The 56,195-nt window shown below is 73.3% G+C and carries 51 protein-coding genes and 2 pseudogenes (2 of these 53 only partly in view); 31 read left to right on the forward strand and 22 right to left on the reverse strand.

The features are described 5' to 3' along the window. Positions 1-364, reverse strand: the 5' portion of a protein-coding gene (locus ACIP67_RS00775) for a hypothetical protein (RefSeq protein WP_401685311.1). The gene continues 215 nt to the left of window position 1, outside the view; the window shows 364 of its 579 coding nt (coding positions 1-364); its start codon is at positions 362-364; the stop codon falls past the left edge of the window. Between the two features lie 501 nt (positions 365-865). Here ACIP67_RS00775 and ACIP67_RS00780 point away from each other — a divergent pair. The 3 genes from ACIP67_RS00780 to gndA all read left to right on the forward strand — a co-directional run bounded on the left by ACIP67_RS00780 (position 866) and on the right by gndA (position 4,231). After that, the gene (locus ACIP67_RS00780; protein ID WP_401685314.1) at positions 866-1,339 is read left to right on the forward strand and encodes a carboxymuconolactone decarboxylase family protein; all 474 of its coding nucleotides are present in this window, start codon (positions 866-868) and stop codon (positions 1,337-1,339) included. A gap of 154 nt (positions 1,340-1,493) precedes the next feature. After that, positions 1,494-2,417 (forward strand): RNA polymerase sigma-70 factor, encoded by a 924-nt coding sequence (locus tag ACIP67_RS00785; RefSeq protein WP_401685317.1) that lies wholly within the window; start codon positions 1,494-1,496, stop codon positions 2,415-2,417. Positions 2,418-2,788: 371 nt separating this feature from the next. Next, positions 2,789-4,231 carry an NADP-dependent phosphogluconate dehydrogenase gene (gene gndA / locus ACIP67_RS00790; protein WP_401685320.1) on the forward strand — a complete coding sequence of 481 codons (1,443 nt, stop codon included), beginning with the start codon at positions 2,789-2,791 and terminating at the stop codon, positions 4,229-4,231. 46 nt (positions 4,232-4,277) lie between these two features. Here gndA and ACIP67_RS00795 read toward each other — a convergent pair whose 3' ends face one another. Further along, positions 4,278-5,732: a glyceraldehyde-3-phosphate dehydrogenase gene (locus ACIP67_RS00795; RefSeq protein ID WP_401685323.1), complete on the reverse strand. Its 1,455-nt coding sequence runs from the start codon at positions 5,730-5,732 to the stop codon at positions 4,278-4,280. Positions 5,733-6,557: 825 nt separating this feature from the next. On the opposite strand from ACIP67_RS00795, the gene ACIP67_RS00800 reads away from it, so the two are divergent. The 3 genes from ACIP67_RS00800 (at position 6,558) to ACIP67_RS00810 (ending at position 8,840) form a co-directional block, all read left to right on the forward strand. Next, the gene (locus ACIP67_RS00800; RefSeq protein WP_401686748.1) at positions 6,558-7,106 is read left to right on the forward strand and encodes a cysteine hydrolase family protein; all 549 of its coding nucleotides are present in this window, start codon (positions 6,558-6,560) and stop codon (positions 7,104-7,106) included. A 170-nt stretch (positions 7,107-7,276) separates the two neighbouring features. Then, complete coding sequence (locus ACIP67_RS00805) at positions 7,277-7,675, forward strand: SseB family protein (protein ID WP_389516082.1); 399 nt, start codon at positions 7,277-7,279, stop codon at positions 7,673-7,675. 568 nt (positions 7,676-8,243) lie between these two features. Continuing rightward, on the forward strand, positions 8,244-8,840 hold the full coding sequence (locus ACIP67_RS00810) for an ALF repeat-containing protein (RefSeq protein ID WP_401685326.1): 597 nt from the start codon (positions 8,244-8,246) through the stop codon (positions 8,838-8,840). Between the two features lie 113 nt (positions 8,841-8,953). Here ACIP67_RS00810 and ACIP67_RS00815 read toward each other — a convergent pair whose 3' ends face one another. The 5 genes from ACIP67_RS00815 to ACIP67_RS00835 form a co-directional block, all read right to left on the reverse strand. After that, a complete protein-coding gene (locus ACIP67_RS00815) occupies positions 8,954-9,343 on the reverse strand; it encodes a MarR family winged helix-turn-helix transcriptional regulator (RefSeq protein ID WP_385068878.1) in 390 nt (129 codons plus the stop codon). A gap of 123 nt (positions 9,344-9,466) precedes the next feature. Next, on the reverse strand, positions 9,467-10,498 hold the full coding sequence (locus ACIP67_RS00820; protein WP_401685329.1) for a LacI family DNA-binding transcriptional regulator: 1,032 nt from the start codon (positions 10,496-10,498) through the stop codon (positions 9,467-9,469). Further along, positions 10,495-11,400: a carbohydrate ABC transporter permease gene (locus tag ACIP67_RS00825; protein ID WP_401685332.1), complete on the reverse strand. Its 906-nt coding sequence runs from the start codon at positions 11,398-11,400 to the stop codon at positions 10,495-10,497. Before ACIP67_RS00825 ends, ACIP67_RS00820 begins: the two co-directional genes overlap by 4 nt. Then, complete coding sequence (locus ACIP67_RS00830; protein WP_401685335.1) at positions 11,397-12,320, reverse strand: carbohydrate ABC transporter permease; 924 nt, start codon at positions 12,318-12,320, stop codon at positions 11,397-11,399. The genes ACIP67_RS00825 and ACIP67_RS00830 overlap by 4 nt, the downstream gene beginning before the upstream one ends. Then, positions 12,317-13,633, reverse strand: a complete 1,317-nt coding sequence (locus ACIP67_RS00835) for an ABC transporter substrate-binding protein (RefSeq protein WP_401685337.1) — start codon at positions 13,631-13,633, stop codon at positions 12,317-12,319. Before ACIP67_RS00835 ends, ACIP67_RS00830 begins: the two co-directional genes overlap by 4 nt. Positions 13,634-13,816: 183 nt before the next feature. Between ACIP67_RS00835 and ACIP67_RS00840 the strand changes: the two genes are divergently transcribed. The 7 genes from ACIP67_RS00840 (at position 13,817) to ACIP67_RS00870 (ending at position 23,243) form a co-directional block, all read left to right on the forward strand. After that, positions 13,817-15,838 (forward strand): beta-galactosidase, encoded by a 2,022-nt coding sequence (locus tag ACIP67_RS00840; RefSeq protein WP_401685340.1) that lies wholly within the window; start codon positions 13,817-13,819, stop codon positions 15,836-15,838. 147 nt (positions 15,839-15,985) lie between these two features. Further along, positions 15,986-17,554 carry an arabinogalactan endo-beta-1,4-galactanase gene (locus ACIP67_RS00845; RefSeq protein WP_401686751.1) on the forward strand — a complete coding sequence of 523 codons (1,569 nt, stop codon included), beginning with the start codon at positions 15,986-15,988 and terminating at the stop codon, positions 17,552-17,554. Positions 17,555-17,850: 296 nt separating this feature from the next. Further along, positions 17,851-18,138: an ArsR family transcriptional regulator gene (locus ACIP67_RS00850; RefSeq protein WP_401685343.1), complete on the forward strand. Its 288-nt coding sequence runs from the start codon at positions 17,851-17,853 to the stop codon at positions 18,136-18,138. 221 nt (positions 18,139-18,359) lie between these two features. Next, on the forward strand, positions 18,360-19,085 hold the full coding sequence (locus ACIP67_RS00855) for a FadR/GntR family transcriptional regulator (protein WP_401685345.1): 726 nt from the start codon (positions 18,360-18,362) through the stop codon (positions 19,083-19,085). Positions 19,086-19,129: 44 nt separating this feature from the next. Beyond that, on the forward strand, positions 19,130-20,146 hold the full coding sequence (locus tag ACIP67_RS00860; protein WP_401686754.1) for an asparaginase: 1,017 nt from the start codon (positions 19,130-19,132) through the stop codon (positions 20,144-20,146). A gap of 311 nt (positions 20,147-20,457) precedes the next feature. Then, on the forward strand, positions 20,458-21,855 hold the full coding sequence (gene mptB / locus ACIP67_RS00865) for a polyprenol phosphomannose-dependent alpha 1,6 mannosyltransferase MptB (RefSeq protein WP_401685348.1): 1,398 nt from the start codon (positions 20,458-20,460) through the stop codon (positions 21,853-21,855). Next, on the forward strand, positions 21,852-23,243 hold the full coding sequence (locus tag ACIP67_RS00870) for a glycosyltransferase family 87 protein (RefSeq protein ID WP_401685350.1): 1,392 nt from the start codon (positions 21,852-21,854) through the stop codon (positions 23,241-23,243). The genes mptB and ACIP67_RS00870 overlap by 4 nt, the downstream gene beginning before the upstream one ends. A gap of 35 nt (positions 23,244-23,278) precedes the next feature. Here the strand turns inward: ACIP67_RS00870 and ACIP67_RS00875 are convergent. Beyond that, positions 23,279-24,172, reverse strand: a pseudogene (locus tag ACIP67_RS00875) (D-alanyl-D-alanine carboxypeptidase family protein); the annotation flags it as partial. Positions 24,173-24,463: 291 nt separating this feature from the next. After that, positions 24,464-25,600, reverse strand: a complete 1,137-nt coding sequence (gene rho, locus ACIP67_RS00880; protein ID WP_401685353.1) for a transcription termination factor Rho — start codon at positions 25,598-25,600, stop codon at positions 24,464-24,466. Positions 25,601-26,095: 495 nt separating this feature from the next. On the opposite strand from rho, the gene ACIP67_RS00885 reads away from it, so the two are divergent. Then, positions 26,096-26,953, forward strand: coding sequence for a hypothetical protein (locus ACIP67_RS00885; RefSeq protein WP_401685356.1), 858 nt, complete (start codon positions 26,096-26,098; stop codon positions 26,951-26,953). Between the two features lie 36 nt (positions 26,954-26,989). Here ACIP67_RS00885 and ACIP67_RS00890 read toward each other — a convergent pair whose 3' ends face one another. Continuing rightward, a complete protein-coding gene (locus ACIP67_RS00890) occupies positions 26,990-27,388 on the reverse strand; it encodes a nuclear transport factor 2 family protein (RefSeq protein ID WP_401685359.1) in 399 nt (132 codons plus the stop codon). Positions 27,389-27,458: 70 nt separating this feature from the next. Between ACIP67_RS00890 and ACIP67_RS00895 the strand changes: the two genes are divergently transcribed. Together ACIP67_RS00895 and ACIP67_RS00900 are read left to right on the forward strand one after the other, a co-directional pair. Next, positions 27,459-28,031, forward strand: a complete 573-nt coding sequence (locus ACIP67_RS00895; protein WP_401685362.1) for a PadR family transcriptional regulator — start codon at positions 27,459-27,461, stop codon at positions 28,029-28,031. A 37-nt stretch (positions 28,032-28,068) separates the two neighbouring features. Then, entirely contained in the window at positions 28,069-28,794 is a 726-nt protein-coding gene (locus ACIP67_RS00900) for a class I SAM-dependent methyltransferase (protein WP_401685364.1), read from the forward strand. Between the two features lie 233 nt (positions 28,795-29,027). Here the strand turns inward: ACIP67_RS00900 and ACIP67_RS00905 are convergent, their stop codons facing one another. From ACIP67_RS00905 to ACIP67_RS00920, 4 genes are all read right to left on the reverse strand, one after another. Then, entirely contained in the window at positions 29,028-30,194 is a 1,167-nt protein-coding gene (locus ACIP67_RS00905) for a serine hydrolase domain-containing protein (protein WP_401685367.1), read from the reverse strand. A 99-nt stretch (positions 30,195-30,293) separates the two neighbouring features. Beyond that, complete coding sequence (locus ACIP67_RS00910; protein WP_401685369.1) at positions 30,294-31,262, reverse strand: acetylxylan esterase; 969 nt, start codon at positions 31,260-31,262, stop codon at positions 30,294-30,296. A 144-nt stretch (positions 31,263-31,406) separates the two neighbouring features. Then, on the reverse strand, positions 31,407-31,991 hold the full coding sequence (locus ACIP67_RS00915; RefSeq protein ID WP_401685372.1) for a hypothetical protein: 585 nt from the start codon (positions 31,989-31,991) through the stop codon (positions 31,407-31,409). Positions 31,992-32,084: 93 nt separating this feature from the next. Continuing rightward, positions 32,085-32,579, reverse strand: a complete 495-nt coding sequence (locus ACIP67_RS00920; RefSeq protein WP_401685375.1) for a MarR family winged helix-turn-helix transcriptional regulator — start codon at positions 32,577-32,579, stop codon at positions 32,085-32,087. 362 nt (positions 32,580-32,941) lie between these two features. Between ACIP67_RS00920 and ACIP67_RS00925 the strand changes: the two genes are divergently transcribed. Then, on the forward strand, positions 32,942-33,784 hold the full coding sequence (locus ACIP67_RS00925) for a putative protein N(5)-glutamine methyltransferase (RefSeq protein WP_401685378.1): 843 nt from the start codon (positions 32,942-32,944) through the stop codon (positions 33,782-33,784). Positions 33,785-34,108: 324 nt separating this feature from the next. On the opposite strand, the gene ACIP67_RS00930 is transcribed toward ACIP67_RS00925, so the two are convergent. Continuing rightward, positions 34,109-36,175 (reverse strand): SpoIIE family protein phosphatase, encoded by a 2,067-nt coding sequence (locus ACIP67_RS00930; RefSeq protein ID WP_401685381.1) that lies wholly within the window; start codon positions 36,173-36,175, stop codon positions 34,109-34,111. A gap of 324 nt (positions 36,176-36,499) precedes the next feature. On the opposite strand from ACIP67_RS00930, the gene ACIP67_RS00935 reads away from it, so the two are divergent. From ACIP67_RS00935 to ACIP67_RS00950, 4 genes are all read left to right on the forward strand, one after another. Beyond that, entirely contained in the window at positions 36,500-37,354 is an 855-nt protein-coding gene (locus tag ACIP67_RS00935; protein WP_401686756.1) for a hypothetical protein, read from the forward strand. 145 nt (positions 37,355-37,499) lie between these two features. Next, the gene (locus tag ACIP67_RS00940; RefSeq protein ID WP_389516037.1) at positions 37,500-37,868 is read left to right on the forward strand and encodes a hypothetical protein; all 369 of its coding nucleotides are present in this window, start codon (positions 37,500-37,502) and stop codon (positions 37,866-37,868) included. A gap of 100 nt (positions 37,869-37,968) precedes the next feature. Beyond that, entirely contained in the window at positions 37,969-39,984 is a 2,016-nt protein-coding gene (locus ACIP67_RS00945) for an FAD-dependent oxidoreductase (RefSeq protein WP_401685384.1), read from the forward strand. 31 nt (positions 39,985-40,015) lie between these two features. Continuing rightward, positions 40,016-40,579 carry a PadR family transcriptional regulator gene (locus tag ACIP67_RS00950; RefSeq protein WP_401685386.1) on the forward strand — a complete coding sequence of 188 codons (564 nt, stop codon included), beginning with the start codon at positions 40,016-40,018 and terminating at the stop codon, positions 40,577-40,579. 152 nt (positions 40,580-40,731) lie between these two features. On the opposite strand, the gene ACIP67_RS00955 is transcribed toward ACIP67_RS00950, so the two are convergent. Then, the gene (locus tag ACIP67_RS00955; protein ID WP_401685389.1) at positions 40,732-41,268 is read right to left on the reverse strand and encodes a hypothetical protein; all 537 of its coding nucleotides are present in this window, start codon (positions 41,266-41,268) and stop codon (positions 40,732-40,734) included. A 150-nt stretch (positions 41,269-41,418) separates the two neighbouring features. Next, positions 41,419-42,378, reverse strand: coding sequence for a fibronectin type III domain-containing protein (locus ACIP67_RS00960; protein WP_401685391.1), 960 nt, complete (start codon positions 42,376-42,378; stop codon positions 41,419-41,421). 471 nt (positions 42,379-42,849) lie between these two features. Here ACIP67_RS00960 and ACIP67_RS00965 point away from each other — a divergent pair, with 471 nt between their 5' ends. Continuing rightward, a complete protein-coding gene (locus tag ACIP67_RS00965) occupies positions 42,850-43,650 on the forward strand; it encodes a glycoside hydrolase family 75 protein (RefSeq protein WP_401685393.1) in 801 nt (266 codons plus the stop codon). A 31-nt stretch (positions 43,651-43,681) separates the two neighbouring features. On the opposite strand, the gene ACIP67_RS00970 is transcribed toward ACIP67_RS00965, so the two are convergent. The 4 genes from ACIP67_RS00970 to ACIP67_RS00985 all read right to left on the reverse strand — a co-directional run bounded on the left by ACIP67_RS00970 (position 43,682) and on the right by ACIP67_RS00985 (position 46,883). Next, positions 43,682-44,092, reverse strand: a complete 411-nt coding sequence (locus ACIP67_RS00970) for a PTS-dependent dihydroxyacetone kinase phosphotransferase subunit DhaM (RefSeq protein ID WP_401685396.1) — start codon at positions 44,090-44,092, stop codon at positions 43,682-43,684. After that, the gene (gene dhaL / locus ACIP67_RS00975; protein ID WP_401685398.1) at positions 44,085-44,684 is read right to left on the reverse strand and encodes a dihydroxyacetone kinase subunit DhaL; all 600 of its coding nucleotides are present in this window, start codon (positions 44,682-44,684) and stop codon (positions 44,085-44,087) included. The genes ACIP67_RS00970 and dhaL overlap by 8 nt, the downstream gene beginning before the upstream one ends. A gap of 59 nt (positions 44,685-44,743) precedes the next feature. Continuing rightward, a complete protein-coding gene (dhaK, locus tag ACIP67_RS00980) occupies positions 44,744-45,736 on the reverse strand; it encodes a dihydroxyacetone kinase subunit DhaK (protein ID WP_401685401.1) in 993 nt (330 codons plus the stop codon). Between the two features lie 562 nt (positions 45,737-46,298). Next, complete coding sequence (locus ACIP67_RS00985) at positions 46,299-46,883, reverse strand: helix-turn-helix domain-containing protein (RefSeq protein ID WP_401685403.1); 585 nt, start codon at positions 46,881-46,883, stop codon at positions 46,299-46,301. A 127-nt stretch (positions 46,884-47,010) separates the two neighbouring features. On the opposite strand from ACIP67_RS00985, the pseudogene ACIP67_RS00990 reads away from it, so the two are divergent. The 3 genes and pseudogenes from ACIP67_RS00990 to ACIP67_RS01000 form a co-directional block, all read left to right on the forward strand. After that, positions 47,011-47,187, forward strand: a pseudogene (locus tag ACIP67_RS00990) (EamA family transporter); the annotation flags it as partial. Between the two features lie 39 nt (positions 47,188-47,226). Further along, positions 47,227-47,934 (forward strand): B3/4 domain-containing protein, encoded by a 708-nt coding sequence (locus ACIP67_RS00995; RefSeq protein WP_401685406.1) that lies wholly within the window; start codon positions 47,227-47,229, stop codon positions 47,932-47,934. Positions 47,935-48,038: 104 nt separating this feature from the next. Further along, the gene (locus ACIP67_RS01000; protein ID WP_401685409.1) at positions 48,039-48,938 is read left to right on the forward strand and encodes a dihydrodipicolinate synthase family protein; all 900 of its coding nucleotides are present in this window, start codon (positions 48,039-48,041) and stop codon (positions 48,936-48,938) included. Positions 48,939-49,019: 81 nt separating this feature from the next. Here ACIP67_RS01000 and paaK read toward each other — a convergent pair whose 3' ends face one another. Continuing rightward, positions 49,020-50,366 carry a phenylacetate--CoA ligase PaaK gene (paaK, locus tag ACIP67_RS01005; protein ID WP_401685411.1) on the reverse strand — a complete coding sequence of 449 codons (1,347 nt, stop codon included), beginning with the start codon at positions 50,364-50,366 and terminating at the stop codon, positions 49,020-49,022. Between the two features lie 258 nt (positions 50,367-50,624). Here paaK and paaA point away from each other — a divergent pair, with 258 nt between their 5' ends. From paaA to ACIP67_RS01035, 6 genes are all read left to right on the forward strand, one after another. Further along, complete coding sequence (gene paaA / locus ACIP67_RS01010; protein WP_401685414.1) at positions 50,625-51,611, forward strand: 1,2-phenylacetyl-CoA epoxidase subunit PaaA; 987 nt, start codon at positions 50,625-50,627, stop codon at positions 51,609-51,611. Then, positions 51,608-51,901 carry a 1,2-phenylacetyl-CoA epoxidase subunit PaaB gene (paaB, locus tag ACIP67_RS01015; RefSeq protein WP_401685416.1) on the forward strand — a complete coding sequence of 98 codons (294 nt, stop codon included), beginning with the start codon at positions 51,608-51,610 and terminating at the stop codon, positions 51,899-51,901. The genes paaA and paaB overlap by 4 nt, the downstream gene beginning before the upstream one ends. Before the next feature lie 9 nt (positions 51,902-51,910). Further along, the gene (gene paaC, locus ACIP67_RS01020; RefSeq protein WP_401685419.1) at positions 51,911-52,741 is read left to right on the forward strand and encodes a 1,2-phenylacetyl-CoA epoxidase subunit PaaC; all 831 of its coding nucleotides are present in this window, start codon (positions 51,911-51,913) and stop codon (positions 52,739-52,741) included. Next, the gene (gene paaD, locus ACIP67_RS01025) at positions 52,735-53,250 is read left to right on the forward strand and encodes a 1,2-phenylacetyl-CoA epoxidase subunit PaaD (protein WP_401685421.1); all 516 of its coding nucleotides are present in this window, start codon (positions 52,735-52,737) and stop codon (positions 53,248-53,250) included. Before paaC ends, paaD begins: the two co-directional genes overlap by 7 nt. Then, entirely contained in the window at positions 53,250-54,368 is a 1,119-nt protein-coding gene (gene paaE, locus ACIP67_RS01030) for a 1,2-phenylacetyl-CoA epoxidase subunit PaaE (protein ID WP_401685424.1), read from the forward strand. Before paaD ends, paaE begins: the two co-directional genes overlap by 1 nt. 248 nt (positions 54,369-54,616) lie before the next feature. After that, positions 54,617-56,195 carry the 5' portion of a SpoIIE family protein phosphatase gene (locus ACIP67_RS01035; protein ID WP_401685427.1) on the forward strand. The gene runs 845 nt beyond the window's last position, so the window shows 1,579 of its 2,424 coding nt (coding positions 1-1,579); its start codon is at positions 54,617-54,619; its stop codon lies beyond the right edge, outside the window.

A 56,195-nucleotide genomic window follows, 5' to 3' on the forward strand; every position in this document is an offset into this window, starting at 1 on the left:
GGTCGATCAGGTCGGTGAGCTCGTCGGGGAGCGGTACGGTCCGTCGCTCCACGGCGCGCAGGTGCTCGGCCCAGTCGCCGTGGGCGGGCCCGGTGTCCAGGTCGTACGGCCGGTCCTCCGGCACCCGCTCCCAGTCGATCGGCCGGGTCTCGCCGCGCCAGCCGCACGTGCACGCCGCGCGGTAGCCGGCCGCCCTCGGACGGCGCAGCCGCCCGTCGTACGCCCACCACTCGCTGGTCTCCAGCCCGCCGTCGGCGCCGCTGCCGAAGTCCAGGAGCACCGCCTTGGGCTCGCTGCCGTCGGCGAGGACCGCGCCGGCGATGCCCTCGTGGGACGAACCGAACTCCTCACTCGTCCACGCCACGGAATCTTCCCCCTCGTTCCAGAGCCGCCTGCCCGGTGCACGGTGCGTCACCGCACGGCGACGGCCACCCCCGCAGGCGAGCATGCCCCGGCCCGACCGCCCCCGAACGGGCGGTTTCTCCTCAAACCGGCGACGTCCGCGGCCCCGACGGCGGCGGGGGAGCGGGGGAGGCGGGTGAGGAGGGCGGGGCGCTGCGGTTCGTGTTGCTGACAGTGTCAGCTACGCGTCCTCGCAACGTGCTGTGGCCGAACGTCCGGTCGTCCGGGGCCGGCCGTGGACAGCAACGTCGGGCGTGGGACGAGTGGTTCATCAAGTGGCCGTGGCGGGTGGCGCCGAGCCGGAAGACTCAGGATCATGGATGGCACGATCGGGTGCTGAAGTGCTTCGTCGGCTGATGCTCGCCGCCAACGGGGAGACGCAGGTCACATTCGTCCGTGTCACAGGGTGCCGGGTCACCTCGTCTCGGGGGTGTAGCCACTGACGACCACGGAGGAGCACACCATGGACGCGCGACTGAACTACTTCGCCGGCCCGACCGCCGGCAAGGCCCTCAAGTACTTCATGTCGGCGGGCAAGGCGCTCAAGGACTCGCCCCTGCCGGCCGCGACGCAGGAGCTGGTGGCGCTGCGCGTGAGCCAGATCAACGGCTGTGCCGTCTGCCTCGACATGCACACCAAGGAGGCCGCCGCTGCCGGCGAGACCTCGGTGCGGCTGAACCTGGTCGCGGCGTGGCGGGAGGCCACGGTCTTCACCGAGGACGAGCGTGCCGCGCTGGCGGTGGCGGAGCAGGGGACCCGGGTCGCGGACGCGGCCAGTGGGGTCAGCGAAGAGGTGTGGGCGAACGCCGCGAAGCACTACGACGAGGAGCAGCTCACCGCCCTGGTGTTCCTGATCTCCTTCATGAACTCGGTCAACCGGCTGAACATCATCACCCGGCAGCCGGCCGGCACGTACGAGGTCGGGCAGTTCCACTGAGCGGCATCAGCAACTGGCTCGGGGCCCGGCTGCGGGCCACCGGGCCCCCGGTGTCGGGGCACTACTCTGGCCTGCCGGTGGTCCCGCTGATCACAAGAAGCCGGCTGTGCCCACGCGTACAGCCAGGTGGGCGGGCTCAAGGAGGGGATCCGGCATGGGCAAGGTCGAGGAGTTCGAGGAGCTACGGCCGCTGCTGTTCTCGATCGCCTATCGCATTCTGGGCAGTGTGGGTGAGGCCGAGGACGCGGTGCAGGAGGCGTGGCTGCGCTTCGACGGCTCATCGACCCGACCCACGTCGACCAAGGCTTTCCTGTCGGCCACGGTGACACGGATCGCGATCGATGTGCTGCGCTCCGCACGGGTGCGGCGCGAGGAGTACGTCGGGCCGTGGTTTCCCGAGCCGCTGCTGAGCGATCCGTATGAGGATCCGGCGCGGTCGGTGGAGCTGGCCGACTCGGTGTCGATGGCGGCGCTGTTGCTGCTGGAGCGGCTCAGCCCGCTGGAGCGGGCGGTGTTCGTGCTGCGGGAGGTGTTCGCCTTCGAGTTCGGCGAGGTCGCCGCGGCGGTGGGGCGGTCGGAGGCGGCATGCCGGCAACTGCTGGTGCGGGCGCGGAGGCATATGGAGGCTGGGCGGCCGCGGTTCGCCGCGGACCGGCAGGAGCGGCAGGAGCTGGCGACGCGGTTCTTCGGCGCGCTGAAGAACGGGGATGTGGGCGGGTTGCAGAATCTGCTGGCCGCCGACGTGCAGTTGGTCGGGGATGGCGGCGGCAAGGCCCCGCAGCTGGCCAAGGCCGTCATGGGCGTGGTGAACGTGGCCCGGGTGCTGGGCACGGTCTTCCCCTTGATGACCCGGATCGATGTGACGTTCGAGCCGCACGAGATCAACGGCCAGCCCGGCGCGATCTTCCGTGACCGGGACGGCAAGATCCTGCATGCCCTGGCCCTCGAGGTGCTCGACGGGCAGATCCAGACCATCCGCGCGGTCATCAATCCCGACAAGCTCGGCCACCTCGGACCGGTCGCGGACGCCTGGGCCATCGACCGCGAGGTGAAGCGAGCCCGTCGGCAGATGAGCTGACCGATTGACTGGGCACCGGCTGGGCGAGACGACGGACAGCGCACCACAGCGCCGACGACCGGACGTGCCCCTGCCGACTGCCGCATCGCGCCGGATGAGGCTCCCGGATCGACCGCCGGTTGCCTTGGGCCGGATCGTGGCCGACTACCGGGACTGGGCCCTCCTGGCAGCCGAAGCAACCGGCAGAAGGGCGCTCGCTGAAGCTGCCGCGGCCGACGGCGCATACGTCGTCGGCCCCCGCCGCCCGGTCCTGCGGCCGGTCGGGCCGACGTCTTCGGCCCGGCATCGAGAAGAACCGTCCCGCGGGCCGTACCTGGTGGCACGAGGGGCCGCCCGCCCCGACCGCGCCACCGATACAAGGGACGTACCTCATGAACGCAACCGCTGCCATCGGCGTCACCGGCCTCGGCGTGATGGGCCGCAACCTCGCGCGCAACTTCGCCCGCCACGGCCACACGGTCGCCGTGCACAACCGCAGCGTGGGCCGCACGCGCGCGCTGGTCGAGGAGTTCGGGCACGAGGGCGCGTTCGTCCCGGCCGAGTCGGCCGAGGAGTTCGTGGCCGCGCTGGAACGCCCCCGCCGTGTGATGATCATGGTGCAGGCGGGTGCCGTCACGGACGCGGTCATCGACGAGTTCGCCCCGCTGCTGGAGCCCGGCGACATGATCATCGACGGGGGCAACGCGCACTTCGCCGACACCCGCCGACGTGAGGAAACCCTGCGGGAGCGCGGCATCCACTTCGTCGGCGCCGGCGTCTCCGGTGGCGAGGAGGGCGCGCTCAACGGGCCGTCGATCATGGTCGGCGGCTCCGCCGAGTCCTACGCCGTGCTCGGCCCGATGGTCGAGTCCGTGAGCGCGCGGGTCGGCGGCGAGCCCTGCGCCGCCCATGTCGGCACCGACGGGGCGGGGCACTTCGTCAAGATGGTGCACAACGGCATCGAGTACGCCGACATGCAGCTCATCGCCGAGGCGTACGACCTGCTGCGCCAGGTCGCCGGATACACCCCGGCCGAGATCGCCGGCGTCTTCCGTACCTGGAACGAGGGCCGGCTCGGCTCCTACCTGATCGAGATCACCGCCGAGGTCCTCGCCCACACCGACGCCGCCACCGGTGCCCCGTTCGTGGACGTGGTGGCGGACGCCGCCGGGCAGAAGGGCACCGGCCGCTGGACCGTGCAGACGGCACTGGACCTGGCCTCGCCGGTCACCGCCATCGCCCAGGCCACCTTCGCCCGCGCCGTCTCCGGCCAGGGCGACCTGCGGGCCGCCTACGCCGGACTGCCCGGCGGCACCGCCTCCCCGCTCAGCCGCACGGAGGCCGCGCGCTTCACCTCGCAGGTGGAGCACGCCCTGTACGCGTCGAAGGTCATCGCCTACGACCAGGGCTGGAAGATGATCCAGGACGCGGCGGGCGAGTTCGGCTGGAAGATCGACCTGGGCGCCGTGGCCGGGATCTGGCGCGGCGGCTGCATCATCCGCGCGTCCTTCCTGGACCGCATCCGCACCGCGTACGCCGCCGACCCCGAGCTGATCAGCCTGCTCGCGGAGGAGCGGTTCGCCACCGAGATCGCCGAGGCGCAGGTGCCGTGGCGGGAGACCGTCGCCTCCGCCGCCCGGCGGGGCATCCCCGTCCCCGCGTTCTCCGCGGCCCTCGCGCACTACGACACGCTGCGCGCCGACCGCCTGCCCGCCGCGCTGCTCCAGGGGCAGCGCGACTACTTCGGCGCCCACACCTACCGCCGTACCGACCGCCCCGGCGCCTTCCACACCCACTGGTCGGCGCCGGGCCGCCCGGAGACGGCGTCGGCCTGAGGGGCCTTGTCCGGCCCGCCCCCGACCGGGCGGGCCGGACCGTCGGTCAGGCGCTCGGCGCCGGGTAGGTGGGGTACTCCACCCCGGAGACGTGCTGGACGACGCGGACGACCTGGCAGGAGTAGCCGAACTCGTTGTCGTACCAGAGGTAGAGGATCGCGTTGTCGCCGTCGACCTTGGTGGCGCCGGCGTCGATGATCGAGGCGTGGCGCGAGCCGATGAAGTCCATCGAGACCGCGTCGGGGGCCGTGGTGAAGTCGATCTGACGCTTGAGCGGCGAGGTGAGGGAGACCTCGCGCAGGTGGTCGAGGACCTCCTCGCGGGTCGTCTCGCGGCCGAGCCGCAGGCTGAGGATCGCGATCGAGACGTCCGGCACCGGGACCCGGATCGAGCTGCCGGTGATCGGCGCCTCGAGGTCGGGCAGCGCCTTGGCGACGGCGGACGCGGCACCGGTCTCGGTGATGACCATGTTGAGCGGCGCGGAACGGCCGCGACGGTCAGCCTTGTGGTAGTTGTCCAGCAGGTTCTGGTCGTTGGTAAACGAGTGGACGGTCTCCACGTGACCGCGCAGCACACCGTACTCGTCGTGCATCGCCTTCAGCGGCGGCACGATCGCGTTCGTGGTGCAGGAGGCGCAGGACAGGATCTGCTCGTCCGGCTTGATCGTGTCGTGGTTGACGCCGTGCACGATGTTGGGGACGTCGCCCTTGCCGGGCGCGGTCAGCACGACCTTGTCGATGCCGGGCCGCAGGTGCTGGGAGAGGCCCTCGCGGTCGCGCCACTTGCCGGTGTTGTCGATGAGGATGGCGTTCTTGATGCCGTACGCCGTGTAGTCGACCGTGGTCGGGTCGTCGGCGTAGATGACCTTGATCTCGTTGCCGTTGGCGACGATCTTGTTGTTCGCCTCGTCGACGGTGATGGTGCCCTGGAACTGGCCGTGGACGGAGTCGCGCCGCAGCAGCGAGGCGCGCTTGACGAGGTCCTCGGAGGCCCGCCCGGCGCCGCCGCGTACGACGATGGCACGCAGCCGCAGACCGTTGCCGGAGCCGGACTTCTCGATGAGCAGGCGGGCGACGAGGCGGCCGATGCGGCCGAAGCCGTAGAGGACGACGTCGCGCGGCTCGCGCCGGTCGATCTTCTCGGCGCCCGTGGCGCCGGCGACGGCCTCGGCGGTGAACTCGTCCACCGACAGACCGCGGTCGTCGGCCCGGTGGGTCGCGGCGAGCATGCCGATGTCGATCTGCGACGGGCCGAGGTCGAGCGTGGTGAGGGCCCGCAGGAAGGGCATCGTCTCGGTGACCGAGAGCTCCTCGCCCGCGATCTGCCGGGCGAAGCGGTGGGTCTTCAGGATGCTGACCACCGACTTGTTCACCAGGGAGCGGCTGTGCAGCAGGACCGTGACGTCCCGCTCCCGGTGGAGCTTGCCGATCATCGGGATCATCGACTCCGCGATCTCCTCGCGGTTCTTCCAGTTGGTGAACGAGTCCTCGTTGACAGTCACAGGTATCTCTTTCGAGCTAGGTGGCGCTCATATGCTAACCCGCTGATGATCCGGCCCTTCAAGCGCCCGACCGCCCGGCCGCACGTTCGGGTGCTGCCGTGGAGTCGACGACGGAGCGGCTGTCTGCTCAACTTCGCTGATCTGTAAGGTGGTTGGGCTCCGAGGGGGAGGGCGGCGGCGTGGGGGTGGGGTGCGACCGGGCTCACAGCCGCGGCGTGGTCCCGAACCGCGGACCCAGGTCCGGCCGGTCGGTGCGGCCATTTCGGTCACCACACGGTGGACCCGGGTCAGGTCGTCGAGCAGGGCCTGCGTCTCGTCCGTGCCGAGCCCGGCCGTCCGGCTGATCTCCGCCGGCGGTACCGGCTCACCGCCGCCATGGCATGGATCGACGGCGGGCCGTGCCGGGTAGGAGTGTGACGGGTGACCACGACCCGCGCGCCCCTCACCCGACGGGACCGATACGACCGGCGGACCGGCAGGCTCGACGGACCGACGGACCGACGGACCGACGGACCGGGGGACCGACGGACCGGGGGACCGAAAGACCGGGAGACCGGGAGACCGGAGACCGTCGCACCGGCCCGACCGGCAGCCCCGGCGGACCGGCGACCGACAGGACCGGCGACCGACAGGACCGGCGACCGACGAGACGGTGACCGACAGGAACCGAACAGACAGGCCGACGATGACGGACGACCCCCACGCCGACACCCTCACCGGCGCACCTCGGCACCCCCGCACCGGCCGGTGGCGGCGTTCGTGTGCGGGAGACCGGGGTCCGTGCGCGGGAGGCCGGGGTCCGGGCAGGGAGGTGGCGACGTGCGGATGACCCCGGCCGGCCTGCTCACCGTCATCGACATGCAGCACGTCTTCGCCGACCCCGCGAGCCCCTGGGCGGTCCCCCGTTTCGCCGGGGCGGCAGCAGGCGTACGACGGCTGCTGCGCTCCTTCGGCGACCGCGTCGTCTTCACCCGCTTCGTCGCGCCCCGGGAGCCCACCGGCGCCTGGCGCGCCTACTACGAGCGCTGGCCGTTCGCCCGGCAGCCCCCGAACGCGCCCCTGTGGCGCCTCGTCGACGAATTCGCCCCCCTGGCCCGTGACGTGCTGGACGCCCCCACGTTCGGGAAGTGGACCGCGCGTCTCGCCGCGCGCACGGCGCACGAGGGAAGGCTCGTGCTGGCCGGCGTCAGCACCGACCGCTGCGTGCTGTCCACGGCCCTCGCCGCCGCCGACGCCGGGACCGAGGTGCTGGTCGTCGCCGACGCCTGCGCGGGTGCCGACGACGCCTCGCACGCCGAGGCCCTGCACGTCATGGACCTCTACGGGCCGCTGGTCCGGGTCACGACGATCGCGGAACTGCTGCGGACGGGGTGAGCCCGCGCCCGGATTCCCGGAGACCGTACTCCCACAGACCGCACTCCCGGACACCGACAGGGCGTCGCCACGGTTGAGCTCCCGTGGGCCGGGTACGCGAGGCCGGACCGGGTCCGGACGCATGTCCGCCCGGACCTGGCCGTCCGACCGCCGCTATCCGGGGAGCTGTCATGCAGACACCCGCCCACGAGCCCGACGCCACTCCCGCCGCGCAGGCGCTGGACGCCCTGGCCCGGGACACCGGGGACGCCACCGCGCTGGACACCCTCGCGCACTGCGACGTGCTCGTGCCCGTGCCGGACGACGCCACCGACGAGGACGTCACCAACCCCAGCACGCTGGCGCTGCCCGTGCTGGAGCAGCCCGGCGGCACGCCCGTCGTGCCCGTGTTCACCTCCGAACCGGAGATGGCCGACCTGCTGCCCGGGATCGACCGCTACCGCCTGGTACCGCTCGGCGCGCTCGCCGCGCAGTGGCCGGACGGCGAGCTGTCGCTCTCCATCGACGCGGCGGGCGACCACCCGCTGACGCTCACCTCGGAGGGAGTGCGCACCCTGCTGGCGCGGTGAGCAGCGGCCCCTGCCGAGGCCGGGCGTCCCCGCGGACCGCATATCGGCGGCCGCGGCCGCAGACGCGTGGGCCGGGGGGTGCACTGACCTTCGGCCGACCGCGGCCGCTCGCGCGTGCCCGCCTGTCGCCCGCCGATGACGACGCCACCGCAGGGAAGCCGCGATCACCTCGGCCGCGCGCTCGCCCCCTGCCCGTCTGTCCGGCCGTCCGGCCCGCCTGTGCGAACCGCGTGGGTAAGGGGTGCCTCGCCCTCGGCCCCCCGCGTCCACGGCCCGGTCTCCGCCACCGCCCCACGTCGCTCGCTCGCACCCTCGGCCCCGGCGGCGACAGGGCGCCCGCCCTCTTGCAGTCCCGCCCTCTTGCAGTCCCGCCGTCGCCGCTCACCTCGGAACCGGAGACCGACCGTCACGCGGGACACGGACCGTCGCCCGCGCCTCGGCGAGCCGTGCACGCACCAGATCACGCCACTGACCGGCGGTAAAACGCCTTGTGCCGCACCGCTCGCCCTTGGAAGGATCTTGGGCCGACGAGGAGCAGCCAGCGCCTCTCCGTTCGACGGGGGACCCCATGAGACCGACCCGCACGGCACTCGTCCTGGCCGCCGGAGCCCTGGCCCCGGCCCTACTGCTCTCGGCGCCGTCCTCGGCCGCCGAGGCGTCCGCCACGACGGTCACCGCGTCCGCCGCGACGGCCGCGGACACGGAGTCGCCGTACGACTCGATGTCGGAGGACGACCTCCGTGTCGAGGTCGCGCGCATCCTGGCGGACCCCAGCTCGGGGAAGGGTGTGCGCCGGGAGGCTCAGGAGGCGCTCGACGGCACCGTCGAGGACCTGCGGTACTTCCTCGAGACCGGGCGCTGGATCGCCCAGGACGAGGACAACTCCTTCGCCATCTCGAAGCTGCTGGCCGACCCCGACATCGGAACGGCTGTGTTCAGGGAGGCGCAGAAAGCTCTCAGCGGCACCGCCGAGGACCGGAGCCTGTTCCTGTCGACCGGCCTCCGCCTCGCCCAGGCCGAGGACGACCGCGTCGCCGTCTCGAAGATCCTTGCCGACCCGACCATCAGCGACGCCCTGCGCGCGGCGGCCGAACAGGTGATCGACGGCACCCCCGAGGAGTTGCGGTACTTCCTGGAGGTCGGGCAGTACGAGGTGGACGGCTGAGGACGGGCCCCGAACCGGCCTGACCCCGCACCCCGGACGGGCCCGGGGTGCGGTGGCGCCGAGAACGCCCGAACTCGTACGGCGGCGCCGGGCGGCCCGCCGGACGCATGCGCTCAGCCGCCCAGCATGCGCTCCAGCACCTCCCGCTGGAGCGGCAGCACCTCGGCGTGCAGGTCGCGGCCCTTGCGGGTGAGGGCGACCCACACCCCGCGCCGGTCCTCCACGCAGACGGAGCGTTCCACCAGGCCGTCCTTCTCCAGCCGGCCGATGAGGCGGGACAGGGCGCTCTGGCTGAGGTGCACCTGTTCCACCAGGTCCTGCACACGGCACTGGTCGCCCTGCCGGGGTGCCTTCGCGGCGAGGAGGTCGAGCACCTCGAAGTCGCTCGCGCCGAGTCCGTGCGGATGCAGCACGCGGTCGATCTCGCACGTCGTGCGCGCGTGCACCCCCAGGATGTCCCGCCACCGCTCCTCGAGGCCCGCCCCGGCCGTCTTAGCTGCCATACCCGCACGGTAACACCGAAGACGCTGTTCGTTTACCGTGCAACTAGTGCGGGCGCAACGTCGGATCACCTCGCATCCGCCCGGCTCAGCCAGGCTCACCCGGCTCAGCCAGGCTCACCCGGCTCAGGCCGACTCGCGCTGGACCAGTTCCGTCGGCAGGATCACCGCGGCGGGGTCCTCGCCGCCTATCTGGGCGAGCAGCACGCGGACCATCTCGCTGCTGATCCGGTCCCAGGGCTGGCGGATGGTGGTGAGGGTCGGGCTGGCGGCGGTCGCGGCGGGCGAGTCGTCGAAGCCGCCGACCGCGACGTCCTCCGGGACCCGCCGGCCGGCCCGCCGCAGCGCGGCCAGCACGCCCTGCGCCATCAGGTCGGAGGCGACGAACACCGCGTCCAGGTCGGGGACCCGGGCCAGCAGCCGCTCGGCCCCGGCCTCCCCGCTGGCCCGGCTGTAGTCGCCGGGGACGACCAGCCGCTCGTCGAAGGCGATGTCCGCCTCGGCGAGCACCTCCCGGTAGCCGGCGAGCCGCTCCACACCGCCCGGGGTGTCCTGCGGGCCGGTGACGACGCCGATCCGGCGGCGGCCGAGCGCCACCAGATGGCGCACCATGTCACGGGCGCCGTCGCGGTCGTCGGCGGCCACGTAACTCACCTTCGACCCGAGCCCGATGGGCTTGCCGCACGCCACCAGCGGCACGCCCGCCTCGCGCAGCTCGGTGGCGACCGGGTCCCCGGAGTGGCTGGAGACCAGCAGTACCCCGTCGACGTGCCCCGCGGTGATGTACCGCGTGATGCGCCGCCGCTCGTCCTCGGTCCCGGCCAGCATCAGCAGCAGCGGGATGTCGTGCGCGGCCAGCGCCTGGGTGCAGCCGCGCAGCAGGACGTTGAAGTTGGGGTCCTCGAAGAACCGCTCCTGCGGCTCCGTCAGCAGGAAGCCGACCGAGTCCGAACGCCCGGTGATCAGCGAGCGCGCGTGCCGGTTCACCACGTAACCCGTCTTGCGGATCGCGGCGTTGACCGCCTCCTGCGCGGAAGGGCTGACGTAGTGGCCGCCGTTGAGCACGCGCGAGACGGTGCCCCGTGAGACACCCGCCTCGCGCGCCACGTCGTGGATCGTCGGCGGTCTGCGCCGGCCCCCCGTATTGCTCATGGTCATGACTTTACGGCGCCGGACAGCAGATCGAGGCTCCAGAACCTCTGGACCACCAGGAACAGCGCCACCAGCGGCAACACCGCGAGGAACGCGCCGGTGATCACCAGCGTGTACAGCGCGGGCTGGTTCGAGCCCTGCTCCAGCAGCGTGAACAGACCGAGCGTGATCGGGAACTTCTCGTCGTCGGCGAGCATGATGTACGGCAGCAGGAAGTTGTTCCACACCGCCACGAACTGGAACAGGAACACCGTCACCAGTCCGGGGACCATCATCGGCAGCGCGATCCGGGTGAAGATCCGCCACTCGCTCGCCCCGTCCATCCGGCCGGCCTCCACCACGTCGCCCGGCACCGCCGCGGCCGCGTAGATGCGCGCGAGGTAGACGCCGTACGGGGAGAGGATCTGCGGCAGCAGCACGGACCAGTAGGTGTCCGTGAGATCCGCCTGCGCCAGCAGCAGGTACTGCGGGACGGCGAGGATGACCGGCGGCATCAGCACGCCCGCGAGCAGCACGTTGAAGATGGTCTCGCGGCCGCGGAAGCGGTAGGTCGCCAGCGCGTAGCCGCTCAGCGCGGACACGCACGTCGACAGCAGGGCGCCGAGACCGGAGTAGAGCGCGGAGTTGCCCATCCACTCCCAGTAGACGCCGTCGCGGTAGGCGTTGAGGTCCTTGAGGTTGTCGGCGAAGCCGGTGCCCGGCAGGAAGGTGAAGGTGGAGAACAGCTCGCGCCCCGATTTGGTGGACGCGATCACCACCCAGGCCACCGGCAGCAGGCAGTAGAGCGCGCCCAGCAGCAGCGTGATCGTCGGGACGAGCGCGATGCGGCGGCGCAGCGGCGGGCGGCCCTGGGCGGCGCCGGTCGTGCCGGCCGCCGAAGGGGCCTTTCGTACGGCAAGAGAACTCATCGTGCTGCCTCCTGCTTGTTGCGGCGGTTCGCGGCGCGCAGGAACCCGAAGGAGAGCAGCAGCGTCGCGAGCGCGATGATCACGGCCTGGGCGGCCGCCGCGTAGACGTCACCGGTGGCGAACGCGTCCCGGTACACCTTCATCAGCGGACTCCAGGTCGTCGACACGGAGTTGGTGAGTGGCTTGAGGGTGGTCGGCTCGTTGAACACCTGGAGCGTGGCGATGATCGAGAAGAAGAAGGTGAGCACCAGCGAGGGCGCCACCATCGGGATCTTGATCCGCAGCGCGACCTGCAACGGGGTGGCCCCGTCCAGCTTCGCCGCCTCGTACACCTCGGCCGGGATCGCCCGCAGCGAGGTGTAGATGACGATCATGTTGAAGCCGGTGCCGCCCCAGACCGCGATGTTCGACAGGGCGAGGTAGAGCGGACCGCCGTCCAGCAGGTCCGGCTGCGGCAGGCCCAGCCGGTCGAGCACGAAGTAGAAGGGGCTGACGTCCGGCAGGTACAGGAAGCCCCACAGCAGCGCCGCCACCACGCCGGGGATGGCGTACGGCAGGAAGATCGCGAGCCGGGTGAACGGGGCGAGCCGCACCTTCTCGGAGTCGAGCATCAGCGCGAACACCAGGGCGAGACCCAGCATCACCGGGACGACGATGCAGCCGTAGCCCAGCACGCGCAGCGCGCCGTCCAGCAGTTCGCTGTCGGTGAAGGCGGCGGTGTAGTTCTCCAGGCCGGCCCAGACCTCCTTCCGGGCTCCGGAGCCCAGGCCGAGCCCGGAGACCTTCACCTTGTGGAAGCTGAGCCAGACCGCGTAACCGATGGGCAGCGCGAAGAAGAGGGCGAAGAGCAGCGTGGCGGGGAGGAGGAAGGCGTACGGGGCGCCCTTGACCCCGTACGACTTCCGGTGTGCGCTGGTCACTCGGAGACCTCGAAGCCCTGCTTCTTCAGGTCGGCGACCGTGGCGGCCTGCATCTCGTCCAGGGCGGCGGAGAAGTCCGACTTGTTCTTGGCGGCGGCGCCGAAGGCGTCCTTGAAGGTCGTGTAGGCGACGTTCACGTTCGGGCCCCAGGCCGAGGGGGCCGTGGTCTTCGCGATGTCGGCGGCCACGGTGTAGAAGTCCGCCTGGTTGGAGAAGTAGGCCGGCGGGGTGGTGAAGGCGCCGCTGAGCTGGGCGGAGGTGGAGGCCGGGTAGATGCCGCTCTCCTTGGCCAGCGCGTTGAGCGCGTCGCCGTCGGTGTTCAGCCAGGCGGCGAACTTCGCCGCGGCCTCCTTGTGCTTCGAGTCGGTGGTGACACCGACGGAGGAGCCGCCCCAGCTGCCGGTGACGTTCTCGCTCTGCGACCACTGGGGGAGCGGGGCCATGGCCCACTTGCCCGCGGTGTCGGGCGCGGCGGTGGTCAGCGTGCCCGGCGCCCACACGGCGGAGACCCAGGCGATCTGCTGTCCGGTGTTGAGCGCCTTGTTCCAGGCCGGGGTGTACATCGGCTGGTTGTCGATGGCGCCCTCCTTGACCAGGCCGCCCCAGAAGTCGGCGACCTTCTTCGTGGCCGCGTCGTTGATGCCGACCTGCCACTTGTCGCCGGAGGTGGTCCACCACTGGGCGCCGGCCTGCTGGGCGAGGCCCGCGAAGAGACCGGAGTCGTTGGCGGAGAAGGTGGTGAGGTCGACGTCGGGCGCCTTCTTCTTCAGCGCGCGGGCGGTCTCGGCGAACTGCTCCCAGGTCGTCGGGACCGTCAGGCCGTACTTCTTGAAGAGGTCCTCGCGGTAGTAGAACATCATCGGGCCGATGTCCTGCGGCACCGCGTAGACGGCGTCGGTGCCCAGCGTGGTCTGCTGCCACACGCCCTCGGCGAACTTGTCCTTCGCGTCGCCGACGTCACCCGATATGTCGGCGAGCGCGTCGTTGCTGACCAGCGTCGGCACCGACTGGTACTCCACCTGGACCAGGTCGGGCGCCTTGCCGGCCTTGTGCGCGGTGAGGATCTTGGTGATCAGCGAGTCGCCGGACGCCTGCTTCTTCACCGTGACCGTGATCTGGTCCTTCTTGCCCTGGCCCTTGTTCCACAGGTCGACGACCTTGTCCATGCCGGGCGTCCAGGTCCAGTACGTCAGTGAGACCGGACCCGACTCGGTCTCACTGTCGTCGGACGAGCCGCAGGCGGCGAGTGCGGTACCGCCGAGCGCGATGGCGAGGGCGGTGGCCACGAGGCGACGGCGCTTCGTGATGGGCATGGATTTCTCCCCTGACCTGGGGTCCCCGCCTGCTGCGAGGACCTGCCATGCTTCTGTGAGCGTTCACAGTAGAGAAACATCCCGGACACTTGTCAATGGTTGTTGCTGTGCGGTTATGTTGGGAACGCACCGCTGATCGAGTGTGTGCACGTTCCCAAATGATCGATTAAACGGGAGAGATCCATGCCGGAGACCACCCCCAAGGGCCTCACCAGGCTCGCCTTCGGTGGGGACTACAACCCCGAGCAGTGGCCGGAAAGCGTCTGGCAGGAGGACGTTCGCCTGATGCGGGAGGCCGGCGTCACCATGGTGAGCGTCGGGATCTTCTCCTGGGCCCTTCTGGAGCCCGCGCCGGGCGAGTACGACTTCGGCTGGCTCGACCGGGTCGTGGACCTGCTGCACGAGAACGGCATCCGCGTCGACCTGGGCACGCCCACCGTGGTCCCGCCCGTCTGGTTCTACCGGCAGCACCCCGAGGCGCTGCCCGTCACGGCCGACGGCCGGCGCCTGGCGTTCGGCTCCCGCGGCGCGATCTGCCACAGCAACGCCGACTACCGCGCCGCCGCGGCGAACATCACCACCCGGCTCGCCGAGCGTTACGCCGACCACCCGGCGCTGGCCCTGTGGCACGTGCACAACGAGTACGGCGTCCCCGTCTCCGCCTGCTACTGCGACTCCTGCGCCGCCCACTTCCGCCGCTGGCTGGAGACCACGTACGGCACGGTCGACGCGGTCAACGACGCCTGGGGCACCGCCTTCTGGGGCCAGCGCTACGCCGGCTTCGAGGACATCGACCCGCCGCGCGCCACGCCGACCGTCGGCAACCCGGGCCAGGCGCTGGACTACCGGCGGTTCGCCGACGCCACCATGCGCGAGAACTTCTGCCGGGAGCGGGACATCCTGCACCGCCTCGCGCCCGGCGTCCCCGTCACGACCAACTTCATGACGGCGCTCAGCCAGTGCGACACGGTCGACTACTGGGCCTGGGGCCGCGAGGTCGACCTCGTCAGCAACGACCACTACCTGATCACCGACGGCCGCCGCACCCACGTCAACCTCGCGATGGCCGCCGACCTGACCCGCTCCGTCGCGGGCGGCGCCCCCTGGCTCCTGCTGGAGCACTCCACCTCGGGCGTCAACTGGCAGCCCCGCAACCCGGCCAAGGCCCCCGGCCAGATGGCCCGCAACTCCCTCTCGCACGTCGCCCGGGGCTCCGAGGGCGCCATGTTCTTCCAGTGGCGGCAGTCCCGGCGCGGCGCCGAGAAGTTCCACTCGTCGATGGTCCCGCACGGCGGCACCGACACCCGTGTGTGGCGCGAGGTCGTCGAGCTCGGCGCCTCCGTCGACGCGCTGAGCCCGATCCGCGGCACCCGTACGGTGGCCGACGCGGCCGTCCTGTGGGACTGGCACTCCTGGTGGGCGCAGACCCTCGACTGGCGCCCCTCCCAGGAGCACGACGCCCGCGAGCGCGCCGACGCCTTCTACGAGGCCCTCTACGACCGCCACCTCACGGTCGACTTCGCCCACCCGGAGGCCGACCTCTCGGCCTACCCCCTGGTCGTGGTGCCCGCCCTGTACCTGATGACGGAGGCGGCCGGGAACAACCTCAGGGCGTACGTCGAGAACGGCGGCACCCTGGTCGTGTCGTACTTCTCCGGCATCGTCGACGAGCACGACGCCGTCCACGAGGGCGCCTACCCGGGCCCGCTGCGCGACGTCCTGGGCCTGGCCGTCGAGGAGTTCTCCCCGCTGCTCGCGGGCGAGAGCGCCCGGATCACCGGCCCGGACGGCGCCGAGCTGAGCGCGGACCTGTGGACGGAGTTCGTGGTGCCGCGCGGCGCCGAGACGGTGTGGACGTACGCCGACGGCCTCACCGCCGGCCGGCCCGCCGTCACCCGCCACCGCCTCGGCGGGGGCACCGCCTGGTACGTCTCCACCCGCCTCGGCGCCGACGGCCTCGACGCCGTGCTCGCACGGGCCGCCGAGGACGCCCGCATCGCCCCCCGCGCCGACCTCCCCCGGGACGTCGAGGTCGTGCGCCGCACCGGCGGGACGGGCAGCTTCCTCTTCGCGATCAACCACACCGCCACCGACGCCAAGGTGCCGCTGGAGACGTCCGGCACCGAGCTGCTGACCGGTGAACGCGCCGCGGGCCGCCTCGTGGTCCCGGCGGGAGCCGTCCGGGTCGTGCGCCTCGACGGCTGAACCGACTCCCTCTCCGCCCGTGGAGCCGCGAGCCGCGGGCGGAGGGGGCGCCCCTCACCCCGAGGGGACCGGCGGGCCACCCGGCCCGCGCACACCGCCATCACGTCGAAGGGACGACGGACGACGATGTTCCATCTCAGACGCACGCTGCTGCATCCCCGACGCACGCTCGCAGCCCTGCTGCTCCCGCTCGCCGCGGGACTCTCCCTCGCCGCCCTGCCCGCGCAGACCGCCCATGCGGCGGCCACGCTCACCAACGCCGGCTTCGAGTCCGACGGCACCGGCACCGTCACCCCGGCCGGCTGGTCCACCTACTCGGCGGCCGGCCAGAACTCCGCCTCCTTCACCGAGGCCGGCGGCCACGCCGGCAGCTACCGCCTCACCCACTGGGCGTCCACCGCGTACAAGGTGGAGACCTACCAGTACCTCTCCGGCCTCACCAACGGCTCCTACAAGCTCACCGCCTGGGTCCGCTCCGGCGGCGGCCAGAACTCCGCCTACATAGCCCTCAAGAACTGCGGCGGCGCCGAGCAGCGCACCGCCCTGCCCGTGTCGGCGAGCGGCTGGATCCACATCGTCGTCCCGGTCACCGTGACGACCAACCAGTGCACCGTCAGCATCAACAGCGACGCCAACGCGGGCAACTGGATCAACGTCGACGACCTGACCTTCACCTCCGGCACGTCCGGCCTGTCGATCAAGGGCGCCGACATCTCCTCCCTCGCCAAGAGCGAGGCCAAGGGCGGCGTCTACAAGACCGCCTCCGGCACCACCGGCGACGCGGTCACCATCCTGAAGAACGCCGGCATGAACTACGCCCGCCTGAAGGTCTGGGTGAACCCGGCCGACGGCTACAACAACAAGGCGCACGTGCTCGCCGTGGCCAAGCGCGTCAAGGCCGCGGGCCAGAAGCTGCTGGTCGACTTCCACTACTCGGACACCTGGGCCGACCCCGGCGCCCAGGCCAAGCCGGCCGCCTGGGCGGGCCACTCCTACAGCCAGCTCAAGACGGACGTGTACAACCACACGTACGACGTGCTGAACGCGCTCAAGGCCCAGGGCACCACCGCCGACATGGTCCAGGTGGGCAACGAGATCAACGGCGGCATGCTCTGGTCCGAGGGCTCCACCGACAACTGGGCCCAGCTCGCCGGTCTGCTCAACTCCGGCTACGACGCGGTCAAGGCGGTCAGCTCCTCCACCGCGGTCGCCCTGCACCTCGCCAAGGGCGGCGACCTGTCCGGCACCCGCTGGTGGTTCGACAACGCCGTCGCGAACGGCGTGAAGTTCGACACGATCGGCCTGTCGTACTACGGCTACTGGCACGGCACCCTGGCGGACTTCCAGACCACGCTGGACGACGCCGCCTCCCGCTACGGCAAGCCGGTCTACGTCGCCGAAACCGCCTATCCGTTCCGCCTCGACAGCGACGACACGCACGAGAACATCATCGACCTGTCGAGCGAGCTCGTCTCCGGCTACCCGGCGACCGAGGCCGGCCAGCTCGCCTGGACGAACGCCGTGGCCGACATCGTGGAAGCCGTGCCGAACGGCCTCGGCCTCGGCGTCTTCTACTGGGAGGCGACCTGGACCGCCGTCACCGGCAACGGCTGGGACCCGACCGACGCGTCCTCCGGGAACGGCTGGGAGAACCAGGCCCTCTTCGGCTACGACGACCGGGCGCTGTCCTCGATGGCGTGGTTCAGCCACCGCTGACCCGGCCGTCGCCGACCCCGCCACCGCCGGACCCACGGCACGGCACGGCACGACACGGTTCGGCACGGCACGGTCCGGCCACGCCGGCACCGTGACCGGCCGTCCCGGGGCCCGGCCGCTCCCTCGCGGCCGGGCCCTTCCCGTGGTCCGGCGCCCCCACCCCCGACTCCCGCACAACGCAAGGGTGTTCGATCCCGCCAAGCGTGCGGGAGTCCGGGACACGGCGGCTTCCCCTGCGGAACAGTGGGAAGACGCGGTACGAGGGGTGCCCCGACGAAGGGACGGAGGGGGCGGCGATGCTGAGGACACCCGTGAGTGAACGGCGGCTGGACATCCTGGAGTGGCTGAAGGATCCGGCCCGGCACTTCCCGCCGCAGCGCCACGGCGACCCCGTCGAGGACGGGATCACCGCGGACGCCGTCGCGGCCAAGCTGGGCGTGCGCCGCCAGGTGGCGGACACCCACCTGAGCCTGCTCGCCGACCTGGGCCTGCTGCGCGCCAAGCGGATCCGCCGCCGCACCTACTACCGGCGCGACGAGATGCGCATCGCCGAAGTGGCCCGGATGTTCGAGAAGGGCTGGTAGAGGCTCGGGAACCGCTGGCGGACGCTCCGGAACGGCTGGCGGACACTGGGGAACGGCTGGCGGACACTGGGGAACGGCTGTTCGGCGGGAGCGTGGCGGCCGGGCCGGGCGAGGCCGGGCCGCCGGGGGTCGGTCCGGGGCTGGGGCGGGGCGTCCGCGGGCGTGGCCCGCGGTCGGGCCCTGACTTGACATCGCCCGTCCCTCGCCCGGACCATCGCCCCGTGAACCTGTCAGACAGCCAGACAGGTGACCGGGTCGCCCCGCGTCGCGTCAGTGCGATGGAGGCGGTGCTCGGCCACCTCCGCGACGCCATCGAACACGGCCGGTACGCCATCGGGGACAAGCTCCCCTCCGAGGCGGAGCTCTGCCGCACCCTCGAGGTCTCCCGGCCCGTCCTGCGGGAGGCCCTACGCGCCCTCCAGACCATGGGCCTGACGGTCTCCCGTACCGGCAAGGGCACCTTCGTGATCGCGGACACCGTCGAGGACCCCACCTTCGGCGACTACGCGGCCGGCGACCTGATGGAGGTACGCCGCCACGTCGAGGTCCCGGTGGCCGGCTACGCGGCCCTGCGCCGCACCCCGGAGGACCTGGACCGCCTGGCCCGCCTCCTGGACCGCATGGAGCGGGAGACGGAGACCACCGCGTGGGCCGCGATGGACACCCTCTTCCACCTCGCCTTGGCCGAGGCCGCCCGGAACCCGGTCTTCCGCCGGGTCATCGAGGAGATCCGGGACGCGCTGGCGCGCCAGTCGGCCTTCCTCAACGAACTGGGCGGGCGCCGCGAACAGTCCGACCGCGAACACCGGGCCATCGTCGAGGCGCTGGTCGCCGGCAGCGAGCAAGCCGCCGTGGACGCCATGAGCCACCACCTGGACCGTGTCGAGACGACCCTCACCGACATCGTGCGGTCCCCGCGCGCCGACAGCTCCACACAGGCGCCATGAACCCGGCGCCCACCCCCACCACCCCACCGACGACCCAGGCAGTGATGTACACCAGCTCCCTCGCCGACGCCCCCGCGATCCGCGAACCCCAGCACGCACCCGTCGCCCACCTCGTCCGCGGCGGGGTGACCGAGGGCGTCCACCACGGCTCCGTCGTCGTCCTCGACACGGACGGCCGGGTCGGCCTCCGGCTGGGTGACATCGAGGCGGCCTTCTACCCGCGCTCGGCGCTCAAGCCCGTCCAGGCCGTCGCCATGGTCCGGGCCGGACTCCCGCTCGACGGCGAGCTGCTCTCCCTCGCCGCCGCCAGCCACTCCGGCGAGGAGCGCCACCTCGCCGGGACCCGGCGCATCCTGGAGCTGGCCGGCCTCACCGAGGACGACCTGCGCAACGTGCCGGACCTGCCGTTCGGTCCGGCGGTCCGCGACGCGTGGGTGCGGGAGGGCCGCCCGCCCGGCCGCCTCGCCCAGAACTGCTCCGGCAAGCACGCGGCCATGCTGTACACCTGCCGGCTCAACGGCTGGCCCCTCGACAGCTACCTCGACCCGGAGCACCCGCTCCAGCAGGCGATCGCCGAGATCGTCGAGGACCTCACCGGGCAGCGGATAGCCCGGGTCACCGTCGACGGGTGCGGCGCCCCCCTTTTCTCGGTCTCCCTGCACGGCCTGGCCCGCGCCGCCGCCCGCATCACCACCGCCGCGCCCGGCACCCCCGAGGCCCGGCTGGCGGACGCCGTGCGCCGGCACCCCGAGCTGGCCTCCGGCTCCGGCCGGGACGTGGCCGCGCTGATGCGGGCCGTGCCCGGGCTGCTCGCCAAGGACGGCTTCGAGGGCGTCGAGGTCGCCGCGCTGCCCGACGGCCGCGCGATCGCCGTCAAGATCGCCGACGGTGCGGACCGGGCCCGCGTCCCGGTCGCCGCGGCCGCCCTCGCCCACGCCGGCGTGGACCCCGCCCTGCTCACCGAGTTCGCGGGCGAGCCCCTGCTCGGCGGCGGCGTCCCGGTCGGCCGCGTCCGCCCGGTCCGGTCACTCACCCCGACGTCCTGGCCGGCCTGCGCCTGACCACCACGCCACCCGCCGACCCGGCCCACCCGCCGACGCGGCCGCCACCCGCCGACGCGGCCGCCACCCGCCGACGCGGCCGCCACCCGCCGACGCGGCCGCCACCCGCCGGCCCGGCCCACGCGCCCTGCGGCGCGCGTGACCGTTCCGGTCGTGTGTGGTGCTTGCCGGTCGTGCCGATCGTTCTGATCCGCCCGGCGCGGCGCGGCGCGGCGCGACGCTCACGCGGCGGTCACGCGCAGGCCGCCGCCCGGAAGGCGGGACGTCGCTCACCGGCCACCCGGCGCCGACACCCTGGCGGGGTGTTGGCCATGGCTCTTCCCGTCGATCTCCGCCGCTGCCAGGTGCTGGGCCTGGCCGGCACCTCCTGTCTGGCCCTGGGCGGCGAGACGGCCGGCGCGCTGCCCGCCCGCGAGCTTCTCGCCCCCTCCTCGCCGCACGCCGTACTGGGCCTGGTCGGCGTCTACTTCGGGCTCGTCCTGCTGACCGCGGCCTGGGTGCTGCTCGGCCGCCTGGTGCGCGGCGGTGACCCGCCCACCCCGCGCGCCCTGTTGCTGATCCTCGCCGTGTGGGCGGCACCCCTGCTGATCGCGCCGCCGCTGTTCAGCCGGGACGTCTACAGCTACCTGGCCCAGGGCGCCATGGTCGACGCCCGCATGGACGTCTACGCCCACGGCCCCGCGCGGCTCGGCGGTCCGCTCGCCGAGGAGGTCGCCCCGCTGTGGCAGCACACCGGCGCCCCCTACGGCCCGGTGTTCCTCGCCGTCGCCGCGGCCCTGTCCGCCCTGACCCGCGGCGAACTGCCCGCCGGTCTGATCGGGATGCGCTGTGTCGCGCTGTGCGGGGTGGCGCTGATGGCCGCCGCGCTGCCCCGGCTGGCCCGGCACAGCGGCGCCGACCCGGCCGCCGCCCTGTGGCTGGGCGCCCTCAACCCCCTCGTCCTGCTGCACCTGGTGGCCGGAGCCCACAACGACGCGATCATGCTGGGCCTGCTCGGCGTCGGTCTGGTCGCCGCGCTCGGCCGCCGCCCGGTCCTCGCCGCCGTCCTGGTCACCCTCGCCGCCCTGGTCAAGGCGCCCGCCGCGCTCGGTCTGGCCGCCGTCCTGGTCCTCCAGCTGCGTTCCGGCCGCCGCCCGGTCAGCGCGGTCCTGATCACGGCCGCCGCCTCCGCGGCCACCACGGTCACCGCCACCGCCGTCGCGGGCACCGGATACGGCTGGATCGCCGCCCTCGACACCCCGGTCTCCCCACAGAACTGGGCCCTCACCAGCCTGCTCGGCCGTGCCACCCGGGCCCTGCTGGAGACCCTCGGCAGCGACCTGGCCCCGCTCGCCGTCCCGGTCTGGCACGCGCTGGGCCTGGTGGTCACCGCCGTCGCCCTCGCCGTCATCTGGTGGCGGCTGCGCCCCCGCCCGGTCTACGCGCTCGGCCTGAGCCTCGCCGCGGTCGCCGCGTTCGGCCCGGCGATCCGGCCCTGGTACGCCCTGTGGGGCCTCTTCCTCATCGCCGCCGCGGCCCCCAGCACCTCCGTACGGCACCGGACGGCCGCTGTGGCCGCGGTCCTCGCCCTCGCCGTCCTGCCCGACGGCGGGCCGGCCGACACCGGCCGTCTGGTCCTGGCGGTCTGCGGGGGCGCGCTCGCGGTGGTCGTGCTGTGGCAGGCGCGCCTCGCCGCGTCGGCCCCGGCCGCTCCGGTGCGTACGGCATGAGACCGCCCCGCGCGCCGCGCACGGACCGCGGCCGGCTGCTGCTGGTCCTCGCCCTCGCCACGGCCGTGACCGTCTTCACCGCGACGGTCCCGCTGCTGCGCGACTGGTTCGACCTGCGGGTCTACCACGGCACCGTCCACTCCTGGGTCCACGACGGCGGCCGCGTCTACGACTACCGGGTGCCGGGCACGCCGTACGGCTTCACCTATCCGCCGTTCGCGGCCGTCGTCATGCTGCCGATGGCGCTGGTCGGGCTGCGCACCGCGATCGCGGTGACGCTGCTGCTCGACCTGACGGCCCTCGCCGCCGTCGCCCGCGTCCTGGCGGGCCCCGGCCGGTGGCGCCACGGCTGGTACGGCGCCGTCCTCGCCGCCTGCGCGCTGGCGCTGTTCGAACCGCTGCGGGACACCTTCAGCTTCGGCCAGGTCAACCTGCTGCTGCTGGCCCTGGTCCTGACGGACTGCCTGCTGCTGTCGACGGGGCGTACCCGCTGGGCCGGGATCGGCATCGGGCTGGCGGCGGCGGTCAAGCTCACCCCGGCGCTCTTCATCGGCCTGCTGCTGGTCGCCCACCGCCGGCGCGCGGCCGCCGTCGCCACCGGCGTCGCCGTCGGGGCGACGGCGGCCGCGGCCCTCGTCGCCCCGGACGCCTCCCGCTTCTACTGGACCGACGCCCTGTGGGACACCTCCCGGGTGGGCCGCCTGGACTACGTCTCCAACCAGTCGCTCCAGGGCGTGCTGGCCCGGCTGGGGGTGGAGAGCCGGCCGTTCTGGGCGGTGCTGGTGGTGCTGGTGCTGTGCGGGTGGGCCTGGCGGGCGCGGCGGGCGGCGGCCGCGGGCGACTGGACGGCGGCGTTCGCGCTCACCGGCCTGACCGCCTGCCTGGTCAGCCCCGTCACCTGGGTGCACCACCTGGTCTGGCTGCTGCCGTCCTTCGCCGTCCTGGTCCGCGCAGGGCACCCGAGGACCGCGGCCGCCCTGTACGCCGTGCTGTGCACGAGCGTGGTGTGGCTGTGGTTCGACGACGCGTCCGGCGTCGACGGCTTCCTGGGTTCCAACCTGTACACGTGGATCACGCTCGGCCTGCTCGTCCGGCTGCCGGTGGGTCATCCGCCGCGGACCCGGCGCCGTACGAACGTCAGCACGAGCGCCACGGCCACGCCGCCGGACACGGCGGTGCCCGTGATGGCGGCCGCCTGCGGCCAGCCGGGCCCGGAGTCGTCCTCGGCGGCGGAGGCCGGGGACGCCGAGGGGCCCGCGGCGGTCACCGGCGCGGGGTCCGGCACCGGCCGTTTCCGCGTCGCCCGCAGTGCGTCCAGGGAACCGACCGGGTCGACGTGCCCGGCGGCCTCGAACCCCCAGTCGAGCAGTTCGCGCGCCTCCTCGTAGACGGTGAACCCGCCGCCCGCCTGGGGGTTGAGCACCGTCACGACGAGGGTGCGCCCGTCCCGGCGGGCGGCGGCGACGAGCGTGTGGCCGGCCTCGCTGGTGTAGCCGTTCTTGATGCCGACCAGCCCCGGATAGGGCTCGACGCCGCTGCGGCCGGTCAGCAGCCGGTTGGTGTTGACGATGGCGTACGTGCTGCCGTCGTAGCCGGGGAACCACGCCTCGGCCGTCGCGCAGTACCGCGCGAAGTCGGGGTTGCGCAGCCCGGCCCGGCCGAACACCGCCAGGTCGTAGGCCGAGGAGACCTGGCCGGGGGCGTCGTAGCCGTCCGGGGAGAGCACGTGGGTGTCGAGGGCGCCCAGGGAGCGTGCCTTGGCCTGCATCCGGGCGGCCGTGGTGTGCCAGCCGCCGTTGAGGGCGGCGAGGACGTGCACCGCGTCGTTGCCGGAGCTGAGGAACACCCCGCGCCACAGGTCGGCGACCCGGTAGGTGAGCCCCTCGGCGACGCCGACGAGGCTGCTGCCGGGCCCGATGCCGGTGAGTTCCTCGTCGGACACCTGGTGCCGGGTGCCCGCGGGCAGGCCGGGCAGGACCGTGAGGGCGAACAGCGTCTTCAGGGTGCTGGCGGGCGGCAGCGGGCGATGGGCGTCGGAGGCGGCGAGCACCTCGCCGGTGCCGGCGTCGGCCACCAGCCAGGACAGCGCGGAGACGTCCGGGAGTCCGGGCGCTCCGGGGCGGGGCCTGACCAGGGTGCCGGGGTGGTAGAGCAGCCCTGGCCACGGCATCGCCGTCCGGGGGTCGCCGGGGGGTCCGGGGTCCGCGGCGGCGGGGGTGGCGGGGGTGGTGACCATGGCGGGGCCGAGGGCCAGGAGACCCGCCACGCAGAGCGCGCAGGTCGGCACGGCGACTCGGGAAGAAAGTCTGATCATCATATGATCAACGTAGAAATGAATCCGGCCCAACCCATGCTGCCCGTGCCGGGGACCGCCCGCGTGCACCCGGATGCCGCACGTCCCGTGCTCCGGAGTGGCCGGTCCGGGTACCCCGAACTCGACCGTCAGCTGGGTCCGAGCCCCCACGTCAGGTGTGTCCTCCGAGCCCGTACGTCAGGTGTGTCCGAGCCGCACGTCGACCGTGTCCGGGGCCGAAGGTTCGTCCGTCCGGAGGTGAGGGGGCTCCTGCGCGGAGGTGAGGGGGCGCCTGTGGCGGAGGGAGGGGGTGGCCTACGCGGCCGGGAGCGTCGGCTGGATGCGCCGCAGGAAGGTCGCGTTGTCCGGGGTCTGCCGCATCCGCTCCAGGAGCGTCTCCAGGCTGCCGTGGCCGTCCCGGCTCCGCAGCGCGCGGCGCAGGCCACGTACGGTGGCCAACTCGGCCGGAGTCAGGAGGAGTTCCTCGCGGCGGGTGCCGGAGGCGTCGATGTCGACGGCGGGGAAGACGCGGCGGGAGGCGGGTTCCCGGTCGAGGCGGAGCTCCATGTTGCCGGTGCTCTTCAGTTCCTCGAAGAAGAAGTCGTCGGCGCGGGAGCCGGTTTCCACCAGCGCGGTGGCGAGGATCGTGAGCGAGCCGCCCTCCTCGGCCGCCCGCGCGGCGCCGAAGAACCGCTTGGGGCCGATCAGCGCGGTCGCGTCGACGCCGCCGCTGAGGGTGCGGCCCCCCGCGGCGGCCGCGTTGTTGTGGGCCCGGCACAGCCGGGTCAGCGAGTCGAGCAGGATGACGACGTCCTCGCCCGCCTCGACGAGCCGCTTGGCCCGCTCGACGACGAGTTCCGCGAGGGCGATGTGCTGCTTGGGCGTCCGGTCGAACGTCGAGGCGTACACCTCGCCGTGCACGGAGCGCCGCATGTCGGTGACTTCCTCCGGGCGTTCGTCGAGCAGGACCACCATCAGCCGGGCCTCGGGGTGGTTGCCGGCGACGGCGGCGGCGAGCTGCTGGAGCAGGACGGTCTTGCCGGTCTTGGGCGGGGCGACGAGCAGCCCGCGCTGCCCCTTGCCCACGGGCGCGAGCAGATCGGTGACGCGTCCGGCCAGGCCGGACGCGGGGTGTTCGAGGCGGAGCCGCTCGTGCGGGTGCAGGGGCGTGAGATCGTGGAAGTGGCGGCGGTCGCGCAGCTCCTGGGGCGTACGGCCGTTGACGCGCGCCACGTCGGTCAGCGCGCGCGCCGCTGAGCGCATCCCTTCGACGAAGTCGCCCTTGCGCAGGCCGAGTCGGCGGATCAGCGCGGGCGGGACGGGGAGGTCGGTGGGGGAGGGCAGGCAGCTCTCGGCCCGCAGATGGCCCTTCCCGTGGCCGTCGATGTCGAGGACACCGGTGACGAGCTGGGCCTGCTGCTGGAGAGGGGGGTGTTCGAGTGTGGTGGTCATGGTGGTCGGTCCTTTCGAGGACGGAAGACACGGGACTGCGCGAGGAAGGGAGAGAGGCCGCTCGGCCAGGGGCGTGAACGCGCGCCTGGGGCGACGGAGCATCACTCGGGCGCAGCGAAGAAGTCCTGCACACGAGGTTGCGGGGAAACTGTCGCACCGGCCGCTGCGGGCGGGCGATCAGTGAACTGAAGGAGAAACGGCATCGACGCCGAACAGGGCGTACACAGATGCTGTCGCGAGTCTAGCACTCAGGTGTGATCGTGGCCAGTGCCAGGTGCGCTCCCGTCGTCACAACGCGACGGCGGCCCCCTCTGTTCCGGCAGTGGCGGCAGGGACCCCCGTGCGTCTCGGGGTCCGCCCGTGACGCCGGCTCGACCCCGGTGGTCCGGCCCTGGTCCGGACCGGGGTGTCGTCATCCCGCATCAGATGTCCCCGGACCATAACGATCCGTGACGACAAGGGACTTGAACGCTGTCGCTGGCTTATCTTCACGGCATGTCCACGCCGCCCCAGCCTCCGCCCCAGCCTCCGCAGCAGCCCGAGCGGCAGCCGGAGCAGTCCTCCGACGCGCCCGCCCAGCCGACCGCCTACCCGTACCCGCAGTCGCCGGGCGGGCAGCCCTTCTACGCCCAGCCCACCCTCGTGGGGCAGCCGGGCCCGCCGGCCAATCCGTACCTCCAGCAGCCTCCGTACGTCCCCGGAGGCGTTCCCCCGGCGGGCGGCGCCGGCGGCGCCGGGCGGGCGGTGCTGTGGGCCGTCGTCGGAGCGCTGGTCGCGTCCGCCGCCTGGGCGGCCGGAGTGTTCCTGATCGGCGGCCGGGGAGCCGACGCGGAGCTGAGCGGCTACACGGCGCCGTCCAACCTGTGCACCAGCGCGGACTACTCGACGTTCCAGGACGAGTACCCCGAGGCCGACGACGACCCGGTCCACAACGAGCTGGAGCACGAGGCCCTCGACGAGAGCTACTGCAGCCTCGGCCTGAAGAAGACGGGCTCGACCTACTCGGACGCCTACCTCTCCCTCGAACTCGGCCTCCACAAGAAGACCGATCCCGCACCGGAGTTCACGGCCCGGTGGAAGAACTACGGGAGCAGCCACACGGATTACGACGTGGACACCGTCACGGGCATCGGTGACGAGGCGTACCTCATCAGCCAGGACAGCACGGACAGCTCCGACAGCGGCTCCATGGACGTCACGATCGCGGTGCGGGACGGCTGGGTGACGTACACCATGAACTTCAACATCTACCTCACCTCTTACGACGAGGACCAGGACCCGCCGACGCTCGCCGAGGTGACCGACTGGCTCAAGAAGGACGCCGAAGCCAGCCTGGAGGAGCTCAAGGGCTGACGTCCCCCGCCGTCCCCGTCCGGGAGGCGCGCTGCCTCACGCGGACCGCGCCTCCACCTCCTTCGCGATCTCCTCGGCCCGCGCGCCCATCGCCGCCGCCAGTGCCTGCGCGCCGGACAACGGCCGCACCATCACGGTCAGTCCGTCGATGAGACCCTCCTCGTCCACATGGATGAAGTCGCAGCCGGTGAGCTGCCGTTCGCCCACCCGGGCGGTGAACACCAGGGCGTGGTCGCGGCCGTCCGCCCCGGCCAGCTCCCGCTCGTACCGGAAGTCCTCGAAGACCTGGGCCACGGCCCGCACGATCGCCGCCGTGATCGCCTTGCCGGGGTACGGCCTGAACACCACCGGGCTGGTGAACACCACGTTCTCGGCCAGCAGGGCTTCCACCGCGTCGAGGTCGCGAGCCTCGACCGCCTCACGGAACGCGCGCATGGGGTCCTCCCATAGTCAATTTTTTGATTAGGTGCGGATGACAGTATCCGTCGGCCCGTACCATGTCCACATGTCCCTCAAGTACGCCGTGCTGGCCGCCCTCCTGGAGGGCGAGGCCTCGGGCTACGAGCTGTCCAAGACCTTCGACGTCTCGCTCGCGAACTTCTGGCCCGCGACCCCGCAGCAGCTCTACCGCGAGCTGGAGCGGCTCGCGCAGGCCGGCCTGATCCAGGCACGGGTCGTACGGCAGGAACGGCGTCCCGACAAGCGGATGTTCACGCTCACCGAAGCCGGCCGGGACGACCTGCGCGCCTTCGCCGCCGCCCCGCCCCGCCGGCCCACCGCCGTCCGCGACGAACTCCTCATCAAGATCCAGGCGATGGACGGCGTGGACCCCGGGGCGACGCGGGCGCAGATCGAGGAGCGCATGACCTGGGCACGCGGCAAGCTCGCCCGCTACGAGCGGGTACGCGAACGGCTCCTGGACGGCCGGACCGAGGACGAGTACCTCACCGCCGCCGACCGGATCGGCCCCTATCTGACCCTGATGGGCGGCATCGCCTTCGAGGAGGAGAACCTGCGCTGGTGCGTACGTGTCCTGGCCCTGCTGGAGCGCCGCGCCTCCGTCACCCGGCAGGGATGACGGCGACCGGGACGGCGACCGGGATAGGGTGACGCCGATGTTCAGCCCCGAAGGTCCCACGCTGCGCGAACTCGCCGTCCAGGCGCTGTCGTCGGTCGAGCACGGCTACGACCTGCTCGCGCCGAAGTTCGACCGCACCCCCTTCCGCACGCCGGACTCCGTCCTGGACGCCGTCGCCTCCGCGCTGCACCGGACCGGCCCCCACGACGACGGGCTCGACCTGTGCTGCGGCACCGGCGCCGGCGTCGGCGCGCTGGCGGCGGTGTGCCGGCGCAGCGTCACCGGGGTCGACTTCAGCGCGGGCATGCTCGACGTGGCCCGTGCGCGGACGCGTCCGACGGGCCCCCGGGTGTCCTGGGTACGCGCGGACGCCCGCGCGCTGCCGTTCACGTCCGCCTTCGACCTCGTGGTCAGCTTCGGCGCGTTCGGTCACTTCCTGCCCCGCGAACTGCCGGGCCTCTTCGCCCAGGTGCACACGGTGCTGCGGCCGGGCGGCCGCTTCGCCTTCCCGGTGCTCGCCCCGCCCCGTCCGTCCTCCGCCGCCTTCTGGATGCTCCTCGGCTTCGACACCGTGATGCGGGTGCGCAACGCCTTGTGGCGGCCGCCGTTCGTGATGTACTACCGGGCCTTCCGGCTCGGCGAGGTACGCCGGGAACTGGAGCGCGCCGGGTTCCAGGTGGACCTGCGCGCCCTGCCCGAGTTCGGGACCCGGAGCGACGGGAGCCCCCGCGTGCGGATGGTCGAGGCGCGCCGCCTCCCCTGACCGGCGCGGCCCGGCTGTCCGGCGGCGGGGGCGGGACGGCCCGGCGGCGGACGCAGGGCGGCCCGAGCGACCGGAACCACACTGTCCGGGCGACCGGTACTGCACTGTCCGGGCGACCGGTACTGGACGGCCTGACCCACCGAAATGGGATCGTCCGGGCGACCGGTACCCGGACTGCCCGAGCCGCCGGAACGGAACCGGCCGGGCGACCGGAACGGGACTGTACGGCGCCCTCACAGTGCGCCGTACACCGCCTCCACCAGGGCCATCTTCCGCGGGTCGTCCGCGATGTGCGGCCCCATCCGGTTCATCACGTATCCCATCGACAGCCCGGCCTCCGGGTCGGCGAGGCCGCAGGAGCCGCCGAAGCCGTCGTGGCCGAAGGCCCGCGGGTTGGGCCCGTACGAGCCGTTCGGGCCGCTGAGCCACAGGCCGAGCCCCATCTCCGTCTCGTGCGCGAACCCGGCACCCAGCACCAGGTCCCGGCAGCCGCCCTGGCCCTCCCGCACCCGCTCGGCGGCCCCGGCGGACAGCACGCTCCGGCCGCCGAAGCCGCCCCGGCCGGCGAGGATGCCGTACAGCTCGGCCACGGCCCGGGCGGTGCCGTGGCCGTTCGCGGCGGGGATCTCGGCGGCCCGCCAGCCGGGGGAGTTGGCCGCGTCGGCGCCCGCCGGGGGATTGGCCAGCGCGGCGACGGCGGCGGGCGCCATCCGGCTGAGGGCCGCGGCCTGTCCGCTACGCGGCGCGGCCGGCGGATGCACCAGTTCGGCCGCCCGTCCGGCCTGCTTCTCCGGCAGCCCGATGGTGAAGTCGATGCCGAGCGGGCCCGTCACCTCCCGCTCCAGGAAGGCGCCCGGCAGCAGGCCCGAGACGCGTCGGACGACCTCGCCGACCAGGAAGCCGTACGTCAGCGCGTGGTAGCCCGACCGGGTACCCGGCTCCCACCAGGGCTCCGTCGCCGCGAGACGCGCGGTCGTCAGCTCCCAGTCGTAGAGCTGCTCCAGGGTGTGCGGCTCGCGCAGGCCGGACAGGCCGGCGCGGTGCGACAGCAGGTGCCGCACGAGCACCCGCTCCTTGCCCGCCGCCGCGAACTCGGGCCAGTAGGCGGCCACCGGCGCGTCGAGGTCCAGCAGTCCCCGGTCGGCCAGGATGTGCGCGCACAGCGCCGTCGGGCCCTTCGACGTGGACCACACGTTGACCAGCGTGTCCCGCTCCCACGCCCGCGTGCGCGCCCGGTCGGCCCAGCCCGCCCACAGGTCGGCCACGGTCACGCCGTCGACCGTGACGGCCACCGCGGCGCCGAGCTCACCGCGCTCCCGGAAGTTCTCCTCGAACGCGGTCCGCACCGCGGTGAACCGCTCGTCGCAGTGGCCGTGAACCTGTGGGACGTGCTCGGACATGGGCCCTCCGTGGTCCGCCGCGAGCCCGGACCGCCGCGGTGCGGCCCGGAGCCCCAGAACATACCGACTGGTCGGACTGGTGGGAAGGGGGGAGCCGTCTCAGGCGTACGACCGCAGCCAGCGCACCTTGGCCGCCTGGTGGAAGGGGCCGCCGCCCTCGTGGTCGTTGAAGTCGTACACCTCGATCGCCTTGTCCTCGTGCGCCCAGGCGTGGAAGGCGGCGTACACCGTCGACGGCGGGCAGGTCTGGTCCTCCAGGGCCACCGAGAAGAGCGTGGGGGCCGTGGCGCGCGCGGCGAAGTGCACCCCGTCGAAGTAGGCCAGGGTGCGCAGTGCGTCCTCGGTGCGGCCGCGGTGCGTCTTGAGGTACAGGCCGATCTCCCGGTAGGGGTGACGGTCCGTCAGTACCGCGGCGCGCGGGAAGTCGCACAGGAACGGCACGTCCGGGGCGACCGCCACCAGGTCCGGCACCAGACCGCCGACGGCGATCGCCAGACCGCCGCCCTGGCTCGCGCCGAGCGCCACCGTGCGCGCCGCGTCGGTCAGCGGATGCGAGCGGGCCGCCTCGACGGCGCGTACCGCGTCGGTGATCACCCGGCGGTAGTAGTAGTTCTCCGGGGCGTCGATGCCGCGCGTCATGAAGCCGGGGTACGCCGGCGCGCCGCCCACCGGATCGGCGGTGGCGCCCCCGCCGCCCCAGGCGCTGCCCTGGCCGCGGGTGTCCATGATGAAGTGCGCACGGCCCGTGGACGCCCACAGCAGGTGCTCGTGCGGCAGGCCCCGGCCGCCGCCGTAGCCGACGAACTCCACCACCAGGGGCAGCGGTTCCTCGGCCGCGGCGGGCAGCGTCAGCCAGCCCTTCACCGGGTGTCCGCCGAACCCGGCGAACGTCACGTCGAACACCCGCACCATGGTCAGCCCCGTGTCGACCGGGTCGAAGTGCGCGTCCAGGTCGTGCTCGCGGGCCTCCTGGAGGGTCTTGGACCAGAAAGCGTCGAAGTCCTCGGGTTCGGTGGACGCGCTCCGGTACTCCTGGAGCTCCTCCAGGGACAGGTCGAACTGGGCCATGAACAACCGCCTCGCGTATAAGTGGCCGTACGGATGATCACACCGTACGTGGCGGGTGGTAGCGCTTTCTAGACCCGCGCCCCGGCCGTGCCCGACCCCGGTCAGCCGTGTCCGGCCCCGGTCCGTCCGCCGTCCCCGGTGCCCTCAGGCGCTGCGCCCGCTCCACTCCGGGCCCGTCCGGGCCCATTCCCGGTCCCACTCCTCCAGCCGGTGCCGCATCGCCGCCCGGCGTACCACCGCGTGCCCGAGCAGGACGACGGCGGCCGTACCGCCCGCCGCGGAGACGCCCAGGGAGAGGGTGTGCTGCCACACCGCCGTACCGTCCGCCGGCGGACCGACGCTCCGCCCCCGCGCGTCGAACCACACCTCGACCACGTCACCGTGCCGGGTGCCCGCCGGCACGCGCGCGACGGCCGTCCGGGCACCCTGTCCGGGCTCCGTCCAGCGCACGTCGACCCGGTAGGAGTCCGCCCGGCCGCCGCTCGCCGTCGGCAGGGAGTCGGGCGGCCGGCCGGTCACCTCGGCGCGCACCCGGTGCCGTTCCGCCCGCTGCTCGGCCGCCGTCGCCGTCGCCTCCTGGTGGGCCCACCGGCCCACCACGGCCCCCGTCAGGGGGGCGCCCACCAGCAGCAGCACGGCCACCAGCAGGGCCGTCCACGCCTCCACCACGTCCGACCGGCGCAGCAGCGGGTTGCCCCGCCGTCGCCAGGCCCGCACCCGGGTTCGCATGTCGACCTCCTCGCCGTCACGCGGACGAGTGCCCACAGGGAGGGGGTACCCCGTATGGGCCGGATCGTTCATGACGGCCACAGGGTTCCGGTGTCATGGTCGGCGGTCGGTCGCCTCCTCCGCCGCGGGCGCGGGCCGCCCTCGCTCCGGCCGCGGGCCGCCCCCGTCCTCGACCACCGCGTTGTACCGCGTCAGATACGCGGCGAAGCGCTCCAGGTCCTCCTCGGGCCAGCGGGCGAGCCGCTCCCGGAAGGCGGCGCGCCGCCTGTCGGTGACGTGGGCGAGGACACGGCGGCCGGAGCCGGTGAGATGGAGGAGGCGGACACGGTGGTCCCCCGGGTCCTCGCGCCGCTCGACCAGGGCGGCCCGCTCCAGAGCTGCCACCTGGCGGCTGACGGTGGACTTGTCCAGCGCGTAGTGCGCGGCGAGGTCGGTGGCCCGGCAGCCGCCGCTCTCCTCGAGATGACCGAGCAGGGTGTACGACACGAGCGAGAGTTCGGGGTGCAGCCGGCCCGCCGAGGCACGCGCGCGCCGCGCGAAGACCGTCATCTCGCGCTGGATGGTCTCCACGGCTCGTGCTGTTTCCACGGGACCTCCCTGGGACCTCCCTCGCCGTTCCAGTTGTACCGTACAACCGGATCGGTGAGGGGGCACCACGGCCTCCGGGCCCGTCCGTTGGGGTAGGGTGACGGTCCGGCTGCGGACGTTCCCCGGCCGTGAGCGACCGAGGAGGTGAGACCCATTACCGCAGTGTCAGGTCGGGTGCTCTCACCTCGCGACGGCGCGGACCGCCGCTAGGCGACCGCGAGAGCGCCCTTCGGCTTCCGAAAGGTCTCTCGGCTTTCATGCCCTCTCTGTCGACCCCGTCCTCTTCCCCTTCCTCGTCCGGGCCGCCGTGCTCCGCGGCTCCCTCCGCGGGCGCCCCCGCGGAATCCCCTACGGAGTCCTCCATGGCATCCGCCACGGAGTCCGCCAAGGAGTCCTCCGCGGACCCGTCCCGTTCTCCCTCCTGCTTCCCTTCCCGCGACGCCGTCGTCGGTGCGCTGCGCGCCGCCGGGTGCGTCTTCGCGGAGGACGAGGCGGAGCTGATCCTCGCGGCCGCCCGCACACCGGAGGGGCTCGCCGGGCTGGTGGAGCGCCGCGTCACGGGCCTCCCCCTCGAACTCGTGGTCGGCTGGGCCGAGTTCCACGGTCTGAGCATCGCCGTCGAACCGGGCGTCTTCGTGCCCCGCCGCCGTACCGAGTTCCTCGTCGCCCAGGCACTCGCCGGTGCGCCGCACGCCCGCGTGGTCGTGGACCTGTGCTGCGGCTCGGGCGCGGTGGGCGCGGCCCTCGCCTCGGCCCTCGGCGCGGTCGAACTGCACGCCGCCGACATCGACCCGGCCGCCGTGCGCTGCGCCCGCCGCAACGTCGCCGACGTCGGCGGACACGTCCACGTGGGCGACCTGTTCGAGGCGCTCCCCACCACCCTGCGGGGCCGCGTGGACATCCTGGCCGCCAACGTGCCGTACGTCCCCACCGGCGAGGTCGCCCTGCTGCCCGCCGAGGCCCGCGACCACGAGCCCCTCACCGCCCTCGACGGCGGCGCCGACGGGCTCGACGTGCTGCGCCGGGTCGCCGCCGACGCGGGGGAGTGGCTCGCCCCCGGCGGCAGCCTGCTCGTCGAGACGAGCGAACGCCAGGCCGCCGCGGCGGTCGAGTCGTTCCGCCGCGGCGGCCTGACGACCCGCCTGGCCGTGGACGAGGAGCTGTACGCCCACGTGGTGATCGGGACCAGAGCCGTCGGGGCGTAGGCACGGTCGTCGGACTCCTGACGGACACCCGTCGGACTCCTGACGGACACCCGTCGGACTCCTGATGGACTCCCGTCGGACTCCTGACGGATTCCCGACGGTTTCCCGTCGGCCTGGCGGAGCCCTGCACGCTCCCCCCACTGCCCGAACGGCGTGGGCGGGGGCTCCGCTCGTCGCGCCGGGCTCCGACCCCGGTCCCCGGTACTTCCGTACAAGGGGCTGCCGGGGCCCGGCATGCCGAGGGCCCGCACCTGACGCCGTCGGGCCCGCCCTCGGGGCTGACGACGGGAGGTGCGACGACCGGACCCGGCGGCCGGCGGCCGGTCACTCCGTGGCCCGGGCACGGGCCACGAGCAGGGCGACGTCGTCGTGGTTGTCGGGGTGGTGCAGGGCGCGCAGCAGCAGGTCGCACAGGTCCTCCAGCGGGCGCGCCGGGTCGTCGAGGAGGGCGAGCAGGGCGGCCAGCCGTTCGTCCAGGGAGTGCCGGCGGGTCTCGACCAGCCCGTCGGTGTACAGGACGAGTTGGTCACCGGGGGCGAAGTCGACATCGGTCGTGGAGAACGCCACCCCGCCCACGCCCAGCGGCACCCCGGTGGGCAGGTCGAGCAGTTCCGGCGGGCGCCCGGGGCGTACGCGCGCGGGCGGCAGGTGCCCGGCGTTGGCGATCCGGCACCGGCCGAGACGGGGGTCGTGCACGGCGTACACGCAGGTGGCGATGGAGTGGGGCAGACCGGACGTGATCCGGTCGAGGTGCTCCAGCAGCACCGTCGGGTCGAGATCGAGGGAGGCCAGCGTGGTGGTGGCGGTGCGCAGCCGGCCCATGGTGGCGGCGGCGTCGATACCGCTGCCCATCACGTCGCCGACGACGAGTGCGGTCTTGCCGCCGTCCAGCGGGATCACGTCGAACCAGTCGCCGCCCACCTCGGTGCCGGCCCCGGCGGGCTGGTAACGGGAGGCCACCTCCAGGCCGCCGGTCACCCGCGGATGGCTCGGCAGCAGGCTGCGCTGGAGGGTGAGGGCGGTGGTGCGGGTGTTCTGGTACCAGCGGGCGTTGTCGATCTGCACGGCCGCGCGGGCGGCCAGCTCCCCGGCGAGCAGAAGGTCGTCCCGTCCGAACGGCACGGGGTGGCGGGTCCGGGCGAGGTCGAGGACGCCCAGCACCTCGCCGCGCGCGATGAGCGGCACCGCCAGATAGGAGTGGAAACCGGCCCGTTCCAGCAGCGCGGCCGTCTCCGGGGAGCGGGCGATGCGGGCCATGTCCTCGTCCTTGACCCGCGCCACCATGACCGGCCGGCCGGTGCGCAGGCACTCCGTGACGATGAGGTCGGGCGCGTAGCTCGTGACCCGGCCGGGAGGGTCCGCCGCGGCGCGCACGCGCGACCCGTCGGCCGCCCGGAAGGCCAGCGCGCGGATCACGGCCGGTTCGGCGGGGCCGAGGACGGTGCGCCGGCCCTCGACCACCGCGTCGAGCAGGGTCACGGTGGCCACGTCGGCGAGCTCCGGCACGGCGACGTCGGCCAGTTCGCAGGCGGTCCGTTCCAGGTCCAGGGTGGTGCCGATCCGGGCCGAGGCGTCGGCGATCAGGGCGAGCCGGTGGCGCGCGGCCTCGGCCTCGAGGCCCGCCCGGTACCGGTCGGTGACGTCGACGACCGACAGGGCGACGCCCAGCACGGTGCCGCGGGCGTCCTCCAGGCGGTACAGGGACACCGCCCAGGCGTGGTCCTCGTCGGGGTCGGCGGGGGCGCGTCCGACGACGGACCGGTCGACGAGCGGCACACCGGTGCGCAGCACGTCGCGGGCCGCCGACTCCAGGGCCTCGGTGTCCACCCGGGGCAGCACCTCGCGCATCGTCCGGCCCACGAGCTTGCGCGCGGGGAGGCCGTGGATGCGCTCCAGCGCGGGGTTGACGGTGACGTAGCGCAGCCCGGTGTCCAGGACGGCGAAGCCGATGGGCGACTGCGTGACCATCCGCGCCGACAGGGCCACGTCCCGCTCCAGCCGCCGTACGGTCGACTGGTCGGCGGCCAGGCCCAGGGCGTAGACGTCGCCCCGGTCGTCCACGAGGCGCATGTTGCGGAACTCCACCAGACGCGTGCTGCCGTCCTTGCGCCGGATGGGGAACGCGCCCGCCCAGCTGCGGCCCGTGGACATCACGTCGGCGAAGAGTTTCACCACCAGTTCGACGTGGTGCTCGTGCACCATCACGTGCGCGGCGTACCGGCCCAGCGCCTCGTGCGCGGAGTAGCCGAACAGCTCCTCCGCCTGCGGGCTCCACAGCACGATCCGGCCGTCGGTGTCGAGCACCACCGAGGCCATGTTCAGCACGTCCAGCAGGCCGCTGGGCCCGACGGGGCCGTTGCCGGCGGCCGCGGCCGCCCCGACGTCACTCATGTCACGCACCGCCCCACAAGGCCGACTCGGCGCGCAGCCCCCCGTGCCGACTCTCCTGGTTCCACCGCGCACAACCTCTCTCGCTCACGCCTGCGGCACCGACCGTCTTCCATGCTCCTCCAGTACGGCGCGGCGCGCCGTTCTCCGCACGGCTCCCTCCCGTCCATGCGATTGGTCTGTACATGACCATCAGGTAGGGCCACACTGTCCGCCGAGCGCGCACCCCACCCCCCGCCCCGGAGGAGCCCCATGCCCCTGCGCCCCGCCCGCAGAAGCGCCCGCCCCGCCCGCAGACGCGCTCGCTCGGTCCGTGCCGCCCGCCCGATGCGTGCCGCACGTGCCGCTCTGGTCGCGCTGGCCACCGCGACGGCGGCGGCCCTCGGCGCCGCCCCGCCCGCCGCGGCCGCCGACACCTGGACCGAGATCGGCTCCGACCGCGCCGATCCGCTGACCGAGAGCCAGGGCCTGACCTCCGTCGAGGTGCCGGCCGGCAGTGCCAACCGCTACACCGGCATCGGCACCATCCCTCTCGGTGTGAGCATCCGCGGCTGGAACCACGTCGGCGACCCCGACGCCTCCTACGACGGCCACTACGTCGAGCCCTACCAGCGGGACTCGGGCACCTCGAAGATGTTCCGGGTGCAGGCCCCCGGCGGCGCCTGGTCGGAGTACGTCCACACGCTCGGCTCCGGCGAGGCCCTCAACAACTCCTGGGTGGCGATCACGCCCGGCGGCCAGTGGATGCTCACCGGCGAGTGGGGCACGATGACCCGTCTGCTGGTCCTCCCCACCCCCGGCGTCAACCCGGCCACCTCGCCCTCGGCGAACCTGCCCCAGGTGTCCACCGTCCGCCTCGACCACGCCGTGCGCGACGTGCAGGGCTGCGACTTCACCGGCCCGGCCACCCTGCTGTGCTCCTCGGACGACCCCGAGGGAACCCTCTTCGGCATCACCAAGCCGCTCCTGCGCGTCGACCTGTCCGCCGAACCGGGCACCTCCGACGTCACCGGGCACGTCACCGCGCTGCGCGCGCTGCCGCTGCGCAGCTCCTGCTCGGGCGCGTTCGAGACGGAGGGCATCGACTACGACCGCCGTACCGGCACCCTGCGGGTGATCGTCGTCTCGCCCGGCGTCTGCGTGCTGACGGACAGCAGGACCTACCGCTTCACCAGCGGCTGAGGGCGGCACCGGGCGGGCACGGACGCCGGTGGCCGGGCGTACGAGAGGTGGTGCCCGCCCGGGAAAGTGGTGCTTTTCTAGGGATGTGGCGCGGTTCGCGGGGAACCCGCGCTGTCGCGCCACCGCCACGAGAGGAGCGATCACGATGGACCGCGAGCGAACGCACGAGGAGTCCGTCTCCGTCGAGATCAGCGGATGCAGCAAGGAAGACGCCCGGATCGTGTTCGACGCGCTGTGCGCGTGCTACGAGTCCGACCGGTGCGCCGAGGACGTGCCCGAACAGCTCCACGAGACACGCCCGATGGTCTGGCTCGGCACCTTCGAGGTCAGCGAGGCCCAGGAGTGCGCGACCCCGCCCCGGCTGTCGTCCTCCGTGGAGGCCGACGCGCAGGGCGGCTACTGGGCGATCGACCGGCTCCGCACGACGCTCGACTCCCTGTTCGCCGTGCGCGACCTGTCCTCGGCCTCCGGGGACCAGGAGAGGGAACTGCACGTCCTGCTCGAAAGCCGGTGACCTGCGGCACACCCCTCATCCCCCATTGTGCAACTAGTTGCATAACCCGTGCGCGGTCCTCTAGAACTGGAGGTGACGACACCGCGCACGGAGGCCTGCCTTGAGCCGTTACCCGCATCTGCTGAGCCCGCTGGACCTGGGCTTCACCACGCTGCCCAACCGCGTCCTGATGGGCTCGATGCACGTCGGCCTGGAAGAGGCCGAGGGCGGCTTCGAGCGCATGGCGGCCTTCTACGCGGCCCGCGCGCGCGGGGGAGTGGGCCTCATCGTCACCGGCGGCATCGCCCCCAACGACGAGGGACGGCCGTACGAGGGCGGCGCCAAGCTGACCACGGACGCGGAGGCCGAACAGCACCGGGTGATCACCGGGGCCGTCCACCGCGAGGGCGGCCGCATCGCGATGCAGATCCTGCACTTCGGCCGCTACGCCTACCACCGCGACCTGGTCGCCCCCAGCCCTCTCCAGGCCCCTATCAGCCCCTTCCCGCCGCGCGAGCTCACCGACGCCGACGTCGAGCGCACCGTCGACGACTACGCCCGCGCCGCCCGCCTCGCCCGGCGGGCCGGCTACGACGGCGTCGAGATCATGGGCTCCGAGGGCTACCTCATCAACGAGTTCACCGCCGCGCGGACCAACCGGCGCACGGACCGCTGGGGCGGCTCCTACGAGAACCGGATGCGCTTCCCGGTGGAGATCGTCCGGCGGGTGCGCGAGACGGTCGGCGAGGACTTCGTCGTCATCTACCGGCTGTCGATGCTCGACCTGGTGCCCGGCGGCTCGACGCTCGACGAGGTCGTCACCCTCGCGCGGGCCGTCGAGGAGGCCGGGGCGACGATCATCAACACCGGCATCGGCTGGCACGAGGCCCGCATCCCCACCATCGCCACCTCCGTGCCGCGCGGCGCGTACACCTGGGTGACGAGGAAGCTCATGGGGAAGGTGTCCGTCCCCCTCGTCACCACCAACCGCATCAACACCCCGGAGCTCGCCGAGGAACTGCTCGCCGACGGCTGCGCCGACCTGGTGTCCATGGCCCGTCCCATGCTCGCCGACCCCGACTTCGTCGCCAAGGCCGCGGCCGGCACGCCCGAGGCCATCAACACCTGCATCGGCTGCAACCAGGCCTGCCTCGACCACACCTTCGGCGGGCAGATCACCTCCTGCCTGGTCAACCCGCGCGCCTGCCACGAGACCGAGCTGGTGCTCGCCCCGACCCGGGTGCGCAAGCGCGTCGCCGTCGTCGGCGCCGGACCGGCGGGCCTCGCCTGCGCGGTGTCGGCGGCCGAACGCGGCCACCGGGTCACGCTGTTCGACGCCGCGAGCGAGATCGGCGGCCAGCTCAACGTGGCCCGCCAGGTCCCCGGCAAGCGGGAGTTCGACGAGACGCTGCGCTACTTCCGCCACCAGATCGACGCGCACGGCGTGGACGTACGCCTGAACACCTGGGTGGCCGCCGGGGACCTGTCCGGCTACGACGAGGTCGTCGTCGCCACCGGCGTGACCCCCCGCACCCCCGACATCCCCGGCGTCGACCACCCGAGCGTCGTCGGCTACCTGGACGTCCTGCGCGACCGCGCCCCCGTGGGCGAGCGGGTCGCCGTCCTGGGCGCCGGCGGCATCGGCTTCGACGTCGCCGAGTTCCTCACCGACGGCGGCGACCGGGCGAGCGAGGACCCCGCGACGTACTTCCGCCACTGGGGCGTGGATATGGACTACCGGGCCCCCGGCGGCCTCGCCGCGCCCGAGCGGCCCGCCCCGCCGCGCACCGTCCACCTGCTCCAGCGCAAGACCACCAAGGTCGGCGCCGGACTCGGGAAGACCACCGGCTGGATCCACCGCACCGAGCTCAAGCACCGCGGCGTCACCATGGTCCCGGGCGTGCGCTACGACCGCATCGACGACGCCGGACTGCACATCACCGTCGGCGAGGAGAGCACGGTCCTCCCGGTCGACACCGTCGTGCTGTGCACCGGCCAGGAACCGCGCCGGGACCTCTACGAGGAGCTGGTCGCCGCCGGGGTGAAGGCCCACCTCATCGGCGGCGCCGACGTGGCCGCCGAACTGGACGCCAAACGGGCCGTCAAGCAGGGCACCGAGCTGGCGGCGGCGCTGTAGGCCCTGCCGGGCGCGTCCCTAGGATGGGCCCATGTCACTCCCGCACGCGATCCTCACCGCCCTGCTCGAGAAGCCGTCGTCGGGACTGGACCTGACCCGCCGGTTCGACAAGTCGATCGGCTACTTCTGGTCGGCGACGCACCAGCAGATCTACCGTGAGCTGGGGCGGCTGGAGGCCGGGGGCCACATCCGGGCCCTGCCCGCCGAAGGACCGACGCGCGGGCAGCGCAAGAGCTACGAGGTCCTGCCCGCGGGCCGCGCCGAACTCGAACGCTGGACCGCCGCGGCGCAGGACCCCAAGCCGCACCGGGACGCGCTGCTGCTGCGGCTGCGCGCCGCCGCCGTCGTCGGCACCGCCGGCCTGGAGGCCGACCTGCGCCGCCATCTGGACCTGCACCGGCGGCAGCTGGCCGAGTACGAGGAGATCGAGCAGCGCGACTTCCCGCCCGGCAGCGACAGCGCGCAGGCCAGGCTTCAGCACCTGGTCCTGCGCGCGGGCATCCAGCTGGAGACCTTCTGGACGCAGTGGCTGACCGAGGCACTGGAGGAACTTCCCGGGATACTGCCCGGGGGACCGGCCGAGCAGGCGTCCTAGGACCGGCCGAGGCAGCGTCCCGGGACCGGCCGAGGCGGCGTCCCGGGACCGGCCGAGGCGGCGTCCCCTGCATCGGCCGAGGCAGCGTCCCCGGACCGGCTGATCCGGCCGGGCGGGAGCCCCACCGGCCGGGCGGATGGCCGACAGGGCCGCTAGAAGCGGTGCTGCCTCGAGCGGCGGCGCAGGAACCAGACCGCCGCCACGACGCCGGACCCGACCAGGGCACCGCCGACCGCCATGCTGACCGCGCCGTAGTCGCGGACCGTGCCGCCCGTGCCGCCCAGGACGCCCCGGGTGGGCGAGGACGTCGTGGAGATCGTCGGGTCGGACGCGGCCGCGACGATCACCGACTGGGTGCCGGCGGTGGTGCCGTTCGCGCACATGACGACGACCGTGTACGTGCCGGGGGTGATGCCCGACCAGGCGGCGGACTGACTGACGCTGGTGCCCGACAGGGCCACCTGCCGGCCCTGGGAGAAGTTCGGCTGGCCGCTGGTGAGCAGTGCCGCCGTGCCCCAGCTGCCGTTGGCCTGGGTGCACGCGCTGGTCACCACGGACACCGTGGAACCGGTCGTGCTGACGGAGATGCCGGAGATCCCCGCGGCCGGCCGGGCGGTCACCGCGAGCGGGAGCGCGGCGGCGGCTGCCACGGTCAGTCCGGAGCGGGTGAGGAGACGGGAAGTGCGCATCGGATGTCCTCCGGCGGCACGGTTGGCGGTACATCCCTTGCGCCGCCGAGGATCGGGTACGCCCGTGCTGCCTCAGGGGCAGCCAATGCGCCCCCGGACCGTGCCGCACCCCGGCCGCCCCCGTCCGGGTGACGTGGTCCTCCGGACGGCTCAGCCCCGGTGGCCGCCCGTCGTCACCGTCCGCTCCTCGGAGAACGCCCCCCACGTCCCGTCCGGCAGCCGGGCCCGCAGCCGCACCCGGTGTCCGACACCGGCCTCGCGTCCCACGTAGAAGCTGTAAGTGGCCTTCTCCCGCGGGGGGTTCCCGCCCCACACGAGGGAGGTGGCGGGCTGCCCGTCGAACTGGATCTGGTACTCCGTGACCACGCCGTCCACGCGCGGTGGCACCCAGGTGAGCTCCACGGAGAACGCCCCGTCCGCCGCGCGGACCGTCGCCCGCAGGTCCGTCGGCGCGGTGTCCCGCCCCTGGTCCGTGCCGGGCCCGGTGGTCAGGCGTACGACCGCGCCGGCCGGCGAGAGGTTGTCGGCCGCGTCCCGCGCCCGCACGGTGAAGGAGTACCGGGTGCCCGGCCGCAGTCCCGTGACCACCGTCGCCGTCTGGTTCCCGCCGACGCTGTGGATCTTCACCCCGCCCTGGTAGACGTCGTACGACACCACCGCGCGGTCGTCCGTGGAGGCCGACCAGGACAGCTGGGCCGCCCGGCTCCCCGCGGCCCGGCCCACCGTGCCGGCCGGCCGGGTCGGGGCCGTCCGGTCCGCCGCGACCGCCGCCGGGGTCGTCGCCCGTACCTCCCGGCTGCGCGGGCCGAGCCGTCCCCCGGCGTCCCGGGCCCGCACGGTGAAGGCGTAGCCGGTGGCCGGGGCGAGCCGGGTGACGTCGAGCATGCGGTCGGAGCCGGGCACCTCACCGGCCTTCGTGGTGCCCCGGTACACCTCGTACGCGCGGGCCCCGGCGACCGCGTTCCACATCACGTGCACGCTGGTCGCGCTTCCCGCCTCGGCCGTGACCCCGGTCGGAGCGTCGGGCGCCCGCTCCTCGTCACCGTCGCCCGGCGCCGCGCATCCGCAGCACACCGCCAGGACCCACCCGCACAGCACTACGCGTCGCACGGCTTCGCCTCCCGGCCCGCTACGGCGGCAATGGTCCGGACCAATATGGCGCGGTGGCGCGAGCACATCAAGGGGGCGGTGCGGGGCCGGTGTTGGTGGGCGGCCGGGGCAGTTCCGTATGCTGAGGCTTCCACGGCTGAACTTCCCTCTGATTCAGGGGAGTTCGCGCCGTCGGCGTGGAACGCTGTCGTCGCTGATCCCACGCCGGCGGGGCGGCCGGGGACCGGTACCGAGACGGCACCGGTCCCCGGCCCACGTACCCGGTCCCCGGCTCACGTACCCGGTCCCCGGCCCACGTACCCGGTCCCCGGCTCACATACCAGGCCCACGTCCCCGGACCGCGGCCCCGGTTCCCGGCCGTACGCCGCGAGGGGCGCGTGCACCGTACGGCCCCCTCGGGTGGCCCCGGGAGACGGCCGGCCCCAGATTGGGCGGGGAGTTCTCCACCGTCCCCCACGAGAGGGTCCCGCCGTGCCTGTCCAGTTGCCGCACCGGGTGAGGCGGAGGGCGCCCCTGACGCTGGCCGCGGCCGGCCTCGTCCTGCTCGCCCCGACCGCCGTCCCCGCCGTGGCGCGGCCGGCCTCCGACGTCCCCCGGAGACCGGCCGCGCCGCGGGAGGGCACCGTGTCCGCCGCCGACCTGCTGGCCCGCGTGCGCAACTGCACCCGCGTCTCCCGCGGCCTCTACCGCAGCGATGCCGCCGCTTCCGCCACGATCCCGGTCTGCGGCACCGAGGGCGCCGTCTTCTGGGCGGCCGACATGGACATCGACTGCGACGGCCGCCCCGGCACCCGCTGCAACGCCACCACCGACCCCGACTTCTCGTCGGCCACCGCCTTCACCCAGTCCGACGGCCGATACCTGAGCGCCGAGAGCCTGCCGTACATCGTCGTGCCCGCCCCGAGCACCCTCTGGGACTACCGCGCCCACGGGGTGCGCGGCGGAACCGTGGCGGCCGTCGTCCACCGGGACCGGGTCCAGTACGCCGTCGTCGGGGACGTCGGACCGTCCGCGATCATCGGCGAGGCCTCGTACGCCACCGCCGCGGCCCTGGGCATCCGCCCCGACCCGCACGGCGGCGGCACCCCCTCCGGCGTCACCTACATCCTCTTCGAGGACTCCCGGGCGACCCCCGTCGAGAGCCACGCGTCCGCCGTCGAGGTGGGCGAACGGCTCGCGCGCTCGTTCGTCCGGGGCACCCGGGACGCGGCGCGGGGGCCGGGCGCCACCGGGGCCGGGCAGCCGCTCGCCGAGGACCGCGGGGCCCCGTGACCGGCACGGTCGGGCACGCGAAGGGGCCCGGTCACACCTTCCGGTAGGAGTACGCCTCGGCGGCCGCCGCCTCCACCGCGTCGAGGTCGGCTCCCGTGGCCGCTGTGACGACGGCGGCGACCGCGCCCTCCACGAACGGCGCGTCCACGAGACGGGTGGCGTCCGGCAGTTCGTCGCCCTCGGCGAGCAGTGCCTTCACGGTGAGCACGGCGCTTCCGAGGTCGGTGAGGACGGCGATCCCGGCACCGCGGTCCACCGAGGCCGCGGCAGCGCTGATCAACTCCGCGCTCGTCCCGAGCCCGCCGCCCTCGGTGCCGCCCGCCGGAGCGACGGGCACGTCCGCGCCGCCGCCCGCGAGACCCCGGGCCAGCTCCACGACGGCGGCGGCGACCTGGGCGCTGTGCGAGACGAGCACGATCCCGACCCGTCGGCTCTCACTCACCGGAGGCCTCCACGAGTCCCGCGACGAGCAGGGCGGACGAGGTGGCGCCCGGGTCCTGGTGCCCGATGCTGCGCTCGCCCAGATAGCTCGCCCGGCCCTTGCGCGCCTGGAGGGGGACGGTGGCGACGGCCCCCTGCTCCGCGGCGTCCCGCGCCGCGCCGAACCCGGCGCCCAGCGCCTCCACGGCGGGCACCAGCGCGTCGATCATCGTCTTGTCGCCCGGCGCGGCCCCGCCGAGCTGCATCACCGCGTCCACACCGGCGCGCAGCGCCTCGGCGAACTGCTCCTCGCTCACCTCGGCCCCGTCCCCGAGCGCCTTGCCCGTCCGCCGCAGGAGCGTGCCGTACAGGGGACCCGACGCCCCGCCGACGGTCGAGATGAGCTGACGCCCGGCGAGCACGAGGACGGCCCCGGGCGTCGCCGGAGCCTCCTTCTCCAGGGCGGCGGTGACGGCGCTGAACCCGCGGTGCAGGTTGCTGCCGTGGTCGGCGTCCCCGATGGGGGAGTCGAGGGCGGTGAGGCGTTCCGCCTCGCGGTCGACGGACGCGGCGGTGGCCGTCATCCAACGGCGGAAGAAGTCGGCGTCGAGCACTGGATCTCCTTGCCTGGTAGGTGGGTCGGGCGTCGTGGCCTCCCGGGCGGGCCCCCGGGTCATCGGCCCCAGCGCAGCCCCGGCGTGCTCACCGGCGCGTCCCACAGCCGCAGCAGTTCCTCGTCCACCTGGCACAGGGTGACCGAGGCGCCCGCCATGTCGAGGGACGTCACGTAGTTGCCGACGAGCGTACGGGCGACGGCGACCCCGCGCTGGGCCAGGACACGCTGCACCTCGGCGTTGAAGCCGTACAGCTCCAGCAGCGGGGTGGCACCCATGCCGTTGACGAGGACGAGGACCGGGTTGCGCGGTGACAGGTCCTCCACGAGGGCGTCGACCGCGAAGTCGGCGATCTCCCCGGCGGTCATCATCGCGCGCCGCTCACGCCCCGGCTCGCCGTGGATGCCGATACCCAACTCCAGCTCGCCGGGCGGCAGGTCGAAGGTCGGACTGCCCTTGGCGGGGGTGGTGCACGCGCTGAGCGCCACGCCGAAGCTGCGCGCGCTCTCGTTGACCTCCCGCGCGATCGCCTCGACATGCTCCAGCGGCAGGCCCTCGTCGGCGGCGGCACCCGCGATCTTCTCCACGAACAGTGTCGCGCCGGTACCGCGCCGCCCCGCCGTGTACAGGCTGTCGGTCACCGCGACGTCATCGTTGACCAGCACTTTCGCGATCTGGATGCCCTCGTCCTCGGCCAGTTCCGCGGCCATGTCGAAGTTGAGCACGTCGCCGGTGTAGTTCTTCACGATGAACAGCACCCCGGCCCCGCTGTCGACGGCGGCGGCCGCGCGCACCATCTGGTCCGGCACCGGCGAGGTGAAGACCTCCCCCGGGCAGGCCGCCGAGAGCATCCCCGGTCCCACGAATCCCCCGTGCAGGGGTTCGTGCCCCGAGCCGCCCCCCGACACCAGGCCCACTTTCCCGGCCACCGGCGCGTCCCGCCGCACGATCACGCGGTTCTCGACGTCGACGGTCAGCTCGGGGTGGGCGGCGGCCATCCCGCGCAGGGCGTCCGCGACGACGGTCTCGGGAACGTTGATGAGCATCCTCATGGGTACCTCCTGGGAAGGGTGGCAGGTAAGTCCATGTCCTGTGTTTTCGCTGGTCAGAGGGGTTCGAGTGACCTTCGATCCTGGCGGTCGGTGGCGGTCCGAAGCGGGCTCCGACGGTCCTGGTGCCGGCTTGACGGTGACTTTGGTGACGGTGCATCAGAGGGGGTGGATGATCGGGCGGGTCCAGGCCGGAGTGCTGCTGTCGGCAGTATCGGCCTTGCGGCAGCAAAGGTCACGCGCGGGAACGTCGTGGGCGCGCCCCGGTCCCGCATCCCACGACTACCCGGTTCGCCGCCTCCGGTGCCCCTCCGGAGCGGGCCGGTGTCCGGCGGAGCGCGGACAGCCCGGCGTCGACGTCGTCGTACCGGGCGGTCACCACGTCGTCCGTGGACGAGGCGAGCGTGTCGCCCGGATCGATCGTGTGGTCGCTGTACTCACCGGGCAGGCCACTCCGGGGCGAGGGAGGTCCGGAAGTACCCCAGCGGGTCGCCGGCCACCGCGCACGGGGCCTCGCCCTGCCCGTTCACGGCACGGGGCCTCGCGCTGCCTGGTGACGTGCTGGTCAGGCCGCCGAGCCAGGGCCGGGCGGAAGGTGAACGGTCATGATCAGGTGGCATGTCCCGGTGCCCGAGCCGCGGTAGGTGTGGGAAGCGTCGCCGTCGAACGTGGCGGTCTGCCCGGCCTGGACCGCATGCTCGGTGCCGTCGACGACGAGCACCATCTGCCCGGTCGTGACGCTGACGGTCTCCACGACGCCGCTCTGGTGCGGGTGGCTGGGGTACTCCTCGCCGGGTTCCAGTTTCCAGCGCCAGACCTCGACCGGGGCCGGTCCCGACGTGGTCAGCATGAGCCGCGCCTCGCCGCCTTTCTCCCCGGTCCACAACGGCGTGACGGCATCGGCGGACGCGACCCTCACACGGCCTTCGGCCGGCCCTTCCATCAGTGCGGACACCGAGACGCCGAAGGTGTCGGCGAGACGGACCAGGGTGGCGAAATTGGGGTTGCCCTGGGCCTTCTCCAGGGCGACCAGGGCGCCCTTGCTGACTTTGGCGCGCCGGCCGAGTTCGTCCAGGGACAGTCCGGCGCGGGTACGGGCCGCGCGGACGTTGTGCGCGAGTGTCCGCAACGCCGCCTCGGTCTCGGCCATCGCTCTCACCTCTTCAGGCAGTGGATCAGTGCACTGCACCGTGCGGTCGTTCGGTTGACGGCTTCCGGTCGGCACGTTGTACGGTGTAGTCGTTCCATTGATAGTAGGGGACAGACCCGTGATCGCTCTGTTCCTGCTCGCCGCGAGCAGCGGTGACCTGGCCGTCGTCGCCGTGATCACCGCCCGGTACCCGGTCGGCACCGTCCTGCTCGCCCGCAGCGTCCTTGCCGAGCGGATCCACCGCGGCCGGCTGATCGGCCCGGGTACCGCCGCCGTCGCCGTCAGCCTCCTCGCCCTCCCCTGACCCCGCCCGCCCAGCCACCCGCTCCGAACGGACCACCTGGTGACCACCTTCCGTATCAGCCCCGCTGTCGCCGACGCCTTCCCCGACACCCTCATCGCCGTCGTCACCGCCACCGGTCTGCGCGGCGTCGAGCCCTGGCCCGCCACCGCCGCCGCCCTGGAGGACCTGGAGGTCCAGCTCGCCGACGGCGCCTGGCAGCCGGCCGACGAGAGCGACCCGCGCATCGAGGCGTGGCACGCCGCCTACCGGTCCTTCGGCACCAACCCCCGCCGCATCCGCCCCAGCGTCGACGCCCTGGGCCGCCGCATGGCCAAGAAGGGCACGCTGCCCCGGATCAACCCGGCCGTCGACTCCTACAACGCCGTCTCCGTCCGCCACGGCCTGCCCGCCGGCGCCTTCGCCCTCGACCACGTCACCGGCGATGTCGAGATCCGCTATGCCGACGGCAGCGAGACCTTCACCCCGCTCGGCGAACCCGGCACCGTCGAGACCCCGAAGCCGGGCGAGATCATCTACACCGACACCACCGACGTGCTCACCCGGCACTGGAACCACCGCGACGCGCACCGCACCCGCGTCACCGAAGACTCCCCCCACGTCGCCTTCGTCCTGGAGACCGTCGCCGCCACCCGCGACGGGCACCTGCTCAAGACCGCGGCCGACGACCTCCGGACCCTGCTCCAGCCGCACTGCGAACAGAGCACCGTGCACTTCCTCGGCCCGGCACACCCCGACACCACTGCCTGACCACCACTCCCGGACCCGCCCACCCGCACGGCGGCACCAGGCACGGTGGTGTCCGTGCGGCCCACCACCGCTGAAGCACCACCCACTCCCCTTGGAGGTTCGTCTTGTTCACCGGTCTGAGCGCCTTCCCGCTCACTCCCATCCCCGGCGACGGCAGCGTCGACGAGAAGGCGTTCGCCGCGCTGGTCGACCGGCTCGCCGCCGCGGGCGTCGACTCGATCGGGGCGCTGGGCTCCACCGGCTCCTACGCCTACCTGACCCGCGAGGAACGCGCCCGTGTCGCCCGCATCGCGGTCGAGCACGCCGACGGGGTGCCGGTCATCGTCGGCATCGGGGCGCTGCGCACCCGCCAGGTGCTCCAGGCCGCCGAGGACGCGCAGAACGCCGGCGCTGCCGGAGTCCTGCTGGCGCCGGTGTCCTACCAGCCGCTGACCGACGACGACGTCTTCGGCCTGTTCGAAGAGGTCACCGCGAACCTGTCGATCCCTCTGGTGATCTACGACAACCCCGGCACCACGCACTTCACCTTCACCGACGAGCTGTACACGCGCCTGGCCCGGCTGCCGCAGGTGGCGTCCGTCAAGATCCCCGCGCTTCCCGCCGACCCCGCGGAGGCTCGGGCCCGTGTCGAGCGGCTGCGCCGGCTCCTGCCCGCCACGGTGACGGTGGGCGTCAGCGGAGACGCGGCCGCAGCCCGGGGCCTGAACGCCGGATGCGACGCCTGGTACTCGGTGATCGGCGGCACCTTCCCCGAGCCGGCCCTCGCCCTCACCCGCGCGGCCCAGGCCGGCCGGTACGAGCGGGCCCTCGAAGAGTCCCGGCGCCTCCAGCCCCTGTGGGACCTGTTCGCCCGGCACGGCGGATCCCTGCGGGTCGTCGCGGCGGCCGCCGCGCAGTTGGGCCTGACCGCCCACCGCAACCTCCCCCTGCCGCTGCGCGGCCTCGACGCCGAGGAACGCGCCCACCTCGCCACGGTCCTCGAGCAGCTCCAGCTCCACGCCTGACGGCCCGCCGCCCCCTCGCGCACCCGAGAGGGCGGCGGCGCTCCGGCCATCCCTCCGCCCGGCATCCCGCAAGGAGCCGGATCACGCCCCGCGCCGGTCCCTGACCCTGCGGAGCTTGCCGAGGGAACGCTCCAGGGTCTCCGGGTCCACGACGGCCACCTCCACGCTGATGCCGACACCGTCCTTGACGCCCTGGGCGATGGCGCCGGCCGCGCTCTCGCGCTGCTCCGGTGCGGCGTCCGGCCGTGCTTCCACCCGGACGGTCATGTGGTCCATCCGTCCGCGCCTGCTGAGGTCGATCTGAAAGTGCGGTGCGACGCCGGGGGTACGCAGCACGACCTCCTCGATCTGGGTCGGGAAGACGTTCACCCCCCGCAGGATGATCATGTCGTCGCAGCGGCCGGTGATCTTCTCGATGCGGCGGAACCCGGCCCGGGCCGTGCCGGGCAGGAGACGGGTCAGGTCCCGGGTGCGGTAGCGGATGACGGGCAGGGCCTCCTTGGTGAGCGAGGTGAACACCAGCTCACCGCTCTCGCCGTCGGCGAGGACGTCGTCCGTGAAGGGGTCGACGATCTCGGGGAGGAAGTGGTCCTCCCACACGTGCAGGCCGTCCTTGGTGTCCACGCACTCCTGGGCGACGCCGGGACCCATCACCTCGGAGAGTCCGTAGATGTCGACCGCGTGGAGGTCCATGCGCTCCTCGATCTCGTGGCGCATCTCCTCCGTCCACGGCTCGGCGCCGAACATGCCCACCTCCAGGGAGGTGGAGCGCGGATCCACGCCCTGTTTCTCGAACTCGTCGAGCAGGGTGAGCATGTAGGACGGGGTGACCATGATGATCTCGGGCCGGAAGTCCTGGATGATCTGCACCTGGCGTGCGGTCATACCGCCCGAGGCGGGGATCACCGTACAGCCGGCCCGCTCCGCGCCGTAGTGGGCGCCGAGCCCGCCGGTGAACAGGCCGTAACCGTAGCTGATGTGGACCTTGTGGCCGGGGCGGCCGCCGGCGGCGCGGAGGGAGCGGGCGACGAGATCCGCCCAGGTGGACAGGTCCCGCTCCGTGTACCCGACGACCGTCGGGCGGCCGGTGGTGCCGCTGGAGGCGTGGATGCGCCGCACCTCGGACAGGGGCACGGCGAACATGCCGAACGGGTACGTCTCGCGCAGGTCCGCCTTGGTCGTGAACGGGAAGCGGGCCAGATCCTCCGGCGTCCGGCAGTCGTCGGGCGTCACACCGGCCCGGTCGAACTTCTCGCGGTAGAGCTCGACGTTGTCGTAGGCGTGCCGCAGTGTCCGCCGGAGGCGGCGCAGCTGGAGGTCGCGCACCTCCTCGCGCGGCAGCCGCTCGGCGTCGTCCCACAGGTTTGCCGGAAGGGGTTCGCCGCGGCGGGGGCGCACGTCCGCCGGTCCTGTCGGGTCGGTGCTCATTGCGGCTCCTCGCATTGCGTGCTCCGGATGCTGTGGCTGTGGCTGCGGCTGTGGAACTCCGCGATCACCGCGTCGCCGCTGCGCGACGCCCACGTCGAAGATGCCACTGCGACCGAAACGGGTCACTTCCCGGGCGGTGGCCACCAGGACGTCGCCCAGTTCTCTGCAGAGAACTGCCCCCTCCGGCACTTGCCGGAACCCGGGAAGCCCGTCATATCATGGACCGAACGAATGGTCGGTAGGGGATGGGTGGTACGGATGACGGCTCAGCAACCCGGCTCATCGGCAGCGAACGGTGCTCCGCCCGAGCTCCAGGAGCACTTCGACGCGACGATCGCACACGACCAGCGGATCGAACCGCGGGACTGGATGCCGGACGGCTACCGCAGGACGCTGATCCGGCAGGTGGCCCAGCACGCGCATTCGGAGATCATCGGCATGCAGCCGGAAGGCGAGTGGATCACGCGCGCCCCGTCGCTGCGGCGCAAGGCGATCCTGTTCGCCAAGGTGCAGGACGAGGCCGGCCACGGGCTCTACCTGTACTCGGCCGCCGAGACCCTGGGGGCCGACCGCGCGGACCTCACCGAGCGGCTGATCGAAGGGCGGCAGAAATACTCGTCGATCTTCAACTACCCGACGCCGACCTTCGCCGACGTCGGAGTGATCGGCTGGTTCGTGGACGGCGCCGCCATCTGCAACCAGGTGCCCCTGTGCCGCAGCTCCTACGGCCCCTACGCCCGCGCCATGGTGCGCATCTGCAAGGAGGAGTCGTTCCACCAGCGGCAGGGTTACGAGCTGCTGCTGACGATGATGCGCGGCACCCGAGCCCAGCGCGAGATGGTCCACGACGCGGTGAACCGCTGGTGGTGGCCGTCCCTGATGATGTTCGGCCCGCCCGACGACAACTCCCCCAACTCGGCCGCGTCCATGGCCTGGAAGATCAAGCGGCACAGCAACGACGAGCTGCGCCAGAGGTTCGTCGACATGACCGTCCCGCAGGCGGAGAAGCTCGGTGTCACCCTGCCCGACCCGGAGCTGCGCTGGAACGAGGAGCGGGGCCGCCATGACTTCGGCACCCCCGACTGGGCCGAGCTGATGCGGGTCATCAGGGGCGACGGGCCGTGCAACGCCGAACGGATCGAGCGGCGACGCGCCGCTCACGAGGACGGCGCCTGGGTGCGCGAGGCGGCCACCGCCCACGCGGCCAAGCAGGCGGCCCGCGCGCGGAAGGGAGCGGCGGCATGACCCCCGACCAGCAGGGCTGGCCGCTGTACGAGGTGTTCGTGCGCGGCAAGCGCGGCCTCAACCACGTCCACGTCGGCTCGCTGCACGCCGCCGACGACACGATGGCGCTCACCCACGCCCGCGACCTGTACACCCGCCGCAACGAGGGCGTGAGCATCTGGGTGGTGCGCTCGGAGCACATCGCCGCCTCCACGCGCGACGAGAAGGACCCCTTCTTCGCGCCCAGCGCGGACAAGGTGTACCGGCACCCGACCTTCTACGACATCCCCGACGACGTCCCTCACATCTAGGAGCGGGGCTTGAGCGACGACCACGTCTACATGACCCTCGCCGAGGAGCACCAGGACGACACCCGGTGGGCCTACGGCACCGGCTTCGAGGACCCCCTGCACGGCGTGAGCACCGCCGTGCCCGACGGCGTCGACCGGACCGAACTGGCCGCGCTCTGCCTGGCGCTGGGCGACGACGCCCTCGTCATGGCCCAGCGCCTGGCGGAGTGGACCACGCGGGCACCGGAACTGGAGGAGGAGGTGGCGCTGGCCAACATCGGCCTCGACCTCCTCGGCCAGGCCCGTCTGCTGTACGCACGCTGCGGCCAGGTCGACGGCACCGGCCGCGACGAGGACGCCTACGCCTACTTCCGCGACGCCGGGGACTTCCGCAACGTGACCCTGGCCGAACTGCCCAACGGTGACTTCGCGTTCACCATGGCGCGGCTGCTGGTGTTCGCCACCTGGCGGCTGGCCCACTTCGAGCGCCTGGCCGCCTCGGCCGATCCGGTGCTGGCCGCCGTCGCCGCCAAGGGCGTGAAGGAACTGGCGTACCACCGGCAGTACGCGGCCGAGTGGGTCGTCCGGCTCGGCGACGGCACCGCGGAGTCCCACCGGCGCATGCGCACCGGCCTCGCCGGGGCGGCCGTCCACCTGGGCGAGCTGTTCGCGGCGCACGACGCGCGGAACGAGGTCCTCGCCGTCCTGCGGCACGTCACGGAGGCCGCGGGCCTGCCGCTGCCGGACGGCACCGCGGGGACGGCCGGCTCGGGCCGCGACGGTGACCACACCGAACACCTCGCCCCCCTGCTGGCCGAGCTCCAGTCGGTGGCCCGCGCCCACCCGGAGGCGACATGGTGACCGTGCTCACCGACACCCGCAGGGCCCGGCACATCGCCGAGCAGGTGCCCGACCCGGAACTGCCCATGCTCACCCTGGCCGACCTCGGCGTGCTGCGGGACGTGACGGTGACCGCCGACGGCACGGTCGTCGCCGCCCTCACCCCCACCTACTCCGGCTGCCCGGCCATGGCCGAGATGCGCGCCGCGGTCGCCGCACGGCTGACGGACGCCGGCTACGAGCGGGTGGAGGTCCGCACGGTCCTCGACCCGCCGTGGACCACCGACTGGATCACCCCCGAGGGGCGCCGCAAACTCGCCGAGCACGGCATCGCCCCGCCCGGACCGGCGCCGCTCACGGCGTCCGGACCGGTGCCGCTGATCCTGTCCGCCACCCGCCGCACGGTGCCCTGCCCCCGCTGCGGCGCAACCGACACCGAGGAGACGTCCCGCTTCGGCGCCACCTCCTGCAAGGCGCTGTGGCGCTGCCGCGCCTGCCTCGAACCGTTCGAGTACGTCAAGGAGATCTGATGGAGGACCTGCCCGCCCCCGGTCCCACCGTCCCGGCCCCGGTACGGCGCCCACGACGCCGCCCGGCCTTCCACACCCTGAAGGTGGCGGACGTGCGGCGCCTGTGCGAGGACGCCGTCGCCGTGGGCTTCGACATCCCCGCCGACCTGGCGGAGGAGTTCGCCTTCGCGCCGGGCCAGTCGCTGACCCTGCGCCGCGAGGTCGACGGACGGGACGAGCGACGCTCGTACTCGATCTGCTCCCCGGCCGGTGCGCAGCCCCGGATCGGGGTACGCGCGCTGCCCGGCGGGCTGTTCTCCTCCTGGCTGGTGAACGAGGTCCGGGCGGGCGACGCCGTCGAGGTGATGGCCCCGACCGGCGCCTTCACCCCGGACCTGGCCACGCCCGGACACCATGTGCTCGTCGCGGCCGGTTCGGGCATCACCCCGATGCTCTCCATCGCCGAGTCCGTCCTCGCCGCCGACGACCGCTCCCGCGTCACCCTCTTCTACGGCAACCGGCGTACCGACTCGGTGATGTTCGCCGACGAACTCGCCGACCTCAAGGACCTCTACCCCGCCCGGTTCCAGCTCGCCCACGTGCTCTCCCGCGAGCCCCGGGAGGCGGAGCTGCTGACCGGCCGCCTGGACGCCGACCGGCTCACGGCGCTCGTCGACGGCCTGGTCGACGTCGGCCGGGCCGACCACTGGTGGCTGTGCGGCCCGCACGGCATGGTCCGCGACGCCCAGAAGGTCCTGACCGGGCTCGGGGTGCCGGCCGACCGGATCCACCAGGAGCTGTTCTTCGCGGGCGAGGAACCGGCGGGGGCCGTACGCCGGGCGGAGGAGCGGCCCGACGGGCCGGTCAGCCAGGTCACCGTCGTCCTCGACGGCCGCTCCACCACCTCCGCGCTCTCCCGCGAGGCCACCCTCCTCGACTCGGCCTCCCGGGTCCGCCCCGACCTGCCCTTCGCCTGCAAGGGCGGCGTCTGCGGCACCTGCCGCGCCCGGGTCACCGACGGCAGGGCGGACATGCGCCGCAACTACGCGCTGGAACCCGCCGAGATCGACGCCGGCTACGTCCTGACCTGCCAGACCTTCCCCGTCTCCGACACCCTGACCGTCGACTTCGACAGCTGAGGAGCACCGCGTCGCCCCCGGACCGACGTCCCGCGGGGCGCGGGCACGCTCCGTCCGGACCGCCCACCGAGGCGGGCCGGGCGATGGTCCGCTGACCGGCCGGCGCCGCGCGGGGCCCGGCGGCGTGTCGCGCGCGGGCGTCATGCCGCGCGGGGCCCGGCTGCGTGTCGCGCGCAGGCGTCAGGCAGGACGTCCCACGGTAAATTGAACGTGCCGGACGACTGACTCCACCACCCTCAGGAGCAGCGATGACGGGTCTCCCCGACGCGCACGACGCGGGAGCGTGGCTGCACGGCAGGTCGTTCTCGAAGACCTCGCCACCCGGCAGCGCCACCGCGGTGCTGGACGGCCGCATGCGGTTCACCGGATGGAGCCCGGAGGCCGAGGAACTGTTCGGTCTGCGGGCCGACGACGTGCTCGGCCGGTCCGCCGACGCGGTCCTGGCCGCCGCGGGGACCGGGGCGGACGCACCCCTCGCCGGCGACCGCGACACGACACGGCTGCTCGGCGCCCGGGTCGTCCGCCGCGGTGACGGACGCTCCCTGGAGGTGATGCTGTCCCTCACTCCGCTCGCCCACGGGGACGGCGCGTTCGGGTGGATCCTCATGGCGGCGGGCGCGGAGCAGGCGCACTGGGAGGCCGTCGGCCGGAGCGTGCTCGCCGGACTCGACCGGGAGTCGCCCGTCCATCTGGTCGTGTACGACACGGGCGCCCGGCTGCGCTGGATCAACGCCGCCGTCGAGAAGCAGTTCGGGGTGCCGCTGCGGGAGGCGGCCGGACGGTTCGTGAAGGACCTCCTTCCGCAGGGCCGTGTGCTGGGACACGACGACCGGAAGGTCTCGGGGGTCGAGGAGATCGTCGAACGCGTGGTCCGCACCGGCACGCCCGTGGCCGATGTGCGCTACCGGAGTGCCACCCGCCTCGACCCCCATCGCGAGCGCGTCTGGTCGTGCTCCTACTTCCGGCTCCAGGACGAGGAGGGCCGGCCGATCGGGGTCTGCGAGGCGAGCCTCGACATCACCGACCGTTATGTGGCGCGGCAGCGGCTCGCCCTGCTCAGCCGGGCCAGCGGCAGCATCGGCAGGACCCTGGACATCCAGCGCACGGCGGGCGACCTGGCGGAGCTCGTGGTCCCCGACTTCGCCGACGCCGCCGTGGTCGACGTCTTCGAACCGGTCCTGAGCGGACAGGAGCCGCCGCGCGGCGGCACCCGCTCCCCCCTCCGCCGAGCGGCGCGGCGCCCCTGCGCCGACGCGTCCGACGCCACCGCGTCCGACACACTGGACGCCCTCCGCCTGCGCTGCCTGGCCGAGGCCGGACCGGTCGCCGACCCGGCCGCCGGAGCGGTCGCCGTTCCGCTCACGGCCCGTGGCGCCCTCCTGGGCGTCGTGGCCCTCGTACGGTCCTGGCCGAGGAGCCCCTTCGAGCCCGAGGAGATCCTGCTCGCCGAGGAGCTCGTCTCCCGGACCGCGGTCTGCGTGGACAACGCCCGTCGCTACACCCGCGAACACGCGACCGCCCTCATGCTCCAGCGTGATCTGCTGCCCCGGGCGCTGCCCGAGCCGCCGGGCCTGGAGATCGCCCACCGCTATCTGCCCGCGGCCGGGCCCGCCGGCGTCGGCGGGGACTGGTACGACGTCATCCCGCTGTCCGGGGCGCGCGTGGGCATGGTGGTGGGGGACGTCGCCGGTCACGGCATGGGTGCGGCCGCCACCATGGGCCGGGTGCGCACGACGGTGGCGGCCCTGGCGGCGCTGGACCTGGCGCCCGACGAGCTGCTCGCCCGTCTCGACGACCTGGTGGCGCGGACCGACACCACCCTGCCGT

The organism is Streptomyces sp. NPDC088812, from assembly GCF_044750285.1.
Lineage (GTDB): Bacteria > Actinomycetota > Actinomycetes > Streptomycetales > Streptomycetaceae > Streptomyces.

Coding starts and splice junctions, on each gene's coding strand:
- ACIP67_RS00780 (WP_401685314.1), top strand. CDS start 866: ATGGACGCGCGACTGAACTACTTCGCCGGCCCGACCGCCGGCAAGGCC.
- ACIP67_RS00785 (WP_401685317.1), top strand. CDS start 1,494: ATGGGCAAGGTCGAGGAGTTCGAGGAGCTACGGCCGCTGCTGTTCTCG.
- gndA (WP_401685320.1), top strand. CDS start 2,789: ATGAACGCAACCGCTGCCATCGGCGTCACCGGCCTCGGCGTGATGGGC.
- ACIP67_RS00800 (WP_401686748.1), top strand. CDS start 6,558: ATGACCCCGGCCGGCCTGCTCACCGTCATCGACATGCAGCACGTCTTC.
- ACIP67_RS00805 (WP_389516082.1), top strand. CDS start 7,277: ATGCAGACACCCGCCCACGAGCCCGACGCCACTCCCGCCGCGCAGGCG.
- ACIP67_RS00810 (WP_401685326.1), top strand. CDS start 8,244: ATGAGACCGACCCGCACGGCACTCGTCCTGGCCGCCGGAGCCCTGGCC.
- ACIP67_RS00815 (WP_385068878.1), bottom strand. CDS start 9,343: ATGGCAGCTAAGACGGCCGGGGCGGGCCTCGAGGAGCGGTGGCGGGAC.
- ACIP67_RS00820 (WP_401685329.1), bottom strand. CDS start 10,498: ATGACCATGAGCAATACGGGGGGCCGGCGCAGACCGCCGACGATCCAC.
- ACIP67_RS00825 (WP_401685332.1), bottom strand. CDS start 11,400: ATGAGTTCTCTTGCCGTACGAAAGGCCCCTTCGGCGGCCGGCACGACC.
- ACIP67_RS00835 (WP_401685337.1), bottom strand. CDS start 13,633: ATGCCCATCACGAAGCGCCGTCGCCTCGTGGCCACCGCCCTCGCCATC.
- ACIP67_RS00840 (WP_401685340.1), top strand. CDS start 13,817: ATGCCGGAGACCACCCCCAAGGGCCTCACCAGGCTCGCCTTCGGTGGG.
- ACIP67_RS00850 (WP_401685343.1), top strand. CDS start 17,851: ATGCTGAGGACACCCGTGAGTGAACGGCGGCTGGACATCCTGGAGTGG.
- ACIP67_RS00860 (WP_401686754.1), top strand. CDS start 19,130: ATGTACACCAGCTCCCTCGCCGACGCCCCCGCGATCCGCGAACCCCAG.
- mptB (WP_401685348.1), top strand. CDS start 20,458: ATGGCTCTTCCCGTCGATCTCCGCCGCTGCCAGGTGCTGGGCCTGGCC.
- ACIP67_RS00870 (WP_401685350.1), top strand. CDS start 21,852: ATGAGACCGCCCCGCGCGCCGCGCACGGACCGCGGCCGGCTGCTGCTG.
- rho (WP_401685353.1), bottom strand. CDS start 25,600: ATGACCACCACACTCGAACACCCCCCTCTCCAGCAGCAGGCCCAGCTC.
- ACIP67_RS00885 (WP_401685356.1), top strand. CDS start 26,096: ATGTCCACGCCGCCCCAGCCTCCGCCCCAGCCTCCGCAGCAGCCCGAG.
- ACIP67_RS00890 (WP_401685359.1), bottom strand. CDS start 27,388: ATGCGCGCGTTCCGTGAGGCGGTCGAGGCTCGCGACCTCGACGCGGTG.
- ACIP67_RS00895 (WP_401685362.1), top strand. CDS start 27,459: ATGTCCCTCAAGTACGCCGTGCTGGCCGCCCTCCTGGAGGGCGAGGCC.
- ACIP67_RS00900 (WP_401685364.1), top strand. CDS start 28,069: ATGTTCAGCCCCGAAGGTCCCACGCTGCGCGAACTCGCCGTCCAGGCG.
- ACIP67_RS00905 (WP_401685367.1), bottom strand. CDS start 30,194: ATGTCCGAGCACGTCCCACAGGTTCACGGCCACTGCGACGAGCGGTTC.
- ACIP67_RS00910 (WP_401685369.1), bottom strand. CDS start 31,262: ATGGCCCAGTTCGACCTGTCCCTGGAGGAGCTCCAGGAGTACCGGAGC.
- ACIP67_RS00915 (WP_401685372.1), bottom strand. CDS start 31,991: ATGCGAACCCGGGTGCGGGCCTGGCGACGGCGGGGCAACCCGCTGCTG.
- ACIP67_RS00925 (WP_401685378.1), top strand. CDS start 32,942: ATGGCATCCGCCACGGAGTCCGCCAAGGAGTCCTCCGCGGACCCGTCC.
- ACIP67_RS00930 (WP_401685381.1), bottom strand. CDS start 36,175: ATGAGTGACGTCGGGGCGGCCGCGGCCGCCGGCAACGGCCCCGTCGGG.
- ACIP67_RS00935 (WP_401686756.1), top strand. CDS start 36,500: ATGCGTGCCGCACGTGCCGCTCTGGTCGCGCTGGCCACCGCGACGGCG.
- ACIP67_RS00940 (WP_389516037.1), top strand. CDS start 37,500: ATGGACCGCGAGCGAACGCACGAGGAGTCCGTCTCCGTCGAGATCAGC.
- ACIP67_RS00950 (WP_401685386.1), top strand. CDS start 40,016: ATGTCACTCCCGCACGCGATCCTCACCGCCCTGCTCGAGAAGCCGTCG.
- ACIP67_RS00955 (WP_401685389.1), bottom strand. CDS start 41,268: ATGCGCACTTCCCGTCTCCTCACCCGCTCCGGACTGACCGTGGCAGCC.
- dhaK (WP_401685401.1), bottom strand. CDS start 45,736: ATGAGGATGCTCATCAACGTTCCCGAGACCGTCGTCGCGGACGCCCTG.
- ACIP67_RS00985 (WP_401685403.1), bottom strand. CDS start 46,883: ATGGCCGAGACCGAGGCGGCGTTGCGGACACTCGCGCACAACGTCCGC.
- paaK (WP_401685411.1), bottom strand. CDS start 50,366: ATGAGCACCGACCCGACAGGACCGGCGGACGTGCGCCCCCGCCGCGGC.
- paaA (WP_401685414.1), top strand. CDS start 50,625: ATGACGGCTCAGCAACCCGGCTCATCGGCAGCGAACGGTGCTCCGCCC.
- paaB (WP_401685416.1), top strand. CDS start 51,608: ATGACCCCCGACCAGCAGGGCTGGCCGCTGTACGAGGTGTTCGTGCGC.
- paaD (WP_401685421.1), top strand. CDS start 52,735: ATGGTGACCGTGCTCACCGACACCCGCAGGGCCCGGCACATCGCCGAG.
- paaE (WP_401685424.1), top strand. CDS start 53,250: ATGGAGGACCTGCCCGCCCCCGGTCCCACCGTCCCGGCCCCGGTACGG.